General features: G+C 71.9%; 54 protein-coding genes, 3 tRNA genes and 1 pseudogene (1 of these 58 cut by a window edge). 30 read left to right on the top strand and 28 right to left on the bottom strand.

Going from position 1 to position 56,321, the window contains the following annotated elements:
• Window positions 1-308: 308 nt before the first annotated feature.
• Both ACIBF8_RS15935 and ACIBF8_RS15930 read right to left on the bottom strand, forming a co-directional pair.
• Window positions 309-1,313 carry a LacI family DNA-binding transcriptional regulator gene (locus tag ACIBF8_RS15935; protein ID WP_396783629.1) on the bottom strand — a complete coding sequence of 335 codons (1,005 nt, stop codon included), beginning with the start codon at window positions 1,311-1,313 and terminating at the stop codon, window positions 309-311.
• 734 nt (window positions 1,314-2,047) lie between these two features.
• Window positions 2,048-3,559: a dihydrolipoyl dehydrogenase family protein gene (locus ACIBF8_RS15930; protein WP_396783782.1), complete on the bottom strand. Its 1,512-nt coding sequence runs from the start codon at window positions 3,557-3,559 to the stop codon at window positions 2,048-2,050.
• A gap of 55 nt (window positions 3,560-3,614) precedes the next feature.
• On the opposite strand from ACIBF8_RS15930, the gene ACIBF8_RS15925 reads away from it, so the two are divergent.
• Entirely contained in the window at window positions 3,615-4,691 is a 1,077-nt protein-coding gene (locus tag ACIBF8_RS15925; protein ID WP_396783628.1) for a serine hydrolase domain-containing protein, read from the top strand.
• Between the two features lie 111 nt (window positions 4,692-4,802).
• Here ACIBF8_RS15925 and ACIBF8_RS15920 read toward each other — a convergent pair whose 3' ends face one another.
• The gene (locus ACIBF8_RS15920) at window positions 4,803-5,726 is read right to left on the bottom strand and encodes a phytoene/squalene synthase family protein (protein ID WP_396783627.1); all 924 of its coding nucleotides are present in this window, start codon (window positions 5,724-5,726) and stop codon (window positions 4,803-4,805) included.
• Between the two features lie 65 nt (window positions 5,727-5,791).
• Here ACIBF8_RS15920 and ACIBF8_RS15915 point away from each other — a divergent pair, with 65 nt between their 5' ends.
• The 8 genes from ACIBF8_RS15915 (at window position 5,792) to ACIBF8_RS15880 (ending at window position 11,364) form a co-directional block, all read left to right on the top strand.
• Window positions 5,792-6,934: a polyprenyl synthetase family protein gene (locus tag ACIBF8_RS15915; protein WP_396783625.1), complete on the top strand. Its 1,143-nt coding sequence runs from the start codon at window positions 5,792-5,794 to the stop codon at window positions 6,932-6,934.
• Window positions 6,935-6,962: 28 nt separating this feature from the next.
• Window positions 6,963-8,444 (top strand): phytoene desaturase family protein, encoded by a 1,482-nt coding sequence (gene crtI / locus ACIBF8_RS15910; RefSeq protein WP_396783623.1) that lies wholly within the window; start codon window positions 6,963-6,965, stop codon window positions 8,442-8,444.
• Window positions 8,441-9,061, top strand: coding sequence for an isopentenyl-diphosphate Delta-isomerase (gene idi, locus ACIBF8_RS15905; RefSeq protein WP_396783621.1), 621 nt, complete (start codon window positions 8,441-8,443; stop codon window positions 9,059-9,061). The genes crtI and idi overlap by 4 nt, the downstream gene beginning before the upstream one ends.
• Complete coding sequence (locus ACIBF8_RS15900) at window positions 9,051-9,995, top strand: MerR family transcriptional regulator (RefSeq protein ID WP_396783780.1); 945 nt, start codon at window positions 9,051-9,053, stop codon at window positions 9,993-9,995. The genes idi and ACIBF8_RS15900 overlap by 11 nt, the downstream gene beginning before the upstream one ends.
• A 75-nt stretch (window positions 9,996-10,070) precedes the next feature.
• Complete coding sequence (locus ACIBF8_RS15895) at window positions 10,071-10,859, top strand: polysaccharide deacetylase family protein (protein WP_396783619.1); 789 nt, start codon at window positions 10,071-10,073, stop codon at window positions 10,857-10,859.
• A 154-nt stretch (window positions 10,860-11,013) separates the two neighbouring features.
• A tRNA-Glu gene (locus ACIBF8_RS15890) sits at window positions 11,014-11,086 on the top strand.
• Window positions 11,087-11,117: 31 nt separating this feature from the next.
• Window positions 11,118-11,191: transfer RNA gene (locus ACIBF8_RS15885), tRNA-Asp, on the top strand.
• 99 nt (window positions 11,192-11,290) lie between these two features.
• Window positions 11,291-11,364 (top strand) — tRNA-Phe (locus ACIBF8_RS15880).
• 608 nt (window positions 11,365-11,972) lie between these two features.
• Here ACIBF8_RS15880 and ACIBF8_RS15875 read toward each other — a convergent pair.
• Window positions 11,973-13,163 (bottom strand): hypothetical protein, encoded by a 1,191-nt coding sequence (locus ACIBF8_RS15875; protein ID WP_396783618.1) that lies wholly within the window; start codon window positions 13,161-13,163, stop codon window positions 11,973-11,975.
• A gap of 165 nt (window positions 13,164-13,328) precedes the next feature.
• On the opposite strand from ACIBF8_RS15875, the gene ACIBF8_RS15870 reads away from it, so the two are divergent.
• Entirely contained in the window at window positions 13,329-13,856 is a 528-nt protein-coding gene (locus ACIBF8_RS15870) for an SRPBCC family protein (RefSeq protein WP_396783617.1), read from the top strand.
• A gap of 12 nt (window positions 13,857-13,868) precedes the next feature.
• Here the strand turns inward: ACIBF8_RS15870 and ACIBF8_RS15865 are convergent, their stop codons facing one another.
• Window positions 13,869-14,573, bottom strand: coding sequence for a DUF2786 domain-containing protein (locus ACIBF8_RS15865; protein WP_396783616.1), 705 nt, complete (start codon window positions 14,571-14,573; stop codon window positions 13,869-13,871).
• 131 nt (window positions 14,574-14,704) lie between these two features.
• On the opposite strand from ACIBF8_RS15865, the gene ACIBF8_RS15860 reads away from it, so the two are divergent.
• Entirely contained in the window at window positions 14,705-15,145 is a 441-nt protein-coding gene (locus ACIBF8_RS15860) for a hypothetical protein (RefSeq protein ID WP_396783614.1), read from the top strand.
• 71 nt (window positions 15,146-15,216) lie between these two features.
• Here ACIBF8_RS15860 and ACIBF8_RS15855 read toward each other — a convergent pair whose 3' ends face one another.
• A complete protein-coding gene (locus ACIBF8_RS15855) occupies window positions 15,217-15,606 on the bottom strand; it encodes a hypothetical protein (RefSeq protein WP_396783612.1) in 390 nt (129 codons plus the stop codon).
• A 155-nt stretch (window positions 15,607-15,761) separates the two neighbouring features.
• Between ACIBF8_RS15855 and ACIBF8_RS15850 the strand changes: the two genes are divergently transcribed.
• Window positions 15,762-17,105, top strand: a complete 1,344-nt coding sequence (locus ACIBF8_RS15850; RefSeq protein WP_396783611.1) for an ABC transporter substrate-binding protein — start codon at window positions 15,762-15,764, stop codon at window positions 17,103-17,105.
• A 67-nt stretch (window positions 17,106-17,172) separates the two neighbouring features.
• Here ACIBF8_RS15850 and ACIBF8_RS15845 read toward each other — a convergent pair whose 3' ends face one another.
• Both ACIBF8_RS15845 and ACIBF8_RS15840 read right to left on the bottom strand, forming a co-directional pair.
• A complete protein-coding gene (locus ACIBF8_RS15845; protein ID WP_396783609.1) occupies window positions 17,173-17,916 on the bottom strand; it encodes an enoyl-CoA hydratase/isomerase family protein in 744 nt (247 codons plus the stop codon).
• A gap of 108 nt (window positions 17,917-18,024) precedes the next feature.
• Window positions 18,025-18,882 (bottom strand): 3-hydroxyacyl-CoA dehydrogenase family protein, encoded by an 858-nt coding sequence (locus ACIBF8_RS15840; RefSeq protein WP_396783608.1) that lies wholly within the window; start codon window positions 18,880-18,882, stop codon window positions 18,025-18,027.
• Between the two features lie 177 nt (window positions 18,883-19,059).
• On the opposite strand from ACIBF8_RS15840, the gene ACIBF8_RS15835 reads away from it, so the two are divergent.
• On the top strand, window positions 19,060-19,347 hold the full coding sequence (locus ACIBF8_RS15835) for a hypothetical protein (protein ID WP_396783606.1): 288 nt from the start codon (window positions 19,060-19,062) through the stop codon (window positions 19,345-19,347).
• Between the two features lie 53 nt (window positions 19,348-19,400).
• Here ACIBF8_RS15835 and ACIBF8_RS15830 read toward each other — a convergent pair whose 3' ends face one another.
• The gene (locus ACIBF8_RS15830; protein ID WP_396783604.1) at window positions 19,401-20,180 is read right to left on the bottom strand and encodes a class I SAM-dependent methyltransferase; all 780 of its coding nucleotides are present in this window, start codon (window positions 20,178-20,180) and stop codon (window positions 19,401-19,403) included.
• Between the two features lie 54 nt (window positions 20,181-20,234).
• Here ACIBF8_RS15830 and ACIBF8_RS15825 point away from each other — a divergent pair, with 54 nt between their 5' ends.
• The gene (locus tag ACIBF8_RS15825; protein WP_396783602.1) at window positions 20,235-20,624 is read left to right on the top strand and encodes a PPOX class F420-dependent oxidoreductase; all 390 of its coding nucleotides are present in this window, start codon (window positions 20,235-20,237) and stop codon (window positions 20,622-20,624) included.
• Window positions 20,625-20,714: 90 nt separating this feature from the next.
• On the opposite strand, the gene ACIBF8_RS15820 is transcribed toward ACIBF8_RS15825, so the two are convergent.
• Together ACIBF8_RS15820 and ACIBF8_RS15815 are read right to left on the bottom strand one after the other, a co-directional pair.
• A complete protein-coding gene (locus ACIBF8_RS15820; RefSeq protein WP_007073996.1) occupies window positions 20,715-20,924 on the bottom strand; it encodes a BldC family transcriptional regulator in 210 nt (69 codons plus the stop codon).
• Between the two features lie 250 nt (window positions 20,925-21,174).
• Window positions 21,175-22,014 carry a hypothetical protein gene (locus ACIBF8_RS15815; protein ID WP_396783601.1) on the bottom strand — a complete coding sequence of 280 codons (840 nt, stop codon included), beginning with the start codon at window positions 22,012-22,014 and terminating at the stop codon, window positions 21,175-21,177.
• Window positions 22,015-22,206: 192 nt separating this feature from the next.
• Between ACIBF8_RS15815 and ACIBF8_RS15810 the strand changes: the two genes are divergently transcribed.
• Both ACIBF8_RS15810 and ACIBF8_RS15805 read left to right on the top strand, forming a co-directional pair.
• Window positions 22,207-23,289, top strand: a complete 1,083-nt coding sequence (locus ACIBF8_RS15810) for a Glu/Leu/Phe/Val dehydrogenase (RefSeq protein ID WP_396783600.1) — start codon at window positions 22,207-22,209, stop codon at window positions 23,287-23,289.
• A gap of 301 nt (window positions 23,290-23,590) precedes the next feature.
• The gene (locus tag ACIBF8_RS15805; protein ID WP_030332207.1) at window positions 23,591-23,806 is read left to right on the top strand and encodes a DUF3073 domain-containing protein; all 216 of its coding nucleotides are present in this window, start codon (window positions 23,591-23,593) and stop codon (window positions 23,804-23,806) included.
• 137 nt (window positions 23,807-23,943) lie between these two features.
• On the opposite strand, the gene amcA is transcribed toward ACIBF8_RS15805, so the two are convergent.
• The 5 genes from amcA to ACIBF8_RS15780 all read right to left on the bottom strand — a co-directional run bounded on the left by amcA (window position 23,944) and on the right by ACIBF8_RS15780 (window position 28,645).
• Window positions 23,944-24,171 (bottom strand): multiple cyclophane-containing RiPP AmcA, encoded by a 228-nt coding sequence (amcA, locus tag ACIBF8_RS15800; protein WP_396783599.1) that lies wholly within the window; start codon window positions 24,169-24,171, stop codon window positions 23,944-23,946.
• Window positions 24,140-25,243 (bottom strand): cyclophane-forming radical SAM peptide maturase AmcB, encoded by a 1,104-nt coding sequence (gene amcB / locus ACIBF8_RS15795; protein ID WP_396783778.1) that lies wholly within the window; start codon window positions 25,241-25,243, stop codon window positions 24,140-24,142. Before amcB ends, amcA begins: the two co-directional genes overlap by 32 nt.
• 130 nt (window positions 25,244-25,373) lie before the next feature.
• Complete coding sequence (purM, locus tag ACIBF8_RS15790) at window positions 25,374-26,528, bottom strand: phosphoribosylformylglycinamidine cyclo-ligase (RefSeq protein ID WP_396783597.1); 1,155 nt, start codon at window positions 26,526-26,528, stop codon at window positions 25,374-25,376.
• A gap of 57 nt (window positions 26,529-26,585) precedes the next feature.
• Window positions 26,586-28,124: an amidophosphoribosyltransferase gene (gene purF / locus ACIBF8_RS15785; RefSeq protein WP_396783596.1), complete on the bottom strand. Its 1,539-nt coding sequence runs from the start codon at window positions 28,122-28,124 to the stop codon at window positions 26,586-26,588.
• Window positions 28,125-28,291: 167 nt separating this feature from the next.
• On the bottom strand, window positions 28,292-28,645 hold the full coding sequence (locus ACIBF8_RS15780) for a sterol carrier family protein (protein ID WP_396783595.1): 354 nt from the start codon (window positions 28,643-28,645) through the stop codon (window positions 28,292-28,294).
• Between the two features lie 161 nt (window positions 28,646-28,806).
• Between ACIBF8_RS15780 and ACIBF8_RS15775 the strand changes: the two genes are divergently transcribed.
• The gene (locus ACIBF8_RS15775; protein ID WP_396783593.1) at window positions 28,807-30,825 is read left to right on the top strand and encodes a hypothetical protein; all 2,019 of its coding nucleotides are present in this window, start codon (window positions 28,807-28,809) and stop codon (window positions 30,823-30,825) included.
• Window positions 30,826-31,087: 262 nt separating this feature from the next.
• Here the strand turns inward: ACIBF8_RS15775 and ACIBF8_RS15770 are convergent, their stop codons facing one another.
• From ACIBF8_RS15770 to purS, 4 genes are all read right to left on the bottom strand, one after another.
• Window positions 31,088-31,879 carry a 2-phosphosulfolactate phosphatase gene (locus ACIBF8_RS15770; protein WP_396783592.1) on the bottom strand — a complete coding sequence of 264 codons (792 nt, stop codon included), beginning with the start codon at window positions 31,877-31,879 and terminating at the stop codon, window positions 31,088-31,090.
• Complete coding sequence (gene purL, locus ACIBF8_RS15765; RefSeq protein ID WP_396783590.1) at window positions 31,848-34,520, bottom strand: phosphoribosylformylglycinamidine synthase subunit PurL; 2,673 nt, start codon at window positions 34,518-34,520, stop codon at window positions 31,848-31,850. Before purL ends, ACIBF8_RS15770 begins: the two co-directional genes overlap by 32 nt.
• A gap of 67 nt (window positions 34,521-34,587) precedes the next feature.
• Window positions 34,588-35,271, bottom strand: a complete 684-nt coding sequence (purQ, locus tag ACIBF8_RS15760) for a phosphoribosylformylglycinamidine synthase subunit PurQ (RefSeq protein ID WP_396783588.1) — start codon at window positions 35,269-35,271, stop codon at window positions 34,588-34,590.
• A complete protein-coding gene (gene purS, locus ACIBF8_RS15755) occupies window positions 35,268-35,531 on the bottom strand; it encodes a phosphoribosylformylglycinamidine synthase subunit PurS (protein ID WP_396783587.1) in 264 nt (87 codons plus the stop codon). The genes purQ and purS overlap by 4 nt, the downstream gene beginning before the upstream one ends.
• Before the next feature lie 355 nt (window positions 35,532-35,886).
• On the opposite strand from purS, the gene ACIBF8_RS15750 reads away from it, so the two are divergent.
• Window positions 35,887-36,570 carry a S1 family peptidase gene (locus tag ACIBF8_RS15750; RefSeq protein ID WP_396783585.1) on the top strand — a complete coding sequence of 228 codons (684 nt, stop codon included), beginning with the start codon at window positions 35,887-35,889 and terminating at the stop codon, window positions 36,568-36,570.
• Window positions 36,571-36,594: 24 nt separating this feature from the next.
• Window positions 36,595-37,158 (top strand): YbjQ family protein, encoded by a 564-nt coding sequence (locus tag ACIBF8_RS15745; RefSeq protein ID WP_396783776.1) that lies wholly within the window; start codon window positions 36,595-36,597, stop codon window positions 37,156-37,158.
• Between the two features lie 122 nt (window positions 37,159-37,280).
• Here ACIBF8_RS15745 and purB read toward each other — a convergent pair whose 3' ends face one another.
• Complete coding sequence (gene purB / locus ACIBF8_RS15740) at window positions 37,281-38,705, bottom strand: adenylosuccinate lyase (RefSeq protein WP_396783583.1); 1,425 nt, start codon at window positions 38,703-38,705, stop codon at window positions 37,281-37,283.
• A 73-nt stretch (window positions 38,706-38,778) separates the two neighbouring features.
• Window positions 38,779-40,071, bottom strand: a complete 1,293-nt coding sequence (locus tag ACIBF8_RS15735) for an acetyl-CoA C-acetyltransferase (protein ID WP_396783581.1) — start codon at window positions 40,069-40,071, stop codon at window positions 38,779-38,781.
• A gap of 55 nt (window positions 40,072-40,126) precedes the next feature.
• On the opposite strand from ACIBF8_RS15735, the gene ACIBF8_RS15730 reads away from it, so the two are divergent.
• The 7 genes from ACIBF8_RS15730 to ACIBF8_RS15700 all read left to right on the top strand — a co-directional run bounded on the left by ACIBF8_RS15730 (window position 40,127) and on the right by ACIBF8_RS15700 (window position 47,156).
• A complete protein-coding gene (locus ACIBF8_RS15730) occupies window positions 40,127-41,479 on the top strand; it encodes a 3-oxoacyl-ACP reductase (RefSeq protein WP_396783579.1) in 1,353 nt (450 codons plus the stop codon).
• Between the two features lie 140 nt (window positions 41,480-41,619).
• Entirely contained in the window at window positions 41,620-42,435 is an 816-nt protein-coding gene (locus ACIBF8_RS15725; RefSeq protein WP_396783775.1) for a MaoC/PaaZ C-terminal domain-containing protein, read from the top strand.
• 79 nt (window positions 42,436-42,514) lie between these two features.
• Entirely contained in the window at window positions 42,515-43,267 is a 753-nt protein-coding gene (locus ACIBF8_RS15720; protein ID WP_396783577.1) for an NUDIX hydrolase, read from the top strand.
• Window positions 43,264-44,235, top strand: a complete 972-nt coding sequence (locus ACIBF8_RS15715; RefSeq protein WP_396783575.1) for a serine/threonine protein kinase — start codon at window positions 43,264-43,266, stop codon at window positions 44,233-44,235. Before ACIBF8_RS15720 ends, ACIBF8_RS15715 begins: the two co-directional genes overlap by 4 nt.
• A gap of 9 nt (window positions 44,236-44,244) precedes the next feature.
• The gene (locus tag ACIBF8_RS15710; RefSeq protein WP_396783574.1) at window positions 44,245-45,204 is read left to right on the top strand and encodes a hypothetical protein; all 960 of its coding nucleotides are present in this window, start codon (window positions 44,245-44,247) and stop codon (window positions 45,202-45,204) included.
• Complete coding sequence (locus tag ACIBF8_RS15705) at window positions 45,201-46,463, top strand: adenylosuccinate synthetase (protein ID WP_396783573.1); 1,263 nt, start codon at window positions 45,201-45,203, stop codon at window positions 46,461-46,463. Before ACIBF8_RS15710 ends, ACIBF8_RS15705 begins: the two co-directional genes overlap by 4 nt.
• Window positions 46,464-46,535: 72 nt before the next feature.
• Window positions 46,536-47,156: a DedA family protein gene (locus ACIBF8_RS15700; RefSeq protein WP_396783572.1), complete on the top strand. Its 621-nt coding sequence runs from the start codon at window positions 46,536-46,538 to the stop codon at window positions 47,154-47,156.
• Between the two features lie 21 nt (window positions 47,157-47,177).
• Here the strand turns inward: ACIBF8_RS15700 and ACIBF8_RS15695 are convergent, their stop codons facing one another.
• Complete coding sequence (locus ACIBF8_RS15695; protein ID WP_396783571.1) at window positions 47,178-47,819, bottom strand: response regulator; 642 nt, start codon at window positions 47,817-47,819, stop codon at window positions 47,178-47,180.
• The gene (locus tag ACIBF8_RS15690) at window positions 47,816-48,967 is read right to left on the bottom strand and encodes a sensor histidine kinase (protein ID WP_396783570.1); all 1,152 of its coding nucleotides are present in this window, start codon (window positions 48,965-48,967) and stop codon (window positions 47,816-47,818) included. Before ACIBF8_RS15690 ends, ACIBF8_RS15695 begins: the two co-directional genes overlap by 4 nt.
• Window positions 48,968-49,137: 170 nt before the next feature.
• On the opposite strand from ACIBF8_RS15690, the gene ACIBF8_RS15685 reads away from it, so the two are divergent.
• Window positions 49,138-49,782 carry a DedA family protein gene (locus ACIBF8_RS15685; RefSeq protein ID WP_396783568.1) on the top strand — a complete coding sequence of 215 codons (645 nt, stop codon included), beginning with the start codon at window positions 49,138-49,140 and terminating at the stop codon, window positions 49,780-49,782.
• 83 nt (window positions 49,783-49,865) lie between these two features.
• Here ACIBF8_RS15685 and ACIBF8_RS15680 read toward each other — a convergent pair whose 3' ends face one another.
• Window positions 49,866-50,504, bottom strand: a complete 639-nt coding sequence (locus ACIBF8_RS15680; protein WP_396783567.1) for a TetR/AcrR family transcriptional regulator — start codon at window positions 50,502-50,504, stop codon at window positions 49,866-49,868.
• A 67-nt stretch (window positions 50,505-50,571) separates the two neighbouring features.
• On the opposite strand from ACIBF8_RS15680, the gene ACIBF8_RS15675 reads away from it, so the two are divergent.
• The 3 genes from ACIBF8_RS15675 (at window position 50,572) to ACIBF8_RS15665 (ending at window position 53,996) form a co-directional block, all read left to right on the top strand.
• Entirely contained in the window at window positions 50,572-51,024 is a 453-nt protein-coding gene (locus ACIBF8_RS15675; RefSeq protein WP_396783565.1) for an SCP2 sterol-binding domain-containing protein, read from the top strand.
• A 1-nt stretch (window position 51,025) separates the two neighbouring features.
• On the top strand, window positions 51,026-52,240 hold the full coding sequence (locus ACIBF8_RS15670; protein WP_396783563.1) for an acyl-CoA dehydrogenase family protein: 1,215 nt from the start codon (window positions 51,026-51,028) through the stop codon (window positions 52,238-52,240).
• 193 nt (window positions 52,241-52,433) lie between these two features.
• Window positions 52,434-53,996, top strand: coding sequence for an AMP-binding protein (locus tag ACIBF8_RS15665; protein WP_396783561.1), 1,563 nt, complete (start codon window positions 52,434-52,436; stop codon window positions 53,994-53,996).
• Between the two features lie 12 nt (window positions 53,997-54,008).
• Here the strand turns inward: ACIBF8_RS15665 and purD are convergent, their stop codons facing one another.
• From purD to ACIBF8_RS15650, 3 genes and pseudogenes are all read right to left on the bottom strand, one after another.
• On the bottom strand, window positions 54,009-55,259 hold the full coding sequence (gene purD / locus ACIBF8_RS15660) for a phosphoribosylamine--glycine ligase (RefSeq protein WP_396783559.1): 1,251 nt from the start codon (window positions 55,257-55,259) through the stop codon (window positions 54,009-54,011).
• A gap of 105 nt (window positions 55,260-55,364) precedes the next feature.
• Window positions 55,365-55,928 (bottom strand): hypothetical protein, encoded by a 564-nt coding sequence (locus ACIBF8_RS15655; RefSeq protein WP_396783773.1) that lies wholly within the window; start codon window positions 55,926-55,928, stop codon window positions 55,365-55,367.
• 225 nt (window positions 55,929-56,153) lie between these two features.
• Window positions 56,154-56,321, bottom strand: a pseudogene (locus ACIBF8_RS15650) (type IV toxin-antitoxin system AbiEi family antitoxin domain-containing protein) (its annotated part continues 54 nt past the right edge of the window); the annotation flags it as partial.

Raw genomic sequence — 56,321 nt, 5'->3', positions numbered from 1 at the left:
GTCTCCAATGACCTTCGCTGATCTGCGGTGATACGACCTGACGCCCAGTAGCTGCGTCGGAGCCAGGTGTGAGTGGAGTCACTGTAGCGAGGCCGACTCATTTCGGCAAGGTATCGACCCTGTTCCGAAAGGACACGACGTGATTACGGCAGATGTTGGCAAGCCCGTGAAAGCAGACTGATTTGCAAGCTATTGACCCCTTATGGCCGGTCATTCCGCTCGGTCGACGCTGATCGATCTGGGCAACGACGAAAACGGCCGCCGACCGCGAGAAGCGGTCGACGGCCGAAGCGTCGTACGTGTGGTCCCTAGCGGCCGGGAGCGGGCGCGGTGGAGCCGCGCACCACCAACTCCGGCTCGAACAGCAACTCGTCCTGGAGCACGCCGGCACCCTCGATCTGGGTCACCAGCAGATCCACGGCGGCCTGACCCATCGTCTCGATCGGCTGCCGCACCGTGGTCAACGGCGGGTCGGTGCACGTCATGAACGCCGAGTCGTCGAAGCCCACCACCGACACGTCGGCCGGCACCGAACGCCCCAGCCGCCGGGCCGCGCGAATGGTGCCCAGCGCCAGCACGTCGCTGGCGCAGATGATGCCGGTCACGCCCCGCTCGACCAGTTTCGTCGCGGCGACCCGCGCTCCCTCCATCGAGAAACTGGAGCGCTCGACGCACTCCGCGTCGCCCTCACCCCAGCCCGCCGCCTGGATCATCGCGTCGAGCTTGCGCCGGGACGGCACATGCCCTTCCGGGCCGAGCACCATCCCGATCCGCTCGTGCCCGAGCGACCGCAGGTGCCCGTACGCCTGCTCCACCGCCACCGCGTCGTCGGTGGAGACGCGGGGGAAGCCCAGCTCGTCGACACCCGCGTTGACCAGCACGACCGGAAGCCCGCGGTCGGTCAGCCGACGGTAGTGATCGTGTCGGGCGTCGGCGAGCGCGTAGGAGCCACCGGCGAAGATCACCCCGGAAACCTGGTGGTCGAGAAGCATCTCGACGTAGTCCATTTCGGAAACTCCACCGATGGTCCGGGCGCAGAGCGCCGGGGTGTAGCCGCGCTGGGCGAGCGTGCCGGTGACGACCTCGGCCAACGCCGGGAAGATCGGGTTCTGCAACTCGGGCAGCACCAGTCCGACCAGCCGGGCGCGTTCGCCACGCAGCTTGGTCGGCCGCTCGTAACCGAGCACGTCCAGCGCCGTCAGCACGGCGGTGCGGGTCGCCTCGGAGACGCCGTCGCGGCCGTTGAGCACCCGGCTGACGGTGGCCTCGCTGACGCCCGCCTTCTTGGCAACTTCAGTCAACCGCTTGGTCACGGTCGCAATCGTACGTCACGTGGATGAAAGAAATGAACAGCAAATTGCCCAGCGTTTGCTGTCCGGCTGCCGCATTCTTCCCACCGCAGACCATTCCGACCCACGCCGCCACACCAAACGGCGACGCTCCCGGCTGCCAGTGGCCGACGACCCCAGGTGCGCCGGTGCCCCATACGCCAAAGACGACCAGTCGCACCAAGCCCTACCCGCCAGGCGAGCCGCAGCGGCAGCATTTGTCCAATATGCGGTGACCAGCGCGGTCGACCTGGTCCCGGGCGGTCATGATCGACTCGGTTTTGGTGATATCGCGGCGTCCCGATGCCCCGGATGCCGCGACTTCCTGAAACGCGAGTGGATCATGCCCCAGTCGCCGGCCGCAGGGCGCGGGGCATCGTGGGGCGCGAGCGTAGGGCGTCGCGAGGCGCGGGGCATCGTGGGCGCGGGGCATCGTGGGGCGCGAGCGTAGGGCGTCGCGAGGCGCGGGGCATCGTGGGCGCGGGGCATCGTGGGGCGCGGGGCACCGCGAGGCGTCGCGCACCGCGAGGCGTCGCGCACCGCGAGGCGTCGCGCACCGCGAGGCGTCGCGGGGCCCGAGCGCAGGGGCGTCGCGGGGCCCGAGCGCAGGGGCGTCGCGGGGCCCGAGCGCAGGGGCGTCGCGGGGCCACGAGCGCGGGGCACCGCGAGGCCCGAGCGCGGGGCACCGCGAGGCGCGGGGGCCTCGGGCGGTGCCGGGGTCAGGACAGATCGCGGAGGGCGGTCTCGATGGCCCGGTGGAAGGTCGGGTACGCGTAGATCATGTGCCGGAGCTGACTCAGCGGCACCGCCGCGTGCACCGCCACCACGAGTGCGGAGAGCACCTCGCCGCCGGCCGGGCCGACCGAGGTCGCGCCGATCAGCACGCCCTGGTCGGCGTCCGCGACGACCTTGATGAAACCGTCGTCACCGACCTGGTGAATCCAGCCCCGGGTGGAGCTGCCGAGTTTGGTGAAACCGACCTGCACGTTGATGCCCCGATCGCGGGCCTGCTGCTCGGTGAGCCCGACCGCACCGACCTCGGGGTCGGTGAAGGTCACCCGGGGCAGCGCGCGGTAGTCGGCTCGCGGGACGGTGCCGGCCGACCCGCTCGATCCGCTGGCAGCCAGCGAACTGGACGCGCCCATCGCGCCGCCGACCACGCTGGCGGTGCCGCTGGCGTCCGCACCCGCCTTCGCCTGCCGGGTGCGAGCCAGGATGTCGGCGATCACGATCCCCGCCTGGTACATGGCGATGTGGGTGAAGGCGCCCTCGCCGGTCAGGTCACCGACCGCCCAGACATGGTCGGTGACGTGCAGCCGGTCGTCGACCGGGAGGTAACGCTGGTTGGCGTCCAGGCCGATCGTGTCCAGACCCAGCTCGGCCAGGTGGGCCTTGCGCCCGGTCACCACCAGCAGCCGCTCGGCAGTGAACTCCACGCCACCGCCACCGTGCAGGGTGAACCGGGTGCCGTCATGCTCGACCCGCTCGGCGCGTACCCCCGTGTGGATCTCCACGCCGTCGGCGCGCAGCGCCGCGGCGGCGACCTCGGACGCCTCCGGCTCCTCGACGGCCAGCACCCGGTCCAGCGCCTCGACCACGGTGACCCGGACCCCGAAGCGGGCGAAGACCTGCGCCAGCTCCAGACCGATCGCGCCGCCGCCGAGCACCAGCAGCGAGTCCGGCAACTCCTCGGCCTCGATCGCCTGGTGGTTGGTCCAGTACGGCGTGTCGGCCAGGCCGTCGATCGGCGGCACCGACGGACGGGTGCCGGTGCCCAGCACGATCCCGTGTCGAGCCTCGAACACCTGGTCACCGACGCGGACGCGGCCCGGGCCGTCGAGCTGGCCGGCGCCGCGCACAAGCCGACCGCCCTTGCCGATGAACCGGTCCGCCGCGACCGTGTCGTCCCAGGTGTCGGTGGCTTCCTCGCGGATCCGCTTCGCCACCGGCGCCCAGTCCGGCTGGACCTGCGCGGTGCCGGCGAGCCCGTCGACCCGGCGCGCCTCGGCGAGGGCGTTGGCCGCTCTGATCATCATCTTGCTCGGGATGCAGCCCCAGTACGGGCACTCCCCGCCGACGAGATCCCGTTCGACGCCGACGACGCTCAGGCCGGCCTCGGCGAGCCGCCCGGCCACCTCCTCGCCGCCGACTCCGAGCCCGACCACGACCACATCCACCAGCTCCGGCTCCGCCACTGCAACAGCATCCCCCAACGGCACCGCCCCGACCATCGGGGTCGGCGGAAAAGTCGGCACGCTCACCGGCTCGGACGCTTACGGTGGCCGGATGCACGCACGCTTCGCACCGGTCCGGGACTGCTTCCACGACCTGCTCACCTCCGGCCGGGAAACCGGCGCCGGCCTGACCATCTTCTACGACGGGCAGCAGGTGGTTGACCTGGTCGGCGGCTCCCGGAGTGGCCACCGGCCCGACGGCGAGACGTGGCTGCCGGAGACGCTGGTCAACGTCTACTCGGTGGGCAAACCGGTGGCGGCGCTCTGCCTGCTGGTGCTCGTCGACCGGGGAACTGTCGATCTCGACGCGCCCGTCGACCGGTACTGGCCGGAGTTCCGCACGCCCGCCACCGTGCGCCAGGTCTTGTCGCACACCGCCGGGCTGCCCGCCTTTCCGGTGCCCCGACCGGCCACCGCGATCGCCGACTGGGCGCTGCTCACCGGAGATCTGGCCACCGCCGACCCCGAATGGTTGCCGGGCTCGGTGGCCGGGGAGCACGCCTGGACGTACGGGCATCTGGTGGGCGAGCTGGTCCGCCGCGTCGACGGACGGTCGGTGGGCCGGTTCCTGGCCGAGGAGATCGCCGGCCCGTGGCGGCTCGACCTCGGCTTCGGGCTGACCGAGGCGGACCAACTGCGCTGCGCGGACCTGCGGTACGGCGATCCGCAGTGGCCGGCCCGGAAGCTCGGCGAGCCGGGCTCACTGCGGGCACGGGCGCTCGGCAACCCGGCCGGCGGGCTGGACCTGGCCGTGCTGAACAGTCCGCTGTGGCGCGGTGCCGAGATGCCCGCCGTCAACCTGCACGCCACCGCGTCCAGCCTGGCCCGGCTCTACGCCGGCCTACTGGCCGGTGGTGTCCTGGACGGCGTCCGGCTGGTCAGCCCTGAGCTGGTCGCGGAGGCGACCCAGGTCCAGTACGACGGGCCGGACCTGGTGCTGGACCGCCCGGTCCAGTGGACGCTGGGCATGCAGCGGGAGTCGGACGGCAGCTGGGGCATGGGCGGCATCGGCGGCAGCAGCGCGTGGGCAGACCCCGAGCGCGGCTACACCTTCGGATACGCCACCGCGCACCTCGCCGAGCACGACCGGGTGGACGAGCTGGTCGAGGCGTTGCACTCGGTGCTCTGACGAGCACGTACAACGGCACCACCTGGTCGAAGGCCGCGCAGGTGGTGGCCAGCGCCGGGTGGTCGTGCACCCGCAGGTCCCGGGTGAGGAGCACGATCGCCGTGCTCGCGGTCACCGACGCTCCGGGTGGATCGTCGGCCCGGGGATGACGACCGGCGTACCCGTCGAACTGAGCAGGGCGCGTGCGGCCACCGCCATCCGCCGCCGCTGCGGCACCAGGGCCCGTCGGACGAAGACGTCGTAGTCCTGCGCGGCCACCTCGTCGAGGATGCCGCCGTAGAGCGCGTACGCGGTGCGCATGCAGGCCTGTGAGGCGGGCGCCAGCATGGTGATGCCCGGCGCGGCGGCGGCGTAGTGCGCCTGGGCGCGGGTCACCTCGTACTCGATCAGCTCGCGGATCCGGGGCGTACCGCGACCCCGGGCGCGGGCCTCGGCCAATTCCTCCCGGGTGACCCCGAACTTCGCCAGGTCCTCGTCCGGCAGGTAGGTGCGGCCCCGGTCGAGGTCCTCGGCGACGTCCCGGATGAAGTTGGTGAGCTGGAAGGCGAAGCCGAGTTGCCGGGCCGGCTCGCGGGCCGCCACCGGGTCGGAGCTGCCCAGGATCGGCAGCATCATGGTGCCGATGACCGCCGCCGAGCCCTCCATGTAGTCGAGCAGGTGGTCGTAGGTCGGGTACGCGGTGACGGTCAGATCCATCGCCATGCTCTTCAGAAACGCCGCAAAATCGTCCCGGTCGAGATCGAAGACGGCGATCGTGTGCAGCACGGCCGGCAACAGTGGGTCATCGACCGGCGCACCGTGCAGACCGGCCACGAACTGGCTCGCCCAGTGATCCAGCCGGGCGGCCCGCTCGGCCGGCGGCAGGTCCTCGGTGCGGTCGACGATCTCGTCCGCGTACCGGGTGAACCCGTAGAGGGCGTGCACATGTCGTCGTTTCCAAGCGGGGAGCAGCCGGGTGGCGAGATAGTAGGTGCGGCCGTGACGTTTGTGCAGCTCACGACATCGGCCATAGGCAGCGGTGAGATCAGTGTCCACCGGCCCTCCTCCATTTATCGACGCACCAATCGACGCAACTCGTAGCCTAGGGTACGCTCAGCCGCATGGCCAACGACGCAGTTGCGGGCAACGTGACCCGCGTGGCGCCGGCAGGGCCGGGGGACGGGGACGATCCGGTCCGCGCCGTTCTGGCCGCGTACACCCACGAGCTGGTCACGGCGGTCGACGAGACCCTGACCACCTTTCTCACCGCCGAGGTCGACTCCCTCAACGACGTCGACACATCGATGGGCAACTTCGCCGCCACCGCGCGCGACGCCGTCCTCGCCGGCGGCAAACGGATCCGGTCCACGTTCGCCTACTGGGGTTGGCGCGGGGCGGTCGGCCCGACCGCCGCCCTGCCGCCCGTGCTGCCCGCACTGGCCGCACTGGAGTTGCTGCACACCTTCGCGCTGGTACACGACGACGTGATGGATGCGTCCACCACCCGCCGAGGCCGGCCCACCGCACACATCGCGCTCGCCGAACAGCACATCGCCGCCGGCCACCGGGGTGATCCCGACCGGTTCGGCGAGGCCGTCGCCGTGCTCATCGGCGACCTCTGCATGGTCTGGGCCGACCAGTTGCTGGCCTACGCCACGGTGCCATCGGCTCGACTGTTCGAGGTTCGCCGCTGCTACGACGAGATGCGGGTGGAGACGGTCGCCGGGCAGTACCTCGACGTGCTCGGCGAGAACGACCCGGCCAACTGGTCGGTCGACCGGGCGCTGCGGGTGGCGCGCTACAAGACCGCCAGCTACACCGTCCAGCGACCACTGCTCTTCGGAGCCTGCCTGGCCGGGGTGCCCGACGACGATCCGCTGGTGTCCGCGTACACCCGTTATGGCCTGGCGGTCGGCGAAGCGTTCCAGCTTCGCGACGACCTGCTGGGCGTCTACGGCGACCCGGCGGCCACCGGCAAACCGGCCGGTGACGACCTCCGCACCGGCAAGCCGACCACGCTGCTCATGCTGGCCCGTGAGCTGGCCACGCCGGCCCAGCTCACGGCGTTGGAGCAGGCCGCCGACGGCCCGGTCGACGCACTCGCCGGGCTGGTCGCCGAGACCGGCGCGGTCACCCGGCTGGAGCAGATGATCGCCGAGCGGGTAGGCGACGCACTGGCCGCGCTCGATGCCGCACCCGTGGACGAGACAGCGCGGACCGCGCTGACCGGACTGGCCACCGCCGCAGCCAATCGGCGGGCCTGATGAGCGACTTGAGCGAGGAGGTGATCACGTGCGGACGGTGACAGGACGGACGGACCGGGTGGTTGTCGTCGGGGCCGGGCTGGGCGGGCTGGCCTGCGCACTGCACCTCGCGGGCAGCGGCCGGCAGGTGACCGTGCTGGAACGCGAGCCGGTGCCCGGCGGGCGGGCCGGACGACTCGGCGTGGACGGCTACGAGTTCGACACCGGCCCGACCGTGCTCACCATGCCCGACCTGATCGCCGAGGCGCTCGGCGCGGTCGGTGAGGAGTTGCACGACTGGCTGGACCTGACGCCGCTCGACCCCGCCTACCGGGCGTACTACCCGGACGGCTCGACCCTCGACGTGCTCACCGACACCACCCGGATGGCGGCCGAGATCTCCCGGGTGTGCGGGCCCCGGGAGGCCGACGGCTACCTGCGTTTCGTCGAGTACGCGCGGGAGCTGTGGCGGCTGGAGCGGACCGACTTCATCGAGCGCAACCTGGACGCGCCGACCGATCTGCTCACCGGCAACCTGCTCAAGCTGCTCAGCGGTGGGGCGTTCCGCCGCCTGCAGACAAAGATCAACCAGTTCTTCCGGGACCCGCGTACCCAGCGGATCTTCTCCTTCCAGGCGATGTACGCCGGCCTCGCGCCGCACGACGCGCTGGCCATCTACGCAGTCATCGCGTACCTCGACTCGGTGGCCGGGGTCTACTTCCCGCGCGGCGGCATCCACGCGGTCTCCCGGGCGATGGCCGGCGCGGCCGAGAAGCACGGCGTGCAGATCCGGTACGACACCACGGTGACCCGGGTGGAGACCGCGAACGGCCGCGCCACCGGTGTGCTCACCGCCGACGGCGACCTGGTGCCGGCGGACGTGGTGGTGCTCAACCCCGACCTGCCGGTCGCCTACCGCGACCTGCTCCCCGCCGCGCCGCAGCGCCGACTCACCTACTCGCCGTCCTGCGTCGTTCTGCACGTCGGCTCCCGGCAGGGCTATGCGAAGATCGCCCATCACAACATCCATTTCGGACGCGCGTGGAAGGGCACCTTCGATGAGGTCATCCGGCGCGGTGAACTGATGACCGATCCGTCGCTGCTGGTGACCAACCCGAGCCGGACCGACCCCGCGGTGGCCCCACCGGACCGGCACACCTACTACGTGCTCGCCCCGGTGCCCAACCTGCACCGGGCGCCGTTCGAGTGGCGCGGCGACCTGACCCAGCGCTACACCGACCAGCTGATCGGCACCCTGGAGGAGCGCGGCTACGTCGGCTTCGGCGACGGCGTCGAGGTGCTTCGGGCGATCACCCCCGCCGAGTGGGAGGACCAGGGGATGGCCGCGGGCACCCCGTTCGCCGCCGCGCACACCCTCTTCCAGACCGGCCCGTTCCGCCCGTCCAATCTGCACCGAGACCTGTCGAACGTGGTGTTCGTCGGCTCCGGAACCCAACCCGGGGTCGGCGTACCGATGGTGCTTATCTCCGGCAAGCTCGCCGCCGGCCGGATCACTGGGGAGGGCCGATGAGCAACCGTGAGGAGCATCTCGTCGAACTGGTCGACGAGAGCGGCAAGGCCCACGGCGAGACGACCGTCGTGGCCGCCCACCAACCCCCGGGGCAGCTGCACCGGGCCTTCTCGGTGCTGCTGGTGGACCCGGACGGCCAGGTGCTGCTGCAGCGCCGGGCCGCCGTCAAGACCCGGTTTCCGCTGCGCTGGGCCAACTCCTGCTGCGGTCACCCCCGGCCCGGGGAATCACTCGCCGAGGCGGCCAACCGCCGGCTGACCGAGGAGTTGGGAGCGGGCCCGGTCGAGCTGACCGAGGTCGGCGTCTACGTCTACTACGCCGAGGACCCGGCGACCGGTCGGGTCGAATTCGAGTACGACCACGTGCTGCGCGGCGAATTCCTGCCCAGCGCTCCGCTGCTGCCGGACCCGGACGAGGTGGCCGAGCTGCGCTGGGTCGATCCGACCGCACTGGAGGCCGAGCTGGACCGCGACCCCCGGTCGTACGCGCCCTGGCTGGGCGGGGTGGTGGACCGGCTACTGCGCCCCTCGGGGTCCCGGTCGGGCGCATCCGGCCCGGTCATGCCCCCGCCCGGATCGTCGGCGGATGACACGGCGGAGCGGTCGGGTGGTCGATGAGGCGCTGAGCGCGGGCGCGGTCGCACGTCGGCTGGGGGTCGCGGTGACGACCCTACGCACCTGGCACCAGCGCTACGGGCTCGGGCCCAGCGAGCACATTCCCGGCCACCACCGCCGGTACACACCCACGGACCTGGCCCGCCTCGAGATCATGCGACGACTCACCGCCGAAGGGGTGAGCCCCGCCGAGGCGGCCCGTTGGTCTCGCCAGGCACCGGGTCCGATGCCCAACGGCACCGTCGCGCCCGCCCGGGTCCACTCACCCGGTCGTGACGGCGGCGGCGCCATCCCGGTCGGCCGTGCCGGCCCGGCAGCTCGCGGGTTGGCCCGTGCCGCGATGCGGCTGGACGCGGCGGCGATCAGCGAGACGATCGCGCAGGCGCTGGAGACCAGCGGGGTCGTCGCCACCTGGGAGGGCCTGCTGCGCCCTGTGCTTGCCGGCATCGGCGAACGCCACGCCGCCACCGCCGGTCTGATCGAGGTGGAGCACCTGGTGTCCCGCTGCGTCTCGGAGGCTCTCGCGGCGGCCAGTCGGGCCAAGGTCCCCACCGGGCCGGCCCGGATCCTGCTCTCCTGCGCCGACGAGGAGCAGCACACCCTGCCACTGGAGGCGTTGGCCGCGGCTCTCGCGGAGGCTGGTGTCAGTTACCGGATGCTCGGCGCCCGGGTGCCGGTGGCCGCTCTCGTCGAGGCGGTCAACCGAACCGGACCGGCTGCCGTGGTGCTCTGGTCACACACCCGGGTCACCGCCGACCCAGCCCAGCTCACCGCGCTGCTCGCCGCGCCCCGCCGCCCGTTGCTGGTGCTCGCCGCCGGCCCCGGCTGGCGGGCCGACACACTGCCCGCCGGGGTGGTACGGCCGGTCGATCTGGCCGAGGCGATCTCGCTCTCCGCCGCCGTCCGTGACTCCCTGGACCAGTCGAGGCGTGACTGATCGCACTGTCGTCGGCTGGCGGCGTGAACTACCGTCGGGCGGGTCCGCCTACCCCGACCCCCCGGGAGCGAGCGAATGCAAGCCCGCGCTGTCCTGGCGTCCGTCCTCGCCATGGCGCTGGTCTTGTCCGGCTGTGCCCAACCGGACCGCACCATCGCACCCGCCGGCGCTCCACGGCCGGTGGAATCCACCACACCGCCCACCCCCACCCCGACGACGCCCCCCAGCGTCACCAAGCCGGCCAAGCCGCCACTGCGGCCGCTGCCGGCCAAGCTCCCCGCCGGTCTGGGGCGCAATACCGGCGTACGCCCGGTGGCCCTGACGTTCGACGACGGCCCCAGCCCGGCCTGGACACCCAAGGTGCTCGACCAACTACGGGCCGCCAAGGTGACCGCGACCTTCTGCGTCGTCGGTCGTGAGGTGCAGCGCCACCCCGAACTGGTCCGGCGGATCGTCCGGGAGGGACACCAGCTCTGCAACCACAGCTGGCGGCACGACCTCGACCTCGCCCGGCGACCTGTCGCCGAGATCCGGGCCGACCTGGACCGCACCAACAAGGCCATCCAGAAGGCCGCTCCCGGCGCGAAGGTGTCGTTCTATCGGCAGCCGGGCGGCCGGTGGACGTCGGAGGTGCTCGGGGTGGCCAAGGATCTCGGCATGCGCCCGTTGCACTGGTCGGTCGACCCGCAGGACTGGGACAAGCCGACCGCGGCCACCATCGGCAAGCGAGTGCACGCCGCCACCCGCCCCGGCGCCATCATTCTGCTGCACGACGGAGGCGGAAATCGGGCCGCGACGCTCGCCGCCTGCCCCAAGTTGATCGCCGACCTGAAGCAGCGCTTCGGCATCACCCGACTCCGCTAGACCCACTCTGACCTGCGGTTTTACCCCGATCCAGGCCCTTGCCGATACCGATTTTGTCGACCGACGGAGCATCACGTATGCTTTCCAAGCCTCCGGCGGGGCCGGATGGGAGCAAGTCCGCTTGAAGTTGCGAATGTGCAATGATGGCGGGGCCGCCCTCATCGTCTAGCGGCCCAGGACGCCGCCCTTTCAAGGCGGTAGCACGGGTTCGAATCCCGTTGGGGGCACGACCGGCGCAAGCCGGAGCAACACAAGCTAGGTCCTGTGGAGCAGTTGGAGTGCTCGCCGCCCTGTCAAGGCGGAGGTCGCGGGTTCAAGTCCCGTCAGGACCGCAGCGCTGACGCCGCGCCCCGCGCGGCGTTCTGCGTATCGGAGCAGGTCACCCTGCCGCCGGTTCGTCCGGTTGCCGGGTAGCATGAGCCGAGCGACACGGCCAGGTAGCTCAGTTGGTACGAGCGTCCGACTGAAAATCGGAAGGTCGGCGGTTCGACCCCGCCCCTGGCCACATAGCCTTTCGCCGGGCTACAGAGGTCCCCACCAGCGGAAACGCAGGTGGGGATCTTGCTGTTTCCGGCGCTTTAGCCGCTGCCCCTGCTCGACCGCTCCTGGTCACCCGGTGTTCATCGCCCGCACCTACGCTCCCGGCCGTGGACAGAAGGCCTGGCGGGATCGTGGAGACCATTGGCACACTCGGCGCTGTTCTCGGCGGCGCCCTCTTCGTCATGGGCTGAGCGGAGTCAATTCTCGCGGCGACTTTCTCATGGCCGGAGCGCTGCTGGTGCTCGCGGGCCTGCTGCTCCGCATCGAGGCGGCGGTGCTGGGATCCCACTGGCGAGGACCAGGCTCCTGACCTGACCCGTTCCGACGGCCCAGCAGCACCCGGACGCATGATCGACTCGGCTTCCCTGATGTCGGGGTATCCCAGCGCCCGCGACACCGCGATATCAAGGAAACCGAGTCGATCAAGCCGCGGCGGCGCGCGGTTGCCACGGTGCGGCGGCGCGGCCGGCGCGGCGCGGCTCGCGTGCGGCGCGGCCGGCGCGGCTCGCGTGCGGCGCGCGCGGCCGGCGCGGCTCGCGTGCGGCGTAGCTCGTGCGGCGCGGTGGCGCGGCGTCAGTGGTCGCGGTGGCCCTGCGGGCGGTGCTGCGCCACGCTGCCCTGGATCGCCTCCCATACGCTGCGTCCGGCCTGTCGCAGCGTCTCTCCCGCCTGCTCGGCGAGCTGGGCCGCGCTCTGCGCCGCACTCTGGGCCGCGCCCGGCAGACCGCCGTCGCCACCCCCGGACGAACCCGCGCCGGCTTCACCCGATTGACCCTGCCGGTCGCGAGACTGCCCGGCCGCAGAACCCGCCGAACCCCCGGAACCCGCTGGCCCGGCCGAACCCGCAGGGCCATGGCCAGTCCCCGCCCGCCGTTGCTCCGCACCCGAACCCTCGGCCCGCCTCCCCTCAGGGTGACGCGGCTCCTCGTGTCGCGCGCCTTCCAGGCGGCGGTTCTCCGCAGGTCCGGCCTCCAGCCGACGGCCCTCCGCCCCATCGCCCTCCGGACGCCGGTTCTCCGGACGCCCCTGGCCAGCTGACCCAGGACCGCCGGCCAGCGGCCCCGGTCCCCCGGCGTGGGGCCCAGGTCCCGCAGCGTGAGGCTGCCCACCGGCGTGCGGCGGCCGACCCTGCCCCGGCCGATCAGGACCCGGCGGACCCTGCCCCGGCCGACCAGAACCCGGCCGACCCTGCCCCGGCCGATCAGGACCCGGCGGACCAGAACCCGGCGGACCAGAACCCGGCCGATCAGAACCCGGCCGATCCAGACCTGGCTGATCGAGGGCCGGCCGGTCACGGTCGGTGGAGGAGCGGGCCTGCCGGCCCAGTTCATCGCGTACGCCATCGGAGTGCCGCGCCGTCGCCCGCACCTCAGCGGCCCCCGAGGGCAACTGCTGGGCGCTGCGGTTCACGTCGGCGGCGGCGACGCCGGCCGTGTGCGCGAGCGCCTCGATGAGGTGCGGGTTGTGGTCGAGCGAATCGAGCGCTCGGCCAAGGATCCGGGTCAACTGCTCCAGTCGCACCCGCAGTTGCGCCTCGGCGTGTACCCCGTTGACGTCCAACTCGCCGCCGTTCAGGTGCACCCGTACGCCCGCGTCGACCTGGAGCAGGTTGGCCACCCGGGCCCGCAGCGACAGGTCGGCCTCCAGACCATCGACCGCCAGCCGGATGGAGTCGACGGAGACCTTCGGAATGTCGAGCAGGACGTCCGGGTCCCCGCCGTCGACGTTCCGGTCCGGCTCTCGCTGCTGCCCGCTGTCGTTCATGCTCTCCCGCCCGCCTGCACACCGGCCCGGTCGTCCGGGCCGTTCGGCGCGGTTACCCGCTTTCCGGCGGGGCATCCCGTCCGTGACGAGTCGGCGACCCTCTGTCTGGAACCGGGCACCGCGCGAAGCTGCACACCCGGGCATCAGCCGGTATGGTCCGGGCCTATGGGACAGGAATTGACTGATCCGGCCGACATCCGGCAGGACGTCGACCGGTTCTCTCTGCGGTGCAGCCTCCTCGTCCCGGGCTCCGCCGAGCATGCGTTCGCGGTGTTCACCGACGAGCTGACCGACTGGTGGGTCACCGAATACACCTGGTCCGGCCCGGACGCGCTGGCCGAGTTGGGCATGGAGCCGCGGGCCGGCGGCATGCTCTACGAGCTGGGTCCGTACGGTTTCCGCGCCGACTGGGGCCGGGTGCTCACCTGGGATCCACCGCGCCGCCTCGTCTTCGTCTGGCAGATCGGCCCCGACCGGGCGCCGGTGCCGGACCCGGCCCGCGCGAGCGAGGTCGAGGTGCTGTTCCACCCCGACGGGCCGGAACGCACCCGGGTCGAGCTGGAGCACCGGCACTTCGACCGGCACGGCGAGGCCGCCGAGGGTTACCGCAAGGCGCTCACCGCCGGCTGGCACGAGCTGCTGACCCGCTACGTCGCCACGGTGTCGCGCCACCGCCCGACCACTACCGCCTGACGGCCTACCGGGTCACCGACCGAGCCGTCGGGCGGCAGCGGGGCCGCCGAGGTCCCGGCCGCCCAGGTTCGCGCGTTGGCCGGCCTCCGCCCCCGAGCCGAAGCCGGTGCCACCCAAGCGGCGTGGCGGTGCGGTGCGCAGCCGTGGGTATTCCTCGGTGAGCCGTCGCTGCACCCGGTCGGACCGGTCGGCCAGCACCAGCGCCATCGATGGCGCGCCCGACTCGCTGGCCGCTGCCGTCTCGGCTGCCCAGAGCCGGCCGCCGACCACCTCCGCGAAGCCGGCCAGCCAGGAGCGGCGGAAGGCGGCGGGGTGGTCGTCCGGGGGCACCTCGGTGGCGGCCAGGCCGTGCGCCGCCTGCACGAGCAGTGAGGTGAAGAGCAGGTCGACCCGTTCCAGGTCGCTGGCGAAGCCGAACAGGTGCAGGGCGAAACCGTTGCCCTGTCGACGGCGTACGCAGCGGCAGCGTAGGGGCTCGGCCACCGCGGCGAGCAGGCCGACCTTGTCGCGGGCGTACGGGGCGACGACGTCGAGCACTCGATCGCCGACCGGGTCGGTGGTCGGGTCGCGGGCGGCGAGCAGCGCCCGGTCCACACCGTAGCGGGCGATCAGCTCGGTCGCCTTGGCGGTGAAGGCGGCCGACTCGGCCGGAGTGCAGGCCGGATCCTCGGCCTGGGCCAGCAGCTTGCGCACCTTGCTGAGCATGGCCTCGGACATGCCTACAGAGCTACCACACCGGCCGGACATCCTCGGGGCCGCGCCGCAATCGATCGATACGTATCATCGTCACGGTCGGATGATCAGTCCAATACGGACGGTCAGTTAACTGTTTCCGGAGGAACGAACGAATGCCATCCCCGACCGCTCGCCTGCTCGCCGTCGCCACGGCCGCCACACTGCTCTCCGCCGGTACGCCCGCGCGGGCGGAGCCGACCACACCGACCACGCCGGTCAGCTCCGGGCCGAACGCGTTCGCCCCGCTCGCCACCTGCTACGGCGGAGCGGTCCGGTCGTACTTCGAGACCGGCCGCTACGGCGGCTCGGCCGGCCAGTACCGCACCACGACGCGGTGCCGGGACATCAACGTCCGCAACGCGAGCGTGTACGCCACCGAAGCGTGCGTGATCTTCGTGGACAAGACGGGTGCCTGCAACTACTGGACCTACCTGCCGGCCAACTCGGGCTGGATCACGGTGGCGACCAACGTCAAGGATGGCGTCAACTTCCGGGTCCGCTTCGAGAACCTGCGGTACGAGTACGAACCGCTGATCGCGTACCACGCGTTCTGACCGGCCCGCGCGGTCGCGGCGTCCGCCCCCCGACGGACGCCGCGACCCGGTGGCAGGATCGAACGGAATGGTCACCCAGCGCGGCTGCGCAGGGTGGCGATCGTCGAACCGGCGAGGGTGAGCAGGCAGTCGGGGAGTTGCCCGTCGGCCGCCGCGGCGCCAAACAACGCCTCGCCGGTCGGTTCGTCCCGATTGGCGTACGCGCTGACGAAGCGGGCCACCCAGCGGGTGTCATACCCGGCCTGATCGATGCCCGGGAAGTCGAGCGCCGCTCCGCTGGCCGCTGGCGCGTCACCGAGCATCGTCGCGGCCAGGCACCAGGCGACCCCGTACGCGCCGCTCAGGCCGGCCCGGTCGACGACCGCGTCGAAGGCCCCCACCACCGCGTCTCCATCGCCGGTCAGCGCCGAGCGGAGCACGGCGGCCGCGTCATCGAACGTCTGCTGTGGTAGGTCGGTCACGCAGCGCACAGTAGGACGGGTGGTCAAGGGTCCCAACGACCGTCACTGTCCGTGTTGAAGGCGAGCTACCTGCGCATTACGCCGCCTCCACGGTCCCGCCGCCGGCCTCGGCACGCTAATGTGCGCAGCGGACCTTCGCCGGAGGAAGGACGACCATGTTCGTATCACGCCGCTCGCGGGTAGCCACACTGGCTGCCTGCGCGACGATCCTGCTCGCCACAAGCGCTTGCGGGGATGACAAGCCCGAGAAGGCAAGCGCCCAACAGGTGCGCCTCTACGGCACGGACGGCAACATGCTCAACTCCTATCCTGCGGAGTTGAAGGAACGCGCGAGTCTCGTCGACGGGATGAAGGGGACCACGCCGCTCACTCCACTGCCAGACGACTTCAAGAGCCGGCTACGGGCCGTCAATCCGGCGCTGACGGACTACCTGTATGCCGCGGAGACGTACGACGCGGTGGTGATCGCCGTGCTCGCCGCCCAGTTGGCCGGCAGCACCAACCCGGCGGACATCGCGAAGCAGATCGTCGGCGTGACCAACGACGGGCAGCGCTGTGAGGACCCCGCCAGCTGTCTCGCGTTGGCCCGCAACGGGCAGGACATCGAGTACCGCAGCGTTTCGCTGACCCGGGCCGGCTTCACCGACAAGGGTGAGCCGGCCACCGCGAGCTATGCCACGCTGACCTTCGACGGGCAGCAGATCAACGACGGCAAGACCGAGTTCGTCGGGGCCGGCAACGAGTCGGCGGCGAGCACCAAGACGCCGCCGAAGCCGAAGAAGCAGCGCGCCGGTGGGGACCCCGACCAGGAGCCGCTGATCCTGGGCGGTCTGCTGCCGAAGACCGGTGACCTCGCGATCGCCTATCCGCCGATGGCGGCCGGCGCCGCGCTGGCGATCAAGGAGATCAACGCCGGGGGTGGCGCCCTGGGCAAGCCGGTGACGTGGAAGGACGGCGACGACGGCACCAGCCCGGCGGTGGCCAAGGCGACGGTGGCCAAGCACGTGACGGACGGCGTCAGCGTGATCATCGGCGCGGGTGGTTCGGGCATCTCCCGCGAGGTGCTGCCGGACGTGGTGCAGGCTGGGAAGATCCTCTTCTCCCCGTCCAACACCGACAGCGGCCTCACCGACGTGGAGGACAAGGGCCTCTACTTCCGCACCGCCCCGCCGGACAGCCTCCAGGGCCGGGCGCTGGCCGACGTGATCCTCCGCGACGGGTCGCAGAAGATCGTCATCGTCGCCCGCAAGGACTCCTACGGCGAGGGCCTCCAGGCCACCGTCCGCGACGAGCTGGCGAAGGCGGGCATCGCCGACGACCGGATCAAGCTGCTGACGTACGAGCCGCCGGCCGACGCGAAGGCTCCGCCGGTCGACTTCAGCGGCGGCGCGAAGGAGATCAAGGAGTTCGGCGCGGACGCCGTACTGATCATCGGCTTCGGCGAGTCCGCCCAGGTGATTCGCGGCCTGGCCGACGCCGGGGTGCAGATCCGACAGTAAGCACCACCGCAGGCCCACGACGGCCGCACCGGCCTCTCGCCGGTGCGGCCGTTCTTGGGTACGCGGGTCAGCGCGACCGGCGGCGCTCCAGGAACTCGGTCATCCGACGGTGCTTCTCGTCGTCCTCGAAGAGCACCGCCTGGCTGACCAGGTCGAGGTGCGGGTGCGCGGCGGCGGGAGCGTCCACCGCCAGCTTGGTCAGCCGCACCGCCAGGGGCGAGCCCAGGGCGATCTCGTCCAGCAACGCGTGCGCCACCGTCAGCAGCTCGCCGGGCTCCTCCACCACCCGGTTCACCAGGCCGATCCGCAGCGCCTCCGCGGCGTCGACCCGCCGGCCGGTGAAGAGCAGCTCCTTGGCCCGGCCCTCACCGATCAACGCGGGCAACCGGTGGGTCGCGCCGGCGCCGGCCAGGATGCCTAACCGCACCTCCGGCTGGCCAAACACCGCCCGCTGCGTGCACACCCGCAGATCGCAGGCGTACGCCAGCTCCGCGCCACCGCCCAACGCCGGGCCGTCGACGGCGGCCACGGTCGGCATCGGCAGCGCCCGGATGCGTGCGAAGGCGGCGGAGTTGATCGCGGCGAGGGCGTCCGTGCGACCCCGTTCGCGCAGCTGGGCGATGTCCGCGCCACCCGCGAAGATGCCCGAGGCGCCACCGGTGAGCAGCAGCAGGCGGGGACGCGCCTCCAACTCCGCGCAGACCTGGTGCAACTCGGCGATCAGGTCGGCGTCGATGGCGTTGCGCTTCTCCGGCCGGTCCAGGGTGACCACCAGCCGGTCCGGCCGTTCCTCGACCCGCAGGCCGCTCACTGTGCTGACCCTTCGTTCGCGACTGCGGGGCTCGCAAGCTCACTCCTCGCGCTCACTGTGCTGACCCTTCGTTCGCGACTGCGGGGCTCGCAAGCTCACTCCTCGCGCTCACTGTTTGCCCCCGCCTTCCCAGCGGTAGAAGCCCTGCCCGGACTTCTTGCCCAGCCGCCCGGCGGCCACCAACTCCTCGAGCAGCGGCGGTGGCGCGAAACGATCTCCGTACGCGGCCTGGAGGGTGCGGGCGATGTCCAGCCGCACGTCCAGGCCGACCAGGTCGGTGAGCTCCAACGGGCCGATCGGATGGCGGTAGCCCAGCACCATGGCCTTGTCGATGTCCGCCGGGCTGGCCACCCCGTCGGCGACCATCCGGATCGCCTCCAGCCCGAGGGTGACCCCGAGGCGGGAGGTGGCGAAGCCGGGCATGTCGCGTACGACGACGGGGTCCTTGCCCAACCGGCCGGCGAGCGCGACGGCCGCGGTCGTGGCCTCCTCGGCGGTGGCCGGGCCGACCACGATCTCCAGCAGCGTCATCGCCCAGACCGGGTTGAAGAAGTGCAGGCCGAGGAAGCGCTCGGGTACCTCCAACTCGGCGGCCAGCTCGGCGATGGCGATGCTGGAGGTGTTGCTGCCCAGCAGCGCCGGGCGCAGCGTGGCGGCGTCGCGCAGCACAGCGCGCTTCAGGTCGAGGCGCTCCGGCACCGCCTCCACGATCACCTCGGGGGCGGGGGCGACCTCGGCGAGGGTGCGGCGCAGCGTCACCCGCTGCCGGTTCGCGGCGGCCTCGTCGGCGCTGAGCTTCCCGCGCTGCACCGCTCGTTCCCACAGCTCGGCGAGCCGGTTCAGCGCGGCAGCACCCCGCTCGGCGTCCACCTCGACCACCTCGACGGCGTGCCCGGCGCCGGCCGCCACGTACGCGATGCCGAGCCCCATCGTGCCGGCACCGACGACCACGAACCGATCGCTCATCACGCCTCCCTGACCCGTCCGCCGACGCGCGGGGTCCCCGCCGCGCCGGCCCGGGTGTCCCGCCCGCTCCGCTCGCTCATGGTGCGACCCTAGACAGCCGGGCGACCCGGCCCATGCGTGGGGGAGCGCCGGATCGGGTAATGACGGCCCGTCAACCGAGGGAAGGACCGCATCGACATGAGCCAGGCACCGGAGAGCGTCACCGACGGGGAAACCGTGGAGACCCGAGGGGACGAGCGGGTCGAGCTGCTGCGCGCCGACACCAACAACGACGGTCAGACCGACGTGTGGGTGGTGGACACCGATGGCGACGGCAAGGCCGACCTGTTCCAGTTCGACACCGACGGTGACGGCAAGGTGGACATCACCATGGTCGACATCGACGAGGACGGTCAGCCGGACGAGGTGGTCGACGGCGACGGCGGCCTCCCGCCCGAGCAGCTCCCCCCGACCGTCCAGGTCTGAGACGTAGGACGGCCCCCTGCCTCCGCCCGGCGGGAGTGTGGGGGCCGTCGCGCTCAGCCGACGAGACGCAGGGTGGCCAGGTAGTAGGGGGCGTCGCGCTCGTCCACATCGGTCAGCCGCCAGCCCGTGCCGTGCACCAGCGCGGCGAGTTCGTCCGCCGAACAGACCAGGTAGTCGAACCACTCGGTGCTCAACTCGCGGTAGCGCAGCCGCAGCCGCAGCTGGCCGCCGAGCCGGCCGCGCCGACGGTTGCGCTCGTGGTAGCCGGTGTGCAGCGGGTCACGGGTGCCGTACGGGTCGGTGCCGTGCGCGATGATCTGCGCCCCCGGTCGGGCCAGCGCGGCGAGCGCGGCCAGGAACTCGGGCGCCCGCTCCCGTCCCTCGATCAGCCCGAGATTGTTGCCGAGCAGCAGGAACGTGTCGTACCGCGGACCGTCTGCGACGTGCGTGTCGACGGTGCCGTGCACCAGCCGCCGGACCCCGCGCCGGCGGCTCACCTCCAGCGCACCCGCCGAGGTGTCCAACCCGGTGACCGGTACGCCGCGCTCCTGGAGCAGCAGCGCGATCCGGCCGGCTCCGGTGCCGATGTCCAGCGTCTCACCGGAGGCCCGGTCGACCGCGCGGTGGTCGTACGGCTGCCAGTCCGCCGGCCCGTCCAGGTAGTGCGCGGCCGGGGCACCGTTGATCAGACCGTCGTCCCGTTCGATGATCTCGATGACCGGTCGCGGCAGTCGACCGCCGACCAGGGGTCGGGGGCCCACCCCGGTGGCCACGGCGAGCGTGTCCCGCAGCAGTTCGCCGACCACGTCACCGATTAGAGGCTCAACCGTCACGACGTTCACGCTATCCGGCCACTCGGTGGCCCGTACCGGCCGTATCCTGGCGGCGTGACCATGCTGGACCGGCTGTCGGCCGAGAAGTACATCCTGCTCACGACCTTCCGCAAGGACGGTCGGGCGGTGCCGACCCCGGTCTGGGCGGTACGCGACGGCGAGGCGCTGGCGGTCTGGACCCGGGCCGACTCGGGCAAGGTGAAACGGATCCGCCACAACGGCGAGGTGACCGTGGCGCCGTGCGACGTGCGGGGGCGGCCGCACGGGGCGGAGGTGCCAGCACGCGCGACGATCTACGGGGGCGGTGACACCGGTCGGGTCCGCGACCTACTCAAGCACAAATACCGCCTGATCGGTCGACTGAGCCTGCTGGGCAGCCGGTTGCGTCGCGGCGAGGGCGGCACGGTCGGCATCCGGGTGACGTTGGCCGAGCCGCAGCGCTGACCGGCGGGGGGCGTCGGCTCGGCGGGCATGGACATGGAAAGGGGCGGCGGATCGAGATCCACCGCCCCTGACGAAAAAACTCGTGCCGGCTCAGTCGCCCTGCCGCTGCTGCGGGATCTGGCCCTGCAACAGCGCCCTGACCTCCGACTCGCGGTACCGACGGTGGCCACCCAGGGTGCGGATGGCACTGAGCTTGCCAGCCTTGGCCCACCGGGTCACCGTCTTCGGGTCGACACGGAACATCGACGCCACCTCGGCCGGTGTGAGTAGCGGCTCTGGTTCGTGCGTTCGCGATGCCATCGGTCACTCCTCCACATGTATAGACATCGGCCGGGGTCCCGCCGGCCGACGCGTCTCCCATGGTCCGGCTAGTCCCCGATGTCCGACATGGGCCGAACGGATGAAGGTCCCTAGACGGACGGATGAACCATGCCCGATTTTTACGACTTTTACACGGCAGAAAGTACCTTATTCGGACTCATGATCACGGTTCGTGATGCGTCAACTACGAGCGGAACTCACCTTGGGAGCGCTCCTAGGGCGATATGCCCTAGTTGCACCGCTCCAACAGCTGCACCGCGCGCCACCGTGCCACCAACTTGTCGTACGCGGCGGACGCCTCCTCGGCCTCGCCGCGCGACAGCCCCGCGAGGCCGCCGGCAACCAGCTCGGGCGAGTCGTCGGCGGCAAGAGTATCGTCGGAGAGCAGGTCGACCAGGCCGCCGTAGTCCAGCTCGACCACGGACCGCGGATGGAACTCCTCCAGCCAGCGGGCCGCCTCCTCCACCGCCTCGGTGATCGGTGCCTCGCCGACCGACTTGCGCAGCACCGACAGCGCCCGCGACGAGCGGCGTCGAGCCTTGGAGATCTCGGTGCGGTAGCGCAGCGCCCGCCGACCCGGCTGGGTGACCAGGTCCCGCTCCGTCGGGTCGAAGAGCACGAACCACCGCAGCGGTACGCCCCAGGTGGCGATCTGCTCGTGCACCCGGGGCACCCCGTGCTCCAGCACCCGGGCACCACTGCGCCAGTCGTCCACCACCGCCCTGGCCTGCCCGGCGAGCACCGGCGGCACGAAGGCGTCGGCGAGCACCGAGGGCACCCCGTCCCGGGCGCTGAGCGCCGCCTCAGCGACCCGGATGCGCAGGTTCCACGGGCAGACCAGCAGGCTGTCGTCCGTCTCCAGGACGTACGCCTCCTCCGGCAGGTCCGGCAGCCGGGTCCAGCCAGCGCCCAGTGCCTCGATCACCGCCGTCCGCTGCCGACCGGGCCCCTCGACCGGGGCGACCGCGCGCCCCTCCGAGACATAGCGGCGCCAGTAGCTCTGCCGGTCTCGATCGAAGGCGGCCAACGGTTCGTACACGCGCAGGTAAGAAGCGAAGAGCGACGGCACCGCGCGATCCTCCCACGAACCACGCCGCTACGCGGTCAGCGGCCGGAGCAAGCGCGCCGCAACGTGGGACGGCGGTGGCGCGTCGAGCGCCCGCGCGGCGGCCGATACTAGGCTCGATCACACCGGCAGCATCCCCGCCGGGGTCCACCAGGTCCGCGTCCCACAAGGACGCACCCACCGTAGGAGCCAACCATGGGCGTATTCGCGAGCACCGACGACCCGGTATCGACCGGTCACGAACAGGTCGTGTTCTGCCAGGACAAGCAGAGCGGCCTGAAGGCGATCATCGGGATCTACTCCACCGCGCTGGGCCCAGCGCTCGGCGGCACCCGCTTCTACCCGTACGACAGCGAGGACGACGCCCTCGCCGACGTGCTGGACCTGTCCCGCGGGATGGCCTACAAGAACGCGCTCGCCGGGCTGGACCTGGGCGGCGGCAAGGCCGTCATCTGGGGCGACCCGGAGCAGATCAAGAGCGAGGCGCTGCTGCGCGCGTACGGTCGCTTCGTGGAGTCGCTGGGCGGCCGCTACTACACCGCCTGCGACGTCGGCACGTACGTGGCGGACATGGACGTGGTGGCCCGGGAGACCCGTTACGTGACCGGGCGCAGCGTGGAGCACGGCGGTGCCGGTGACTCGTCGATCCTCACCGCCTGGGGCGTCTTCCAGGGGATGCGGGCCGCGGCGGAACACGTGTGGGGCACCCCGAGCCTGCGAGGGCGACGGGTCGGCGTGGCCGGCCTGGGCAAGGTCGGCAAGTACCTCACCGGGCACCTCCTGGAGGATGGCGCCGAGGTGGTCGCCACCGACGTCAACCCGAAGGCGCTGGCGTGGGTGCGCACCAACCACCCGCAGGTCACCCTGGTCGACGACGCCAGCGCGCTGGTCGCCGCGGACATCGACGTGTACGCGCCGTGCGCGCTCGGTGGCGCCCTGAACGACGACACCGTGCCGGCGCTGCGCGCCAAGGTGGTGGCCGGAGCGGCGAACAACCAGCTCGCCCACCCGGGCATCGAGAAGCTGCTGGCCGACCGGGGCATCCTCTACACCCCCGACTACGTGGTCAACGCGGGCGGCGTCATCCAGGTGGCCGACGAGATCGAGGGCTTCAACTTCGACCGGGCGAAGCTGCGGGCCACCCGGATCTACGACACCACCCGGGAGATCCTGCACCTGGCCGACGCCGAGGGCGTGCCGCCGGCCGTGGCCGCCGACCGACTGGCGGAGCGTCGGATGGCGGACGTCGGTCGGCTTCGGGCGATCCACCTCCGCTGAGCGTTCTCCGGGGGCGGATCGACGAGATCCGCCTCCGGGCCTCCCGTGCAGGCACGGCTCGGTAAGCTGAGGTCGGGTCAAATTTGATGCGGTTTGTCCGGTGTCACGGGTGCTAACCGTTCCGCTCCTTACCCGGTACACTGGGTAACGGCCGGATCGACGCGACGCGCAGAGCCGGCTGACGGTAACCCGAGGTGCCGAACGGTGGCATCCCCATGTACCGTAAGAGCCACGAGAGATGCCTGACGTCATCGGGGCCCGCCTTCGGGCTGCCCCGCATTCTGTGCGAGGGGGTCGAGCCATGGGGCGCGGCCGTGCTAAGGCCAAGCAGACAAAGGTGGCCCGGGAGTTGAAGTACCACTCCCCGAACACCGACCTCACCGCCTTGCAGCGCGAACTGGCGGGTGCTGGTAAGTCTGAGCACCACTTCGACGACGACTCTAAAGAGTTCGTCGACGACGATGATGAGGATCACGCGGACGACGATCCGGATCCCTGGGTCCGTCCGACCCGCTGACCTCTCGACGCAGCTGAGCACGCGGTAACCCCCGCGTGCTCACGCACGTCCCGTGCAGGTGCAGTCGCCGACGATCAGGGGCCTGGCCCGACCGGAGTCACTCCGGCCGTTCGACAGGCCCCTGACAACGGCTCCCCTCAGCGCGGGCGATTGTTCCAGTTGTAGAACGTCGGGATGTTCTCGAAGTGGTTCCAGGCGCAGACCGCGCTGGAGCCATCCCCGCCCGACACCTCCGAGCGCAGCCGGCGGGCGTCCTCGGCCTCCTGGAGCAGCGTGACGAGCGCAGGAGCCGCCTCCCGCACCCGTTCGGTGACTCCGTCGTCCGCTTCGCGCTCAGGCCGCCGGTGACTGGTGGTCTCGGGCATGCTCCAACACTCCCTCCAATAGGCGGATCTTGCTGTTGCGGCAGTGCTCGGTCTCCGTACCGTCAAAACGCCCCAGCTCGAAGTAACGGTTTGCGGCGTGGCCACCCCCGCAGAAGCCGAAGTACGGGCAGGACACCCGACACGCCTCCACCCCAGCCAGGAACTCCCCCACCCACGGCGTCGCCGCCGCACCGCTGAGGATCTGCGCCAACGGGGTCGTCAGCACGTTGCCGCTGCTGAAGTCGCCGTAGCGAGGGTCGGTGAAACCGGCCAACTCCGGGGAGAGCACGACCACCGAGCCGTCGTGACCGATCGTGGGAATCGGGTCCAGGTGGCGGGGCAGCACCCCGTCCGCCGAGTTGTCGAGCACCGCCGCGGCGTAGCGCAACGACCACTCGATCTCGCGGAGGTGAATCCGGGGCTCACGGCGCCACGCTCCGACCAACTCCGCCCAGAACGCGGACACCGCCGACGGGTCGTGGCGGTTGTCGCGGGTGTTGACCCCCTCGGTCTCCTCGATGTTGATGCCCAGCACGTCGCAGCCCAACTCGAGGAAGTAGTCGTACAGCTCGGTGGCGAGCCCTGGCTCCGGCCGGGACACCACGGCCAGCGCGGAGAAGGGCAGACCGCGACGGCGCAGCGCCGAGACGCCGCGCAGGATCCGGTCGTACGCCGGCTGACCACCCTGGTTGACCCGGTCGCCGTTGCGCGCCCGGGGCCCGTCGACGCTCACGCTCACCCGCATCTCGTGCCGGACGAAGAAGTCGCACCAGTCGTCGTCGATGAGAGTGGCGTTGGTCTGCACGTGGTGCTCGACCTCGGGCCCGAATGGTGCCATCAGATCGGCCAGGTGTTCCCGGCCGGCCGCCAACGGCTCGCCGCCGTGCCACACCACGGAGAACCGGCTGGTCGCCGCCCAGGGATTGACCGCCTCCGCGACCGCCTCGGCCACCGCCACCGGCATCCGGCGGTCGGCGGCCCGAAACGGCAGATAGCAGTACGCGCAGTCGAGATTGCAGAGGGTGGTGGGCTGCATGACGACGTACGACGGGACGGCGGCCAGACCGCGCATCCCGCTGAACGACTGTCCCCGAGCAGCCATCGCCCTCCTCCGCCTAGCCTGAGGGTGCCCTTCAGGCTAGGCGGCATTGGCCACTCGGGTGAAGCCCTGATCAGGTGCCCGTACGATCACCGGAGAGTGATCATCCTCGGGTGTGCTGACCAACCATCTGCACGTTGCCGGTGCCCTCGATGATCTCGCCGGCCTGCCACGCCTCGACCCCACGGCCGGTCAGGGTGGCCAGCGCCCGGTCGGCGTCCTCGGCCGACACGATCGCGAACATGCCGACGCCCATGTTGAAGGTCGACTCCATGTCCTGGTCGTCGATCCGACCCTTCGACTGGATCAGGTCGAAGATCGGCTGCGGCTTCCAGGTGGACCGGTTGACCACCGCGTCGACGTGCTCGGGCAGCACCCGGACCAGGTTGCCGGGGATGCCGCCGCCGGTGATGTGGGACAACGCCCGCACCTCGGCCTCGGCGATCAGCTTGAGGCAGTCCTTGGCGTAGATCTTGGTCGGGGTGAGCAGCTCCTCGCCGAGGGTCCGCTGCCGACCGAAGTCGTCGATCACGATGTCCAGTCGCATCCGGGCAGCGCCGAGCAGCACGTGCCGGACCAGCGAGTAGCCGTTGGAGTGCAGGCCGGACGAGCGCATGGCGATCACCGCGTCGCCCACCTCGACCCGGTCCGGGCTGAGGATGTCGGCTTCCTCGACCACGCCCACGCCGGTCGCGGAGATGTCGTACTCGTCCGGGCGCAGGACGCCGGGGTGCTCGGCGGTCTCCCCGCCCAGCAGCGCGCAGCCCGCGTACCGGCAGCCGTCGGCGATGCCCGCGCCGATCTCGGCGACCTTGTCCGGAACGACCTCGCCGGTGGCGATGTAGTCGAGCAGGAAGAGCGGCTCGGCGCCGCAGGCCACCAGGTCGTCCACCACCATCGCGACCAGGTCGATGCCGACCGTGTCGTGGATGTCCATCTGCTGGGCGATCACCAGCTTGGTGCCCACCCCGTCGGTGGAGGACGCCAGGATCGGGCTCTTGTACTTCTTCGTGTCGAGCCGGAACAGGCCGGCGAAGCCACCGAGGTCACCGAGCACCTCGGGGCGGCGGGTCTGCCGCACCTTCGACTTCAGCAGCTCCACCGCGCGGTCACCCGCGTCGATGGAGACGCCGGCGTCGGCGTACGAGACCGAGCGTTTGCGCGCCTGGCGGCCAGCACCGCCCGTCCAGGGCTGGCGGTCGCCGCCGGCGCCGGTCGGGCTGCTTCCTGCGCCGCTGCGCTCGGACACGTGCGTCACGGTTCTCCCCTTTGGTTCTCGGTGCCGCCGGCGGTAGCCGGGCCGCGCCGGTTGGTGCTACGGGCGGTTTGCGGTAACGCCACCCGGAGTGGCGACGGACGAGCCGTTGGTGTGCGGAGCGTCCGGCGCCGAGTTGGCGACGCGTCGGCCCACCCCTTCGAGCACGTGCTTGCCGATCAGGTTGCCGGCCGGCAACTCGATCGGGTACTCCCCATCGAAACACGCCCGACACAACCGGGTCTTCGGCTGCTCGGTCGCGGCGATCAGGCCAGGAAGCGAAACGTAGCCCAGCGTGTCGGCCCCGATGGAGCGCCGGATGCCGTCGTTGTCCAACCCGTTGGCCAGCAACTCCGCCCGGGTGGCGAAGTCGATGCCGTAGAAGCACGGCCAGCTGACCGGCGGCGAGGAGATCCGGACGTGCACCTCCAGCGCCCCCGCCTCGCGCAGCATCCGGACGATGGCGCGCTGGGTGTTGCCGCGCACGATCGAGTCGTCCACGACCACCAGCCGCTTGCCCCGGACGTTCTCCCGCAGCGGGTTGAGCTTGAGCCGGATGCCGAGCTGGCGCAGGGTCTGCGACGGCTGGATGAAGGTGCGCCCCACGTACGGGTTCTTCATCAGGCCGGCGCCGTAGGTGATGCCGGACGCCTCCGCGTAACCGATCGCGGCTGGCGTGCCCGACTCGGGCACCGGGATGACCAGGTCGGCCTCGACCGGGTGCTCCTTGGCCAACTGCCGACCGATCTGCACCCGCGCCGCGTGCACGTTGCGCCCGGCGATCGTGGCATCCGGGCGGGCGATGTAGACGTACTCGAAGAGGCAGCCCTTCGGCTCCGGCGCGGCGAACCGGGTGGAGCGCAGCCCGTTCTCGTCGATCGCGATCAGCTCGCCCGGCTCGACCTCGCGCACCACGCTGGCGCCGACGATGTCCAGTGCGGCCGTCTCACTGGCGACCACCCAGCCGCGCTCCAGGCGACCGAGCACCAGTGGGCGGACGCCGTGCGGATCACGGGCCGCGTAGAGGGTCGACTCGTCCATGAAGACGAAGCTGAACGCGCCGCGCAGCTGCGGCAGCACCTCCAGTGCGGCCGCCTCGACCGACAGGTCCGGTCGGCCGGCGAGCAGCATCGTCACCAGGGAGGTGTCGTTGGTCGACCCGTCCGCGATGAGACCGCGCTCGGCGACCTCCTTCTCCAGCTCGGCCGTGTTGACCAGGTTGCCGTTGTGGGCCAGCGCGATGGTCGTGCCGGCGGTGGTCGACCGGATCGTCGGCTGGGCGTTCTCCCAGTTCGATGCGCCGGTCGTGGAGTATCGGGCGTGCCCGATCGCCAGGTGACCGCGCAGGCTCGCCAGGGTGGGCTCGTCGAAGACCTGCGCCACCAGGCCAAGGTCCTTGTAGACCACCACGCCGGAACCATCGCTCACCGCGATGCCCGCCGCCTCCTGGCCGCGGTGCTGCAGTGCGTAGAGGCCGAAGTAGGTCAGATTGGCAACCTCTTCGCCGGGGGCCCAGACGCCGAAGACGCCACAGGCATCCTGGGGGCCAGGTCGTTGGGGGTCAAGGTCGTGGCTCAGCCGGCCGTCGCCTCGGGGCACCTACCGCTCCCTCATGCTGGTCTGGACCGGGCGGGCGGGATCACGGGCGGATCCACACTCCTCTGCCGGGACCACTGTCGTCGCCTGACAGTGTACGCGAATCGCCGTCAATACAGAAAGTCACGATCTCCCTGCCGAGCGTCACGCTGAGTGGGACATCGGAACAATTAGAGGGGCAGATACGCCGAGAGGTCCGCCCGGTTGCCGCTCACCTGGACGCGACCCTCAGTGATCGCCTCCGCCCAGCCAACCCTGCCGGTGGCCAGTTCCAACCAGGTATTCGCTGCCATCTCGACCACATTCGGCGGGTTTCCTCTGGTGTGTCGAGGCCCCGGTACGCACTGGATCGCCCCGTATGGTGGGACGCGCACCTCCACCGATCGGCCGGGGGCGCGCTCCGCGAGGACGGCCAACAACGACCGGACCGCCTCTCGGAACACCGTCCGTTCGGGCGTACGCCCCTCGTCGAGCGCCGACAAGGCGGCCGTAACGGCAGCGGACTTACTGTGCGGAGAGGACACGACGGGACGATACGACCCTCAGGCCAAACACGCGACGCTGGCCCTGGGTCGCGCTCATGCAGTCGGACAAGGCATAGTTGCCGACGGCGTATTCGTACCGTGATGATCCCCGGCCCGGCGCCCCGCCGGTCAGAGGGAAGTCAGCCCGGAAGGCGGTGGACGTGTCAACACACCGACGTGCCTGGAAGCAGCGGGCCGGTGTGGTCGTAGCGCTGGTTGCCGGCGCTCTGCTCGCCGTCCCCGCCACACCAGCCATGGCCGCAGATGTCGACGTTTCCCCCGGCTCGATCACCGTAAACGCGGGAAGCGACGCCACGATCACCGTGCGCGTCACTGGGGGTAATAACGACGAGTCGGCGAAGGTCAGCCTCTCCGGCCTGCCGTCCGGCGTCAGCTGCGCCAGTGGTTGCGGCGATGTCAAACTCTCCGGCGGCGGCCTGGGCAACCCGACAGGATCGGTGCTGGTCCGGATCGCGGCCAACGACAACGCTGGCGACGCGACCACGACCATCACGGTGGCGGTCGAGGCCCCTTCGGGCCCGGACACCGCCCCCGTCTCGCTGACCGTGAAGGGCAAGGCCGCGCCGCCGCCGCCGCAGAACCAGACCGTTCGGTCGATCTCCGGCAAGGTGATCTCGCAGGCGGACAGCAAGGCGGTCGCGAACGCCGTGGTCATGCTGCAGGACAGCACCGGCCGGCGGTTCGACACCACCAGCAACGGCAGCGGTGAATTCCGCTTCACCGGTACCACCGAGAGGCCGATCGCACCCGGCCGGATCGATCTGGGTGCCACGTTCGACAACGTGGTGGCCACCAAGACCATCAACGCCGCCGCGGGACAGTCTGTCACCGGGCAACGGATCAGCCTCGCGCTCAAGGTCGAGGTGACGCCCAGCGCCACTCCGTCCGCCACCCCCGAGGCCACTCCCACCGACGAGGCGACCGAGGAGGGCACCGAGGAGGAGCCCACCGAGGAGGCCAGCCAGGGCGCGCCGGCGAACGCCTCGAACAACGAGGACGGCGGCGGCTTCGGCTCGTACATGATCATTTTGCTCGGTGGTCTCCTGGTCGCGGCCGGTGTCGGCACGATCGTGCTGCTCTGGATGAAGCGCAAGGAGAACGACGACGACGACGCTCCGGCGGCCGCCGGTGGCGGCGGCGTGGTGCCGCCGTCGCGGGGCGGGTTCCGTGGCCCCGACGACCAGACGCGGGTGGTCGGTGGTCGCCCCGGCGTCGGCGCTGACCCGACCATGGTCGGCGGCGCGGCGCTGAGTGAGGCGCCGACGATGATGCACCGTCCGGTGGTCGACGACGTCCCACCGGACCCGTACGGCGCGCCCGCCCCGGCCTACGGCGGCGCGGCTCAGCAGGGCTGGGGTGGCGGCGGCTACGGCGACGAGCCAGCGCCCGGTGGTTACGGTGCCGGCGGTTACGGCAACGCGCCCGCCTCGGGCGGCGGCTACGGCGCTCCGGCCGGTCCGGAGGGCGGCTACGGTGCCGGTGCGGCCGGTGACCCCTACGGTGCCGCGCCCGGTTCGGGTGCCGGCTACGGCGGTGCTCCGGCCTCCGGCGGCGGCTACGGCAACGCCCCGGCCTCCGGCGGCGGCTACGGCTCCCGTGACTACAACGCCCCCGGTGGGACCGCCGCCTACCCGCCGGCTCCCGCTGGCGGACCGGCCTACGGCGAGCGGTTCGACGAGCCGACCGGCCGGTACACCGGCGACAGCACCCAGTACCCGGCCCCGGCCGACCCGTACGCCACCGGCGTCTACCAGCCCGAGCAGGGGCAGGGGTACGGCCAGCCCGATCCTGCCCCGTACGGCGGTCGCGCCGCCGAGCCGACCGCCGGGTATGGCGGTCCGGAGGCCGGCGGGTACGACCAGGGCGGCTACGGCCAACCGGCCGGCGGATACGACCAGGGCGGTAGCTACGGCCAGGAGCCTCCGCAGCAGCGCGGCGGCTACGACCAGGGCGGATACGACCAGGGCGGGTACGGTCAGCCCGCCGGCGGCTACGACCAGGGTGGCAACTACGGCCAGGAGCCTCCGCAGCAGCGCGGCGGCTACGACCAGGGCGGATACGACCAGGGCGGCTACGGTCAGCCCGCCGGCCGGAACCGGCCGGACGCCCCGCCACCGACCGAGCGCGGCGGTCGCCGCCTCGACTGGCTGGACGACTGACCCCGCCACAGCGCACGGAAACGGCCACCCGGGGAGTCCCGGGTGGCCGTTTCGCTTGCAAGACCAACTCGGCTTTCAGGAAGTCGGACCAACCCGCAGCCCTGGACACCCCGACTTCCTGAAAGCCGAGTTGATCAAGGGGTGCGGGCCGCACGCGGCGGGCGCGGCCAGGCGCGGACATGCGCGGACATGCGGCCAGGCGCGGCTAGGCGGACGAGGCGCGGCCAGGCGGACGAGGCGCGGTCAGGCGGACGAGGCGCGGTCAGGCGGCGGAGAAGACGCCCTGGTGGAGCACCGGTACGACGTCCGACACGCCGATCCGGACGGCGACATTCACGTCCTCGGCGAAGCCGCTCTCGGTCAGCTCCCGCCCGGAGACGCTGCCACGCACGGCGGCGGGCACATCCGGGGTGCTCGCCAGCGCGGCGAGCGCCATGGCCGCCTCCACCGAGAGCCCACCCGGCACGCCGGACAGGGCGTCCAGCACCGAGGCGGCGCCGAGTTGGTCCTCCACCGACGGGCGCAGCGAGCCGTCCGGCCACCGCTCCCCTGCGGCGATCACGCCGATCGGGGCCTCCACCGTGCCGTACCCCTGGCGGCGCAGCCAACGCCCGACGGCGCGTGCGTTGCGCAGGCACGCCGCGACCACCGGCAGGCCGGTGGCGCTGGCGGCGGCACTGATGGCGGAGCCGTTCGGTGAGGGCAGCACCAGGTCCGCCACCACGGGTGCGCTACTCAGCGCCGCGGGCGAGAGCGACCACGGATGCTCCACGGTCGTCTGCCGCCGGCCGACCGCAGCGGTCGCGCCGACCCGGACGGCGTACTCGGCGGCCTGCTCACCCCAGGGGAACGGGTGCACCCGCATGCCACGGGCGACCGCCACCTCGACGGCGGTGGTGAACGACAGGACGTCCACCACCACCAGCGCCGCGCAGACCCGACCGAGCTCGGCCGCCCCGGTCAGCCCCCAGTCGAACCGGGCACCGGAACCGGGTTGGCCGTAGACGGCGGCCGCCAACGCCTCAGCGCTCGTCAGGCGACGGCTCGGTGACACCGGAGTCAGACTCGGACGCCCCACCGGGCTGCTCCGACCCGATCGGCTCGACCGCGCCGGTCTCCGGGGAAGGACCCGAAGAAGCGATCGGCTCGGAGACCACCTCGGCCGGGTCGACCGGCTCGGCCGGTGCGGCGGCCGGCAGCGGGACGGCCTCGACCGCACCCGCCACACCAGCGGCCGGCGCGGACACGTCGACGGCCGCCGAGCCCCCGAAGAGGCGTGGCAGCGTCTCGGTGTGCGCGGCGCGCAGCTCGTCCAGACCGATCCGGAACTGACCGTGCACCTCGAGCGCCCCGCCGGACGGGTCGGTGACGCCGATCAGCTCGAACGGCACGCCCCGCTCGGCGCAGAGCGCCGCGAACGCCTTGTCGTGGCCGCGCGGCACCGAGACCAGCGCCCGCGTGGCGGACTCGCTGAACAGGTACACGAACGGCATCGAGCCCTCGGTGAACTGCTCCGGCACCGCGACCCGGGCACCGACGCCGCGACGCAGGCAGGACTCGACCAGGCTCTGCGCGAGACCCCCGTCGGAGAGGTCGTGTGCCGAGCTGAGGTGACCGACGCGGGCCGCCTCGGCCAGCAGGTCGGCGAGCGCCTTCTCCCGCGCGAGGTCCACCTGCGGCGGAATGCCGCCGAGGTGCTCGTGCGTCACCCAGGCCCACTCCGAGCCGGACAGCTCCACATTCGTCTCGCCGAGCAGGTAGAGCTGGTCGTGGTCGCCACCGGCACGCGGCACGAAGCCCATCGGGACCCGGTCGGCGACGTTGTCCAGCACACCCAGCACGCCGACCACCGGCGTCGGGTGGATGGCGGCCGCGCCGGTCTGGTTGTAGAAGCTGACGTTGCCGCCGGTCACCGGAATGCCCAGCTCCAGGCAGCCGTCCGCCAGGCCGCGCACGGCCTCGGCGAACTGCCACATCACGCCCGGGTCCTCCGGCGAGCCGAAGTTGAGGCAGTTGGTCACGGCGATCGGCTTCGCGCCGGTCACCGCCACGTTCCGGTACGCCTCAGCCAGGGCCAGCTTGGTGCCGTTGTACGGGTCAAGCCGGGCGTACCGACCGTTGCCGTCCACCGACAGCGCCACGCCGAGGCCGGTCCGCTCGTCGATCCGGATCACGCCGCCGTCCTCCGGCTGCGCGAGCACGGTGTTGCCCAGCACGTAGCGGTCGTACTGCTCGGTGACCCAGGTCTTGTCGGCCAGGTTTGGCGACGCGATCATGCGCAGCACGGTCTCCCGCAGCGCCTCCGGGTCGGCCGGGCGGGGCAGCGTCTCGGCCCGATCCGCCTGGAGCAGGATCAGGTCGGCCGGCTCACGCATCGGCCGGGCGTAGACCGGCCCGTCGTCGACCAGCGAACCCGGCGGTACGTCGACGACCAGGTGGTCCTGCCAGGTGATCAGCAGTCGACCCGGCCGGCCGTCCGGCTCCGGTGCGGTGACCTCGCCGATCGCGGTGGCGAGGACGCCCCACTTCTCGCAGGTCTTGAGTACCGCGTCGAGCTTGTCCGGCTCGACGACCAGCAACATCCGCTCCTGCGACTCGCTGGCCAGGATCTCGTGCGGGTCCATCGAGGGCTCGCGCAGCGGGACCCGCTCCAGCCAGACCCGCATGCCGGTGCCGGCCGCGGCGGCGGTCTCGGTGAGCGCGCAGGTCAGGCCGGCGCCGCCGAGGTCCTGGATGCCGACGACCAGTTGGCCGTCGTACAGCTCGAGGCACGCCTCGATCAGCAACTTCTCGGTGAACGGGTCGCCGACCTGCACGGCGGGTCGGCGGGCCTCGCTGCCCTCGTCGAAGGTGGCGCTGGCCAGCACCGACACGCCGCCGATGCCGTCGCGGCCGGTCTTGGCGCCCATCAGCACGACAACGTTGCCCGGGCCGGCGGCGGCTTTGTTCTGCAGCCGGTCGACCGGCAGCACGCCCAGGCAGAGCGCGTTGAGCAGCGGGTTGCCCTGGTAGGAGGGGTCGAAGACCAGCTCACCACCGATGTTGGGCAGACCCAGGCAGTTGCCGTAGCCGCCGACACCGGCGACCACGCCGGTGAGCACCCGGGCGGTGTCCGGGTGGTCCGCAGCACCGAAACGCAGCGGGTCCATCACCGCGACCGGGCGGGCGCCCATGGCGAGGATGTCCCGGACGATGCCGCCCACGCCGGTCGCCGCGCCCTGGTACGGCTCGACGAAGCTCGGGTGGTTGTGCGACTCGACCTTGAAGGTCACCGCCAGCTCGTCGGAGACCTGCACGACACCGGCGTTCTCGCCGATGCCGGCGAGCAGCCGGTCGCTGTGCGGGGCCTTCTCACCGAACTGCCGCAGGTGCACCTTGCTCGACTTGTACGAGCAGTGCTCGCTCCACATGATCGAGTACATGGCGAGCTCGGACTGCGTGGGCCGGCGGCCGAGGATCTGCCGGATCCGGTCGTACTCGTCGTCGCGCAGACCCAGCTCGGTGTACGGCTGAAGCTCGCCCGGGGTGCCACCGGCGCGCGGCACGGTGTCCACGCCCTCGGTCCAGACGGCGGCGGTCGGCTGGGCGGGAGCGGTCGCCGGTGCGACCGGCTGCGCCGGGCTCGGCTCGGCCGGCTGCGCCGGGGCGGAGTACGCCTCCGGTGTGTCCCGTACCGGGTCCGGATGGGTGGTCATGACCTCTCCTCGCTGCGCTCGTGCCCGCCAGAGGTGCGGTTGAGCTGACCGATGATCGTGCCGCCGGTCATGCCGGCGCCCCCACCAGATGCTTGAGGACCGACGTGAAGAAGCCGAGGCCGTCCAGCGACGGGCCGGTGAGCGCCTCCACCGCGTGCTCGGGGTGCGGCATGATGCCGACCACGTTGCCGGCGGCGTTGGTGATCGCGGCGATGTCGCGCTGGGATCCGTTGGGGTTGCCGCCGATGTAGCGGGCGACCACCCGGCCCTCGGCTTCGAGCTGGTCCAGCGTCGCGGTGTCGGCGACGTAGCAGCCCTCGCCGTTCTTGACCGGGATGAGCACCTCCTGGCCGGGCTGGAACGCGTTGGTCCACGCGGTCCCGGCCGACTCGATGCGCAGGACCTGGTCCCGGTTACGGAAGTGCAGATGCTGGTTGCGGGTGAGCGCGCCGGGCAGCAGGTGCGCCTCGCACAGGATCTGGAAGCCGTTGCAGATGCCGAGCACCGGCAGACCGCCCTGGGCGGCGTCCACGATCGTCTCCATCACCGGGGCGAACCGGGCGATGGCGCCGCACCGCAGGTAGTCACCGTAGGAGAAGCCGCCGGGCAGGACGACGGCGTCCACGCCGTGCAACTCCGGGTCGCCGTGCCAGAGCCGGACCGGCTCGGCGCCGGCGATCCGAACGGCCCGAGCCGCGTCCCCGTCGTCGAGCGAGCCGGGGAAGGTGACCACACCGACCCGGGCGGTCACGAGCGGGCGTCCGCGGTCTCGTCGGCCTCGACCAGGCGGACGGTGAAGTCCTCGATGACCGGGTTGGCGAGCAGCTTGTCGGCAATCTCCCGAGCGCGGTCCAGGTCCGGTTCACCGGTGAACTCGATCTCGATCCGCCTGCCGATCCGAACCGAGGCGACGTCAGTGACGCCGAGCCGGGGCAGCGCGTTTGCGACGGCCTGGCCCTGCGGATCGAGGATCTCGGGCTTGAGCATGACGTCGACGACGACGCGAGGCACTGGGCACTCCTGACTGTGTACGCAGTTGGGTGCCGACCCACAATGGGCGAGCGCAGCCAGCGTACCTGGCAGATATCGCTGCGGACGCACCGGCCGGGTGCAGTTCAGGCAGTGATCAACATTACCGGCACTCAGGGCGACCCGTCAGGCGCGACACGTGGCCTCAGCAGGACATATACGGCGCAGCGGGTGGCTAAATCGTTACATTGGGCAACCTCGATCAGATCCTTGATAACGATCGCCTCGGGCCCTACTGTACATCGACGTAGGTCAATTAAGGCGTCAACGGGACCCCCCGTTGCCGCCCATCCGCGCCCGGCGACCCCGGGCCCGCCCCGTCCAAGGAGTCCACCCGATGCGCATCCGCCCCCTGCTCGCCGCAGTCAGCACCGCGCTGGTCGGCGCCCTCGGCGTCACGTCCGCCGCATCCGCCGCCCCGGCCGGCCCGCAACCCATCATCGGCGGCGACACCGTCTCGTCCGCCCCCTGGGCCGCCGCGGTGCTCAGCAACGGCTCGTTCACCTGCTCCGGCAGCGTCATCGCCGCCCAGTGGGTGCTCACCGCCCGGCACTGCATCAGCGGCACCATGTCGGTGCGCGTCGGAAGCGTCAACCGCACCTCCGGCGGGGTCACCCGCACGGTCAGCGCCACCTACACCCGCAACGACCTCGCGCTCATGCGGCTCTCCAGCACCGTCAGCACCTCCGCGGTGAGCCTGGCCAGCAGCAACCCGCCGATCAACTCGACGAACTCGATCTACGGCTGGGGCATGACCTGCTACAGCGGCTGCTCGGCGTCCACCCAGTTGAAGACCGCCACCGTCCGGGTGACCAGCAACAGCGCCACCGACGCGTACGGCGGGCAGGCGATCCGCAGCACCCGGATCAACGGCAACGCCTGGCGCGGCGACTCCGGTGGCCCGCAGTTCTACAACGGTCAGCAGGTCGGCGTCGCCTCCACCGCCGACGGGCAGAGCATCCAGAACTACGGCAGCGTTGCGTACAACCGGGCCTGGATCACCTCGGTGGCCGGTGTCTGACGGTTAGCGCCCGGCGCGGTGCGGATGGTCGGCGACGCGCCGGCCGTCCGCGCCGCGCCGTTTTGCAGCATCCGATCAGGTGAACAATGCACCCGATCGGGTCGCGTCACTCCTGACAGCATCGGAAACGTGCTGGTCGTGACGACAGAGCAACTGCCCGGCTACGAGATCCGCCAGATTCTCGGTGAGGTGGTGTCATCGATGGCCAGGACGCGCAACCCGTACCGCGAGGGTGTCAAGAACCTGCGCGGTGGCGCGTACGACCCGATGGCCCCGGACAACCTGACCCGATGGCGCACCGACTCGGTGGCTCGCCTCGGCGAGGAGGCCCTGCGGCTCGGCGCGAACGCGGTGATCGGCATGCGGTTCGACAGCCGGGACTGCGGTGAGATGTGGATGGAGATCTGCGCGTACGGCACGGCCGTGGTCGCCGTACCCAAGATGCCCGAGGTCATGCCGGCCGACCAGCCGGCGGTCGCCGCGGAGACCGCGGAGGTCGCGGGCTTCACGGGGTCGCCCGGCGGCATCGCCGAACCAGCCAGCGCCCCCAACCTCAGAACCGCCGCCGAAACCCCAACCGGCGACTAACTCCCGGGCCACCCTTTCCCCTGTTGATCAAGAGGTTTCGGTCACCAGGGAGATCGAAAATGACGCAAACCTCTTGATCACCCAGGAGGGGTGGGGGTGGGGGGGTGGGGGGGGTGGGGGTGTTAGAGGATTGGGGGTGGGGTGTAGGCGGCGGCCTCGGGGTGGGTTTCCACTACGGCCGTGATTCGGCGGGTTACTGCTGCTACCTGGGCTTGGGCTGCGCCTACGAAGGCGCTGCGGTCGGCGACCAGGGTGTCGATGTCGGCGCGGGACAGGTTGAGTCGGCCGTCCGCAGCCAGGCGGTCGAAGAGGTCGTTCTCCGGCGAGCCCTTCTCGCGCATGGCCAGGGCCACCGCGACCGCGTGCTCCTTGATCACCTCGTGGGCGACTTCCCGGCCGACGCCCCGACGGACCGCCGCGACCAGGATCTTCGTGGTGGCCAGGAACGGCAGGAAGCGCTCCAGCTCCCGATTGATCACCGCCGGGTACGCGCCGAACTCGTCGAGCACGGTGAGGAACGTCTGGAACAACCCGTCGGCGGCGAAGAACGCGTCCGGCAGTGCGACCCGGCGGACCACCGAGCAGGACACGTCCCCCTCGTTCCACTGGTCGCCGGCCAACTCGCCGACCATCGACAGGTAACCCCGGATGATCACGGCGAAGCCGTTCACCCGCTCCGACGAACGGGTGTTCATCTTGTGCGGCATCGCGCTGGAGCCGACCTGACCCGGCTTGAAGCCCTCGGTCGCCAACTCCTGGCCGACCATCAACCGGATCGTGGTGGCCAGCGACGACGGCGCGGCGGCGGTCTGGGCCAGCGCGGCCAGCACGTCAAAGTCGAGCGAACGGGGGTAGACCTGCCCGACGCTGTCCAGCACCCGGGAGAAGCCCAGGTGCTCGGCGACCCGGCGCTCCAACTCGGCCACCTTGTCGGCGTCGCCGTCGAAGAGGTCGAGCTGGTCGGCGGCGGTGCCGACCGGTCCCTTGATCCCCCGCAGCGGATAGCGGGCGATCAACTCCTCCAGCCGCTCGTACGCGATCAGCAACTCCTCGGCCGCCGACGCGAACCGCTTGCCCAGCGTGGTGGCCTGCGCCGCCACATTGTGCGAACGACCGGTCATGACCAGCTCGGAGTGCTCGTACGCCAGGAAGGCGAGCCGGACCAGAGTGGCCACCACCCGGTCCCGGATCAGCTCCAGCGAGGCCCGCACCTGAAGCTGCTCGACGTTCTCGGTGAGGTCCCGGGAGGTCATCCCCTTGTGCACGTGCTCGTGGCCGGCGAGCGCGCTGAACTCCTCGATCCGGGCCTTCACGTCGTGCCGGGTGACCCGCTCCCGCTCGGCGATCGAGGCGAGGTCGACCTGGTCGAGCACCCGCTCGTACGCCTCGACCACGCCGTCCGGCACCGACACGCCCAGGTCGCGCTGAGCACGGAGCACGGCGAGCCAGAGCCGCCGCTCCATCCGGACCTTCTCCTCCGGGGACCAGAGGGCGACCAGTTCGGGCGAGGCGTACCGGTTGGCCAGCACGTTGGGGATCGTCGTCACGTACCTCATTGTCCCGCACCCGCTGGTCGACACCGGGACCGGGCCGGGATCATCGAGGCCGGCGGTCGCGTGCTCAGCGCTCCAGGATGGCCGTCACGCCCTGGCCACCGGCCGCGCAGATCGAAATCAGCCCGCGCCCACTGCCCCGCTCGGCCAGCAGCTTGGCCAGGGTCGCCACGATCCGCCCGCCGGTGGCGGCGAACGGGTGCCCGGCGGCCAGCGACGAGCCGTTGACGTTCAGCCGGTCGGTGTCGATCGCACCCAGCGGCGCGTCCAGGCCGAGCCGGTCCTTGCAGAACTCCGGCGACTCCCAGGCGGCGAGGGTGGCCAGCACCTGCGACGCGAACGCCTCGTGGATCTCGTAGTAGTCGAAGTCCTGCAACGTCAGCCCGGCGCGGGCCAGCATCCGGGGCACCGCGTACGCGGGTGCCATCAGCAGTCCCTCGTCGCCGTGCACGAAGTCCACCGCGGCCGTCTCCGACCAGCTGAACCAGGCCAGCACGGGCAGGCTGTGCGCCGCCGCCCACTCCTCGCTGGCCAGCAGCACGGTGGACGCGCCGTCGGTGAGTGGCGACGAGTTGCCGGCGGTCATGGTGGCCCGCTCGGCGTCCGGGCCACGGGTGCCGAAGACCGGCTTCAGCGAGCCGAGCTTGTCCAGGCTGCTGTCCGGGCGGAGGTTCGCATCGCGGGTGAGCCCCAGGTACGGCGTCATCAGGTCGTCGAAGAAACCCCGGTCGTACGCGGCGGCGAGCCGCTGGTGTGAGCGCAGCGCCAGCTCGTCCTGGGATCGCCGGTCGATCTGCCAGCGCAGCGCGGTCTGGGCGGCGTGGTCACCCATGGACAGGCCGGTACGCGGCTCGGCGTTGCGCGGGATCTCCGGCTTGAACGGCTGGAGCGGGCGCAGCTTCGCCGCGATCTTGAGACGTTCGCCCAGCGTACGGGCCGAGTTGAGCTTGAGCAGCGTGCGGCGCATCTCCTCGTTGACCGCCAGCGGGGCGTCGGAGGTGGTGTCGACGCCACCGGCGATGCCCACGTCGAGCTGCCCGAGGGCGATCTTGTTGGCGACCAGGATCGTCGCCTCCAGACCGGTGCCGCACGCCTGCTGGATGTCGTACGCCGGGGTGTGTGGGTCGAGCCGGGAGCCGAGGACCACCTCGCGGGTGAGGTTGAAGTCGCGGGAGTGCTTGAGCACCGCACCGGTCACCACCTCGCCGACGCGCTGGCCGGCCAACCCGTAGCGGGCGATCAGGCCGTCGAGCGCCGCGCCGAGCAGGTCCGCGTTGGACGCGTCCGCGTAGCGGGAGTTGGAACGGGCGAAGGGGATGCGGTTGCCCCCGATGACCGCGACCCGTCGGATGCTCTGCACGATCCGCCTCCTCGACATGTGTTGCTCGAACCCTACTCGCCAGTAGGCTACGCCCATGACCGACAGGTACGCGAGCTTCGTCCAATCGGCCGCCGGCCGCGCGCTGGTCAAGCGCCTCGGGCTGCCCGACCCGCCCCGGCTGCGCCGGCACCACCCCGGCGACCCGCTGCTGACCGGGCCGGCCCTGCTCGGCGCGGCCACCGGCGGCCGACTCGCCGAGCCGGTCGCCAAGATCCTGACCGCCGCCGGGGTCGAGCTGCGGGACACCGGCACCGCCGGCCCGCAGGACCGCTTCGGCGCCCTGGTGTACGACGCCAGCGGCATCACCGACTCGACCGAGCTGCGCCAGCTCTACGACTTCTTCCACCCGCAGGCCCGGGCCGTGCTGCCCAGCGGTCGGGTGATCGTGCTGGGCACCCCACCGAGCGAGTGCGCGACACCTCGCGAGGCGACCGCCCAGCGTGCCCTCGAAGGGCTGGTCCGCAGCATCGGCAAGGAGTTCGGCCGGGGCAGCACCGCGCAACTCGTCTACGTGACCCGCGCCGAGAGCGACATTCGCACCGGCCTTGAGTCGACCCTCCGGTTCCTGCTGTCCGGCCGGTCCGCGTACGTCTCGGGGCAGGTCATCCGGGTCGGCAGCGGCCCGGCGAGCGCCCCGGCCGACTGGGACCGGCCGCTGGACGGGCAGGTCGTGCTGGTCACCGGCGCGGCGCGGGGAATCGGCGCGGCGCTGGCGAAGGTGCTGGCCCGCGACGGCGCGCAGGTGGTGGCCCTGGACATCCCGGCCGCCGGCGACGCGCTCGCCGCGGTGGCGAACGACATCGGCGGCACCGCCGTCCAACTCGACCTGACCGCCCCGGACGCGCCGACCCGGCTCGCCGAGCACCTGGCTAGCCGGCACGGCCGGGTCGACGTGGTGGTGCACAACGCCGGCATCACCCGGGACAAGACACTCGGCCGGATGGACGCCGACCGGTGGGACCAGGTCATCGACGTCAACCTCTCCAGCCAGGAGCGGATCAACGACGTGCTGCTGGAGCGGGAGCTGATCCCGGCCGGCGGACGGATCATCTCGGTCTCCTCGATCGCCGGAATCGCCGGCAACCGGGGGCAGACCAACTACGCCACCAGCAAGGCCGGCGTGATCGGGTTGGTCGACTCGCTCGCCCCGGCCCTGCGGGAACGCGGGATCAGCGTCAACGCGGTGGCCCCCGGTTTCATCGAGACCCGGCTGACCGCGCGCATCCCGCTGGTGGTCCGCGAGGCCGGCCGGCGGATGAACAGCCTGGCCCAGGGCGGGTTGCCGGTGGACGTGGCCGAGACGATCGGCTGGTTGGCCTGGCCGGCCAGCGGCGCGGTCAGCGGCAACGTGGTCCGGGTCTGCGGCCAGAGCCTGCTGGGGGCGTGATGGGCACTCGGAGGCAGCCGGACGACGACCTCTCCCTGCACGAGCTGATCGACGGCCCGACGGAGACATTGTCGGCGGAGACGCGGGCTGCGGCACTCCGACTGGTGCCCGGCGGCCGTGACCGGGTCGAACTGCCTCGGATGCCGGCGGCCGGGGCGCTCTACCGGCGGGCTCTGCTCGGTGCGCTGCCCGGCCTCGGCGGCGGGCGGCGGGGCTCTGGCCTGCCGGGCGTCGAGTTGGCCGTGGGCGGGATGACCGTCGATCGGGCGCGCCTGGCCGACTACGACCGGGTCTGCGGTTTCCGGCTCACCGACCGTTTGCCGGGCACGTTTCCACATGTCATGGGTTTCCCGTTGACCCTGCGGCTGATGACCGCGCCGGGCTTTCCCATCCCGCTGACCGGTGTGGTGCACGTCGGCAACCGGATCACCGTGCATCGCCCGATCACCGCCGACGAGACCCTCGACTTCACCACCTACGCGGAGAACCTGCGCCCCCACGACCGGGGCCGGCAGGTCGACGTGGTGCTGGTCGGCTCGGTGGACGGGGAGGAGGTGTGGCGCGGCGTCTCGACGTACCTCGGGCGGGAGGGCAAGCCGGGCGGGCGCGACCGTGGCGAACGGCCCGCGGCACCGGCGGCCACCGCCCGCTGGCGGGTGGAACCCCGCGTCGGCACGGAGTACGCCCGGGTCTCCGGCGACCACAACCCCATCCACACCTCCCGGCTCGGTGCGCGGCTGTTCGGCTTCCACCGGCCGATCGCGCACGGCATGTGGAGCAAGGCGCGCTGCCTGGCCGCACTGGAGAACCGGCTGCCGGACGCGTACACCGTCGAGGTCGGCTTCAAGCTTCCCGTCCCACTTCCGAGCACGGTGAGCTTCGCCCTCCTGCCGGACGGCGGGTTCGCCCTGCACGACTCGCGCGGCCGACCGCACCTGGCGGGTCTGGTCCGCTGACGAGCGCCCTCTTGGCAGGCCCGCTCGCATGCGCTAAGTTGTTCTCACAGCGAGATGTTCTCAATATGAGAGAGACGCGATGAACGAGCAGGAGTTCCTGGCCGCGTACGACCCCCGGGCCTATCCGTCGGTCGCGGTGACCGTCGACGTGGTGGCGTTGACCATCCGCGACGACGCGCTGCACCTGCTGCTGATCCGGCGCGGCGAGGCGCCCTTCGCCGGGCACTGGGCGCTGCCCGGCGGCTTCGTCCGCCCCGACGAGGACCTGACCGCTGGCGCCCGACGGGAGCTGGCCGAGGAGACCGGGCTCGGCGGCGAGGCGCTGCGCCGCGTACACCTGGAGCAGTTGGGCAGCTATGGCACCCCCGACCGGGACCCGCGGATGCGCGTCGTCTCGATCGCCCACCTCGCGTTCGCCCCCGACCTGCCCGATCCCGCGGCCGGCACCGACGCCGACGAGGCGATCTGGCTGCCGGTGACCGCGTTGACCAGCCGACAGCTCGCCTTCGACCACGGCCGGATCATCGACGACGCGCTGGAACGGGCCCGGTCCAAGCTGGAGTACACCCCGCTGGCCACGCGCTTCCTCGCCGCCGAGTTCACCATCAGTGAGCTGCGCGCCGTCTACGAGACGGTCTGGGGGCACCCGCTGCACGCCGGCAACTTCCACCGCAAGGTGCTCTCCGTGCCGGGCTTCGTGGAGAGCACGGGCGCCAGCACCGAGCGCGGTGGCGCCCGGGGTGGCCCCCGCGCCCGGCTCTACCGGGCCGGTGACGCCCGGTTGCTGCACCCGGCGCTGCTGCGCCCCGCCCGCGAGGAGACGGTGCGGTGAGGGCCGCGGAGGCCATCCGCCTGGTCGCGGCCGCCCGCACCGACGCCGACCTGTTCGGCGCCGACCAGCCGGCCCGCCGCTACCGCGAGCTGGTCGCGGCCCTGCACCCCGACCGCCTGCCGACCGATCCGGTGGTACGCGCCGACGCCCTCGACGCGTTCATCCACGTCACCACCCGGTGGCGGGCCCGGCAGGTCACCGTCCTCGGTGACTACCGACTCGGGGCGCCGGCCCACTCGGGCGACCTTGCGGATCTCTACGACGTCGGCGACGACCGGCTGCTCAAGCTCCCCCGACGGCCCACCGACAACGACCTGATGGCCCGTGAGGCACACGCCCTGCGCACCGTCGCCGAGCGCGGCGACCCGCGCTACCTGCCGTACGTGCCCCGGCTCGTCGACGAGTTCCGGCACCGCGACACCGCGACCGGCGCGGAGCGGCGGGTCACCGTGCTCGCCACCGCACCCGGCCTGCACGACCTCGACGAGGTGCGGCGCGCGTACCCCGACGGGCTGGATGCCCGGGACGTGGCCTGGATGTGGCGGCGGCTGCTGGTGGTGCTCGGCCTGGCCCACCGGGCGGGCGTGGTGCACGGCGCGGTCCTGCCGCGACACGTGCTGATCGAGCCGGACGCCCACGGCGTGGTGCTGGTCGACTGGTGCTTCTCCGCGGCCCCCGGAAGCACGGTCCCGGCGCTCGTGCCCGGCCACGACGGGTTCTACCCGGAGGAGGTGACCGGCAGACGACCCTGCGGCCCGGGCACCGACATCGCGATGGCCAGCCACTGCATGAGCTGGCTGATGGGGCCGCGCGCACCCCGCGAGCTGCGCACCTTCGCGCAGGGCTGCCGGCAACGGTCCCTGGACGCCCGGCCCGACGACGCCTGGCGTCTGCTGCGCGAACTCGACCAGCTGCTGGACCGCCTCTACGGGCCACGCACCTTCCGACCCTTCACCCGCACCCCCTAGGGAGCTGTCATGGGCAGTGGAATCTGGTCCACCGACGTGTACGACGCCGCCGACCGCTACCGCCGGTCCACCGGCAAGAGCGCCTTCTCCTACAGCGACAGCGGGGCGCGCACCGTGCACCCCGCGCTCGACCCTCGGGAGGCGACCCGGGAGAGCCGCGACTCCGACGAGCACCCCCGCGCGACGCCGGTCGCGGTGCTCTTCGACGTGACCGGCTCGATGCGGACGGTGCCGCGCGTCCTGCAGACCAAACTGCCGCAGCTGCTCGGGCTGCTGCAACGGCAGGGCTACGCCAGCGACCCGCAGATCATGTTCGGCGCGATCGGCGACGCGACCTGCGACCGGGTGCCGTTGCAGGTGGGCCAGTTCGAGTCGGACAACCGGATGGACGACGACCTCGGCCGGATCGTGCTGGAGGGCGGTGGCGGCGGGCAGATGACCGAGTCGTACGAGCTGGCCATGTACTTCATGGCTCGACACACCGTCACCGACAACTGGGAGAAGCGCGGTCGGCGCGGCTACCTGTTCATCATCGGCGACGAGCTGGCGTACCAGCGGGTGAAGGCCCGGGAGGTGGCCGGTCTGATCGGCGACAACCTGGCCGAGGACGTGCCGTTGCGGCAGGTCGTCGACGAGGTGACCCGCCGCTGGGACACCTACTACCTGCTCCCGGCCGGCAGCCACTACGCCGGCAGCGCGAAGGTGCTCGACTTCTGGCGGGACCTGCTCGGGCAGAACGCCGTCGTGCTCGACGACCTGGACGCGGTCTGCGAGACCATCGCGCTCACCATCGGCCTCGGCGAACAGGCCATCGACCTGGACGAGGGCCTTCGCCACCTGGACCACGCCGGTTCCACCGCCACCGGCACCGTGTCCAAGGCGCTGGCCCGCCTCGGCCGGGGGCGGCGGGCCGAGGTGTCGACGCTGCCGGCGTTCCGGGACACCAGCGGCGGGGTGACCCGGCTGTGAGGCACCTGGCGGTGGTCGACCTCGGCTACGGCGACGCCGGCAAGGGCACGGTGGTGGACTGGCTCTGCGCCACCCGCCCCGTGCACACCGTGGTCCGCTTCAACGGAGGCGCGCAGGCGGCACACAACGTCGTGCTGCGCGACGGGCGGCAGCACACGTTCGCGCAGTTCGGTGCCGGCACGTTCCACCCCGGTGTCGGTACACACCTGTCCCGGCACGTGGTGGTGGACCCGCTGGCGCTGGCCGCCGAGGCCGACCATCTCGCCACGGTCGGGGTGCCCGACGCGCTCGACCGGCTGACCGTCGACGGGGACGCGCTGCTCGCCACCCCGTACCACCGGGCCGCCAACCGGGCCCGGGAGATCGCCCGGGGAGCCGACCGGCACGGCTCCTGCGGGCTGGGGGTGGGCGAGGCCGTCGCGTACGGTCTCGCCCACCCGGACGACGCGCCCCGGGTCGCCGACTGTCACCACCCGGCGCTGCTGCGCCGGAGGCTGGGCACCCTGCGGGACCGGCTGACCGCTGAGCTGGGCCCGCTGGACGCGCCACCGGTCGAGGACTGCCTGCCCGCGTTCACCGGGTTCGCCGAGCGGGTCGCCATCGTCGACGGCAGCTGGCTCGCCGGTGCGCTGCGCACCGGGACCTGCGTCTTCGAGGGCGCGCAGGGGGTGCTGCTCGACGAGTGGCACGGCTTCCACCCGTACACCACCTGGAGCACCACCACGTTCGCCAACGTCGACGGTCTGCTCGCTGAGGCGGGCCGGTCCGGCGAGGTGACCCGGATCGGGGTGCTCCGGCTGGTCACCACCCGGCACGGGCCCGGCCCGCTGGTGACCGAGGACCCGGCGCTGCCCCTCGCCGACCCGCACAACCCGACGAACCCGTGGCAGGGTCGGTTCCGATTCGGCCACTTCGACGCGGTCGCCCACCGGTACGCCCTCGCCGCGGCCGGCGGCGTCGACGGCCTGGCGCTGACCCACCTCGATCTCGCCGGCCCGGACCTGCGGATCTGCCGCCGTTACGACACCACCGACCGACTCATCCCGGGCCCGCCCGGCGACCTGGACCGGCAGGCCGCGCTCACCGCACAGCTGCTGCGCTCCCGCCCGGTGTACGACGACGCGCCGGCAGACTGGGCCGAGGCGGTGCGCGCGGAGCTGGGCACACCTGTGGTGCTGACCTCGCACGGTCCCACCGCCGACGACAAGACCCCACACGGCCCGCTGCTCGCCCCACCGGCCCTGGTCCACGCCGGCTGACAGCTGGCGGCCGAAGGCCGGTGATCCGGCGACTCGCCCACCGGGTGGGTCGCGCCCGGCAAGCATGGGGGCATGGACGCCCTGCTCGACCTCCTCCGTGGGACGGTCACGTCGCCGTGGGTCTACCTGGTGATCTTCGGGCTGACCGCGGTCGACGCGTTCTTCCCCGCGGTGCCGGGCGAGGCGGCGGTGATCACCGCTGGGGTGCTCTCGGCGAGCGGGGGGCACCCCAGCCTGACCCTGGTGATCGTCAGCGCCGCTGTCGGCGCGCTGGCCGGCGACCACATCTCGTACGCCCTCGGTCGGGGCGGGGGCGCCCGCCGGCTGGCCCGCCTGCCCGACGGCAGCCGACGCCGGGCCAGCTCCGAGTGGGCCCGTCGGGCCGTGGACCGGCGCGGCGGGATCATCCTGACCAGCAGCCGGTACGTGCCGGGCGGCCGCACCGCCGTCACCCTGACCATGGGCGCGGTGCGCTATCCCCGCCGGTCATTCCTGCTGTACGACAGCATCGGCGCGGTCACCTGGGCGTTCTACTGCGGGCTGCTCGGCTACTTCGGCGGACTGGCCTTCGAACGTGATCCGGTGAAGGGCGTGCTGGTCGGGGTGGGGCTCTCGGTGGTCGTCACGTTCGGGCTGGAGGGGATCCGGTGGCTACGCCGCAGGGCCCGCCGCCACGCCTCCTCCCGCCACTAACCGACCGCTGGCAGCGGGACATCACAGCAGGTCGGCGTCGTGCACCAGGATGGCCAGCTGCACCCGGTTGCCCGCGTGGACCTTCGCCAGCGCCCGGCTGACGTGTGCCTTCACGGTGGCCTCGCTCATTGTCAGCCGCCGGGCGATCTCCGCGTTGCCGTTCCCCCGCGCCACCTCCCGGACGATCGCCAACTCCCGCTCGGTCAGCGGTGCGAGCCGCTCCCGAGCCGCGTCCCGGCGGGCCGGACCACGCTCGGCGAACGAGCTGATCAGACGCCGGGTCACCGTCGGGGCGAGCATCGCGTTCCCGGCGGCCACCGTACGAACGGCGGCGGCCAACTCGCGGGGCGGGGTGTCTTTGAGCAGGAAGCCGACCGCACCGGCCCGCAGCGCGCGGTGCACGTACTCGTCGAGGTCGAAGGTGGTCAACATGATCACCTTCGGGCCGACGGCGACCACCTCGGGCGCGATGGTCAGCCCGTCCACGCCCGGCATCCGCACGTCGAGCAACACCACGTCGGGGCGCAGCCGTCGGGCCTGCTCCAACGCGCCGGCACCGTCCGCCGCCTCACCGACGACGGTGATGTCCTCCGCCGCCTCCAGGATCAGCCGCAGCCCGGCCCGAACCAGGTGCTCGTCGTCGACCACCACCACCCGGATCACGCCGCACCCGCCAGCGGAATCAGGGCCCGGACCAGGAAACCACCGTCCACGGACGTCGCCTCCAGCCGGCCGCCCAGCAACTCCACCCGCTCACGCAGCCCGAGCAGACCCTGCCCGGCACCGGGCAGCGCCGACCCACCCTCGGACGGGCCGTTGCGGACCAGCACCTCCAACCCGTCGGGCAGGTAGCGCAGGCAGACGGTCGTCTCGGCGTCGGCCGCGTGCTTGCGCACGTTGGTCAGTGCCTCGCGGACCACCCGGTACGCGGTACGCCCCAGCGTCGCCGGTAGCGCCGTCGGCGTGCCCTCGTCCCGCCGGGACACCCGCAGGCCGGCGGTCCGGGACTCCCCGATCAGGTCGTCCAACGCGTCGAGCCCTCGCTCCGGCACCACGGCCGGGCCAGCCTGCCGCAGCACGCCCAACACCTCGCGCAGGTCGGTGAGCGCCTGCCGGCCGGTCGTCCGGATCAACGCGGCGGCCGCCACGGTCGCCGGGTCGGCGGCGGTCACCTCCAGCGCCCCGGCATGCACCACCATGAGCGAGACCCGGTGCGCCACCACGTCGTGCATCTCCCGGGCGATCCGGGTTCGCTCCTCGGCCCGAACCCGGTCGGCGTGGGCCTCCTGCTCACGTTCCAGCCGCTCGGCCCGGTCCCGCAGCGCGGCGAGTGTGTCCCGCCGCGCGCGCACCCAGAGGCCGAGGACCAACGGAAGCCCGACCAGGCAGGCGGCGAGCAGCAGCACGTTGCCGGGCGTGGCGGTGGTGATCCGACGGACCCCGCCCACCTCCAGCCCGACCACCACCCCACCGGTCAGCACCACCGCCGCACCGGCGAGGTAGGTGGCGAGTTGGCGACCGCGCAGCCGCAGACCCGCCTGGTACGAGGCGACCACCCCGGCCGCCGCGGCGGCGAGCACCAGCCAGCAGACCGCCGCGGCCAGGAACAACGGCCAGCGGCGGGTCCGGATCGTGCCGGCGGCCCACGCCGAGCCCAGCGCGATCAGCAGCACGACCGCGCCCGGCAGCGGCGAGCGGACCCCGATGTCACCGGTCGCGCTGGCCCAGACCGCTGCCGCGACGGTGACGGCGAGCAGCAGCGGGCCGTACCGCTGGACGACCCGCCGGAGGGTGACGGCAGTCAAGGCCACGCAGCGAGCCTAGGGGGCTGTGGCCGCATCGGCGCGGCCCGCGCCACCGGACCCGGGTGAGCTGGGGGAAGACCCCGACCCGCCGTCCGGGGCGGTCACTACCAAAGTAGTGGCGCTCGCCTGACCACTGGCCGATGGCGGGAGCCCCCGCCGCGACCAGCATCGGGATCATGGATCTACTCGACCTCCTGCACGAGACGATGTCCTCGCCCTGGGTGTACCTGGCGATCTTCTCGATCGCGGTGCTCGACGGCTTCTTCCCGGTGGTGCCGAGCGAGACGGCGGTGATCACCGCAGGGGTGTTCGCGGCCTCCGGCGCGCCGTACCTGCCCGCGGTGATCCTGGTGGCCGCCGCCGGGGCGCTGGTCGGCGACCACATCTCGTACGCCATTGGGTGGGGCGGTGGCACCCGGCTGCTCGACCGGCTGCCGCCCGACGGTCGACGCCGGGCGGCCATCGACCAGGCCCGCCGGGGGATCGCGACCCGGGGCGGTCTGATCCTCACCGTGGCCCGCTACATTCCGGGCGGCCGGACCGCGGTCACCCTCACCATGGGGGCGGTGCGCTATCCCCGGCGACGGTTCCTGGCCTTCGGCGCGCTGGCTGCCAGCTCGTGGGGGCTCTACTCGGCGCTGGTCGGCTACGTCGGCGGGCTGGCCTTCGAGCAGGACCCGCTGCGCGGTCTCCTGCTGGGGCTGGGCCTCGCCGTGACGGTGACGGTGGTCGTCGAGGTGGTCCGCTGGCTCGGCAACCGCCGCCGATCCGCGCGACCGGCACCGGCGACGGAGCCGGTGGGTCGGATTCCGGCGCGGTGATGTCGGGGCCGTCATCCGGCCGGTAAACGCAGGTGGCGCCCGGGTCGTCAGTCGGCCGGTAAACGTAGGTGGCGCCCGGGTCGTCAGTCGGCCGGTGGACGCCAGGTGACGCCGTGCAGGAGTTGGGCGGCGCCGAGCCAGGCCACGTTCATCATCCGGGTGGCCGTCTTCTCCGGGTCGGCGTCCGGGTGGTCGGCGAGCCAGTCGGCCAGCGACTCGGTCGCGCCGACCAGGGCGTACGCGACGACCTCAAGGTCGATGGCGGCGATCTCGCGGCCCTTGGCGCGCAGCGCGTGGTCGAGCATCCCGGCGACGACCTCGACCAGCCGGGCCCGCATGGTAGCCAACTCGCCGGCGAACGGCTGCTCGCCCCGGGCCTGCCGGTAGAGCACCGCCCAGCCGTCCCGGTGGGCGCCCACGAAGCCGAAGAACGCCTTCAATCCACGCCAGAGCCGCTCGTCGGCCGGGAGGTCGGGGGCCGCTGCCCCGGCGATGGCCTGCATCATCCGGGTGCCCTCCCGGTGCAGGCAGGCGACGAACAACTCCTCCTTGGTGCCGAGGTACGCGTACACCATGGGTTTGGAGATGCCGGCGTCCTCCGCGATCTCGTCCATGCTGGCGGCGTGGAAGCCGCGTCGGGAGAAGACCTTGACGGCCGCGTCGAGCATCTGCTGCTCGCGGACGGCGCGCGGCAGACGCTTGAAGGCGGGCGTGGTGGACACCTTGCGAGCATACCTACTCGTGCGTAGGGTTACGCGCGAGTAGCCAATCTTCCGGAAGGCGCACCTGATGACTGACTTCGACCCGGCCACCTTCGCCAACGTCGGCCCCAAGGAGTTCGCCCAGCTGGTCAAGTCCACCCCGGACGACAAGATCGCCCAGGTGATGTCCGGCGACCTGCGCGGCAAGGTCCTCGGCGAGGTGTTCGGCCGGATGCCGTCGCTGTTCCGCGCGGACCGGGCCGGTTCCACCAACGCGGTCATCCACTGGGTCATCACCGGTCGCCCCGACGGCGGCAGCGACACCTACGAGGTGGTCATCGCCGACGGCACCTGCGTCGTGAACGAGACCCCGCAGCACGACCCGAAGCTCAGCCTCACCATGGGCCCGGTCGAGTTCCTGAAGATCGTCTCCGGTGGCGCCAACCCGGTGATGATGTTCATGACCGGCAAGTTGAAGGCGAAGGGCGACCTCGGCCTCGCCGCCAACATCGCCAACCTGTTCGACATCCCCAAGGCCTGACATGGCTGAGTTCTCGCTCGACCTAAACGAGGAACAGCGGGATCTACGCGACTGGGTGCACGGCTTCGCCGCCGAGGTCGTGCGCCCGGCCGCCGCCGAGTGGGACGAGCGCGAGGACACCCCGTGGCCGGTGATCCAGGAAGCCGCCAAGGTCGGGCTCTACGGCTTCGAGTTCCTCGCCACCTGCTGGGCCGACCCGACCGGGCTCTCCCTGCCGATCGCCAGCGAGGAACTCTTCTGGGGTGACGCCGGCATCGGCCTGAGCATCTTCGGCACCTCGCTCGCCGTCGCCGCCATCTACGGCGCCGGCACCCCCGACCAGATGGTCGAATGGGTGCCACAGTGCTTCGGCGACGTCGACTCGCCGGCCGTCGCCGCGTTCTGCACCAGCGAGCCGGAAGCCGGCTCCGACGTCGGCGCGATGCGCACCCGGGCCGTCTACGACGAGGCCACCGACGAGTGGGTGCTCACCGGCCAGAAGGCGTACGCCACCAACGGTGGCATCGCCGGAGTGCACGTGGTCACCGCCTCCGTCGACCCCACGCTCGGCTCCCGGGGCCAGGTGGCGTTCGTCGTACCGCCCGGCACCCCCGGCCTGGCCGCCACCCGCAAGCTGCGCAAACTCGGCCTGCGCGCGTCACACACCGCCGACGTCTTCCTCGACGGGGTACGCGTACCCGGCCGCTGCCTGCTCGGCGGGAAGGACTCCCTGGACGAGCGGTTGGCCCGCGCCCGCTCCGGGCAACGGGCCACCGGACAGGCCGCGATGCGCACCTTCGAGCTGTCCCGACCCACGGTCGGGGCGCAGGCGCTCGGCGTGGCCCGGGCCGCCTACGAGTACGCCCTGGACTACGCGAAGGACCGGGTCCAGTTCGGACGCCCGATCATCGAGAACCAGGCGGTCGCATTCGCGCTGGCCGACATGCGGATGGAGATCGACGCGGCGCGGCTGCTGGTCTGGCGGGCCTCCTGGATGGGCCGCAACAACCGCCCGTTCACCGCCGGCGAGGGCTCGATGTCCAAGCTCAAGGCCGGCGAGGTGGCGGTGTCGGTCACCGAGAAGGCAGTGCAGCTGCTCGGCGGGGCCGGCTTCCTGCGCGACCATCCGGTGGAGCGCTGGTACCGGGACGCCAAGATTTACACCATCTTCGAGGGCACCTCGGAGATCCAGCGACTGGTCATCTCCCGGGCGATCTCCGGAATGCAGATCCGCTGACCGCTCTCGGCCCGGCCCTTCCCAGGGGTCGGGCCGACAGCGGCCCGGATTCCACGATCCGTGCCGTCTTCGTCACCCCACGCCGACGCCAACTGGGCCTTCAGCCGCACCCAGTGCATGATCAAGGAAAGACGCCCTGCTGGGCGGGACCCCCGTCGCCCCGTCCGCGTACCACCCCGAGGAGGTCTGCGGCATGGACCTGCCGTTCGTCGTTGCCACGCTGACCCGTCGCGGGCTGCTCACCCCCGGCAGCCCGATCCGGGTCGCCTCGCAGCTCAACGCGTTGCGGACGTGGGGATGGAGCCTGGCGGGCGAACTACGCCAGGCAGCCGCCCGGGACCCCGGCCGACCAGCCGTCATCGACGAGGACGGCGTCGAGCTGACGTACCGCGACCTGCTCGACCGGGCCGAACGGATGGCCCGCTCGATGCGGGCCGGTCTCGGCGTACAGGCCGGCGACCGGATCGGTGTGCTCTGCCGCAACCACCACGGGCTGATCGAGACGATCGTCGCCGCCACCCTGCTCGGCGTCGACGCGGTGCTGGTCAACACCGGGCTCTCCGCCGCCCAGCTGGGCACCGTCGCCGAGGAACAGCGGCTGCGGCTGCTGGTGCACGACGACGAGTTCGCCGAACGGGTCCTCGGCCTCCCCGCCGAGCTGCCCCGGCTCGACGAACGCGCCCGCGAGGAGCTGGTGGCCGGGGCGCTGCCGGGTGACCTGCACCCGCCGGAGCGGGACGGCCGGATCATCGTGCTCACATCCGGCACCACCGGTACGCCCAAGGGCGCTCGCCGGCCGACGCCCAGCGGCTTCGGCCCGCTGGTGTCCATCATCGACCGCATTCCCCTGCACGCCCGGGACCGGGTGATGATCGCCGCGCCGATCTTCCACACCTGGGGATTCGCCGCCCTCCAGGTCTGTCTGGCGCTGCGGGCCACCATCGTGCTGCACCGCCGCTTCGACCCGGCCGCCACGCTCGCCGCCCTGACGGCGCACCGGTGCGACGCGCTGTTCGCCGTACCCGTGATGGTGCAGCGGCTGCTGGAGGTGCCACCGCCGGACCCGCGCCCCCCGCTCAAGGTCGTCGCGGTCAGCGGCTCCGCCCTGCCCGGCGGGCTGGCACCGAAGTTCATGGACGTCTACGGCGACGTCCTCTACAACCTCTACGGCTCCACCGAGGTCTCCTGGGCCTCCATCGCCGGCCCGCAGGATCTGCGCCAGGCGCCCACCACCGCTGGTCGTCCGCCGCACGGCACCCGGCTGGAAATGCTCGACGACGACGCCAAGCCGGTACCGGAGGGGCGGGTCGGACGGATCTTCGTCGGCAACGAGATGCTCTTCGAGGGCTACACCTCCGGCGCCAACCGGGAAACCCACGACGGTCTGCTCGACACCGGCGACCTCGGCCGGCTCAACGCCGACGGGCTGCTCTTCGTCGACGGCCGGGCCGACGACATGATCGTCTCCGGTGGCGAGAACGTCTTCCCGTCCGAGGTGGAGGATCTGCTCGCGCGACTGCCGCAGGTCCGCGAGGCCGCCGTGATCGGCGTGCCCGACCCCGAGTACGGCCAACGCCTGTCCGCGTTCCTCGCCCTGCACCCCGGCGAGACGCTCGACCCCGAGGCGGTACGCGAGTACGTCCGGCACTACCTGGCCCGCTTCAGCGTCCCCCGGGACGTGATCTTCGTGAAGTACCTGCCCCGCAACGCCACCGGCAAGGTGCTCGCCCGCGAACTGCGCCGCTACTACGGCTGACCGACCCCGGGCTCAGCCCGGGATCGCGATCCGGCCCTCGATCGCGGCGGCGGCGATGTCGGTGCGGTGCTGTGAACCGGCCAACTCCACCCCGTCCACCAGCGCGTACGCGGCCTCCCGCGCAGCGGCCAGGTCGGAGCCGGTGGCCGTACCGCAGAGGACCCGGCCGCCGGCGGACAGCAACGCGCCGTCGTCGGCCCGGCGGGCGGTGCCCGCGTGGATGATGCCCGGCCGGTCCGCGCCGGTGATCACGTCGCCGGTGCGCGGCGCGGTCGGGTAGCCCTGCGCGGCGAGCACCACCGTCACGGCGCTGCCCTCCCGCCACCGCAGCGGCGGGTGCTCGGCCAACGTGCCGGTGGCGGCCGCGTGCAGCAGCCCGCCCAGCGGGGTCTCCAGCAACGCGAGCACCACCTGGGTCTCCGGGTCACCGAAACGCGCGTTGAACTCGATCACCCGAGGGCCGACCGCGGTGATCGCGAGCCCGACGTAGAGCAGGCCGGCGAACGGGGTGCCCCGGCGGCGCATCTCCGCGAGCGTCGGGTGCACCACGTCCCGCATGACGTCGTCGACCAGGCTGGGCGGGGCCCAGGGCAGCGGTGCGTACGCGCCCATGCCGCCGGTGTTCGGCCCGGTGTCGCCGTCGCCGAGCCGCTTGAAGTCCTGTGCCGGCAACAGCGGCAACGCCGCCTCACCGTCGGTGACCACGAAGAGGCTGACCTCCGGGCCGTCGAGGAACTCCTCGACCACAACCCGCCCACAGTCGCTGGCATGCGCCAACGCGGCCGACCGGTCGTCGGTCACCACCACGCCCTTGCCAGCGGCGAGTCCGTCGTCCTTCACCACGTACGGCGCACCGAACTCGTCCAGCGCCCGAGCGGTGCTCGCCTCGTCCGTGCAGACGTGCGCCCGGGCGGTCGGCACGCCGGCGGCGGTCATCACGTCCTTGGCGAACGCCTTGGAGCCCTCCAACTGCGCGGCCGCGCCGGACGGACCGAAGACGGCGATGCCCTTGGCGCGTACCGCATCGGCGACACCGGCGACCAGCGGCGCCTCGGGCCCGATCACCACCAGGTCAGCCGCGGTCTCCACAGCCAGCGCCGCCACCGCGGCCGGATCGACGGCGTTGACGACCCGCACGTCGGCAACCCCGGCGATCCCCGGATTGCCAGGCGCGGCAATCAGCGCAGAAACGCCCGAATCCGCCGCCAGCCCGAGCGCAAGCGCATGCTCCCGCCCGCCACCACCCACCAAAAGAACCCGCACCCCAGAGATCCTACTGTCCTCCCCCACCCCGCCCGTCCCGGCCAGCCGTCGGTGATCAAGAGGTTTGCGTCAGTGATGGACTCGTTCTTGACGCAAACCTCTTGATCACCTTCGTGGGGAGGCCGCGATCGCCTGACGGACCGTGTGCGGGATGTAATCGGGGTGGAGGGTGTCCTGCCAGGTGAAACGGAGGATGGTCCAGCCAGCGTTGACCAGTCGATTCTGGCGACGGCGGTCAGCGTAGACGGCCTCGGGGGTGCCGTGCGCGTCTCGGCCGTCCGCCTCCGCGATCACCCTCGGTCCGCGCCAACCCACGTCGCCGACGCCGAGCAGATAGCCATCGTCGTCGCGCACTTCCAACTGCAGCGTGTCCGGCGGTACCCGGCCGTCCACGCACCGCAGCCGGCTGCGCGTCTCCAGCGGCGACTGCGCCCGCCCGTCCGCCTCGGCCAAACAGGCGCGTGCCACGACCGCGCCTCGCCGCCCCCGGATCAGGTCCGGAATGGTCGCCAGGTGCGCCGGGCCGATGCGGCACTGGTTCAGCGCCGAGTCGAGGACCGAGACCGCTGGGTAACGATCAACCCGGAGGATGACGTCCAAGACGGTGCGGAGCGGAGAGGTCGCCGGGATGCCAGCAACCTCGACGACGTCGCCAGAACCGACGGTCACCTGATGCACCGTCAGCCACGGCACCAGGGAGCGCTGGGGCCGAGGGCGATCGACTGGCACCGAGACGTGCACCTGTGACGTCCGACGGAGACCCGCGATGCCGTGCAACTCCAGGGCAGAGTCCAGAACAGCGAAGGCGCCTGGGCCGAGGCTCGTGACCGCGGCGCGGATTCGCGCCCGCCGACGCGTCGAATCACTCAGCTCCGCTTCGGGAACGAAGCAGCCCCGAAGAACCCGTTGCCACCTGCCGGACCGGTGCAACTGTCGGATCTGGTCCCTGGTCAGGCCGGCACGCAGAGCCTGGCCCAGAGTGACCATGCCGTCCTGCCCGGCCGCGATCTGACGAAGTAGCTGGTGTGCACCCACACCCACACCCTGCCCACGTGCCCTGCC

Origin of the sequence: Micromonospora sp. NPDC050276, assembly GCF_044459545.1 — a bacterium.
GTDB lineage: Bacteria > Actinomycetota > Actinomycetes > Mycobacteriales > Micromonosporaceae > Micromonospora.
This window is presented reverse-complemented; position numbering and strand designations above follow the sequence as displayed.

Excerpts from the sequence above, each read along its gene's own strand:
- ACIBF8_RS15930 (WP_396783782.1), bottom strand. The coding sequence starts at position 3,559 with ATGGTCGGGGCGGTGCCGTTGGGGGATGCTGTTGCAGTGGCGGAGCCG.
- ACIBF8_RS15925 (WP_396783628.1), top strand. The coding sequence starts at position 3,615 with ATGCACGCACGCTTCGCACCGGTCCGGGACTGCTTCCACGACCTGCTC.
- ACIBF8_RS15915 (WP_396783625.1), top strand. The coding sequence starts at position 5,792 with ATGGCCAACGACGCAGTTGCGGGCAACGTGACCCGCGTGGCGCCGGCA.
- idi (WP_396783621.1), top strand. The coding sequence starts at position 8,441 with ATGAGCAACCGTGAGGAGCATCTCGTCGAACTGGTCGACGAGAGCGGC.
- ACIBF8_RS15895 (WP_396783619.1), top strand. The coding sequence starts at position 10,071 with ATGCAAGCCCGCGCTGTCCTGGCGTCCGTCCTCGCCATGGCGCTGGTC.
- ACIBF8_RS15875 (WP_396783618.1), bottom strand. The coding sequence starts at position 13,163 with ATGAACGACAGCGGGCAGCAGCGAGAGCCGGACCGGAACGTCGACGGC.
- ACIBF8_RS15870 (WP_396783617.1), top strand. The coding sequence starts at position 13,329 with ATGGGACAGGAATTGACTGATCCGGCCGACATCCGGCAGGACGTCGAC.
- ACIBF8_RS15865 (WP_396783616.1), bottom strand. The coding sequence starts at position 14,573 with ATGTCCGAGGCCATGCTCAGCAAGGTGCGCAAGCTGCTGGCCCAGGCC.
- ACIBF8_RS15860 (WP_396783614.1), top strand. The coding sequence starts at position 14,705 with ATGCCATCCCCGACCGCTCGCCTGCTCGCCGTCGCCACGGCCGCCACA.
- ACIBF8_RS15850 (WP_396783611.1), top strand. The coding sequence starts at position 15,762 with ATGTTCGTATCACGCCGCTCGCGGGTAGCCACACTGGCTGCCTGCGCG.
- ACIBF8_RS15840 (WP_396783608.1), bottom strand. The coding sequence starts at position 18,882 with ATGAGCGATCGGTTCGTGGTCGTCGGTGCCGGCACGATGGGGCTCGGC.
- ACIBF8_RS15835 (WP_396783606.1), top strand. The coding sequence starts at position 19,060 with ATGAGCCAGGCACCGGAGAGCGTCACCGACGGGGAAACCGTGGAGACC.
- ACIBF8_RS15820 (WP_007073996.1), bottom strand. The coding sequence starts at position 20,924 with ATGGCATCGCGAACGCACGAACCAGAGCCGCTACTCACACCGGCCGAG.
- ACIBF8_RS15810 (WP_396783600.1), top strand. The coding sequence starts at position 22,207 with ATGGGCGTATTCGCGAGCACCGACGACCCGGTATCGACCGGTCACGAA.
- ACIBF8_RS15805 (WP_030332207.1), top strand. The coding sequence starts at position 23,591 with ATGGGGCGCGGCCGTGCTAAGGCCAAGCAGACAAAGGTGGCCCGGGAG.
- amcA (WP_396783599.1), bottom strand. The coding sequence starts at position 24,171 with ATGCCCGAGACCACCAGTCACCGGCGGCCTGAGCGCGAAGCGGACGAC.
- amcB (WP_396783778.1), bottom strand. The coding sequence starts at position 25,243 with ATGCGCGGTCTGGCCGCCGTCCCGTCGTACGTCGTCATGCAGCCCACC.
- purL (WP_396783590.1), bottom strand. The coding sequence starts at position 34,520 with ATGACCACCCATCCGGACCCGGTACGGGACACACCGGAGGCGTACTCC.
- ACIBF8_RS15750 (WP_396783585.1), top strand. The coding sequence starts at position 35,887 with ATGCGCATCCGCCCCCTGCTCGCCGCAGTCAGCACCGCGCTGGTCGGC.
- ACIBF8_RS15745 (WP_396783776.1), top strand. The coding sequence starts at position 36,595 with ATGGTCGGCGACGCGCCGGCCGTCCGCGCCGCGCCGTTTTGCAGCATC.
- ACIBF8_RS15730 (WP_396783579.1), top strand. The coding sequence starts at position 40,127 with ATGACCGACAGGTACGCGAGCTTCGTCCAATCGGCCGCCGGCCGCGCG.
- ACIBF8_RS15725 (WP_396783775.1), top strand. The coding sequence starts at position 41,620 with ATGCCGGCGGCCGGGGCGCTCTACCGGCGGGCTCTGCTCGGTGCGCTG.
- ACIBF8_RS15720 (WP_396783577.1), top strand. The coding sequence starts at position 42,515 with ATGAACGAGCAGGAGTTCCTGGCCGCGTACGACCCCCGGGCCTATCCG.
- ACIBF8_RS15710 (WP_396783574.1), top strand. The coding sequence starts at position 44,245 with ATGGGCAGTGGAATCTGGTCCACCGACGTGTACGACGCCGCCGACCGC.
- ACIBF8_RS15700 (WP_396783572.1), top strand. The coding sequence starts at position 46,536 with ATGGACGCCCTGCTCGACCTCCTCCGTGGGACGGTCACGTCGCCGTGG.
- ACIBF8_RS15685 (WP_396783568.1), top strand. The coding sequence starts at position 49,138 with ATGGATCTACTCGACCTCCTGCACGAGACGATGTCCTCGCCCTGGGTG.
- ACIBF8_RS15675 (WP_396783565.1), top strand. The coding sequence starts at position 50,572 with ATGACTGACTTCGACCCGGCCACCTTCGCCAACGTCGGCCCCAAGGAG.
- ACIBF8_RS15670 (WP_396783563.1), top strand. The coding sequence starts at position 51,026 with ATGGCTGAGTTCTCGCTCGACCTAAACGAGGAACAGCGGGATCTACGC.
- ACIBF8_RS15665 (WP_396783561.1), top strand. The coding sequence starts at position 52,434 with ATGGACCTGCCGTTCGTCGTTGCCACGCTGACCCGTCGCGGGCTGCTC.